The organism is Shewanella sp. Isolate7, assembly GCF_022398425.1.
Classification (GTDB): Bacteria; Pseudomonadota; Gammaproteobacteria; order Enterobacterales; family Shewanellaceae; genus Shewanella.
In genome coordinates this window covers 1-53764 of record NZ_JAKEVJ010000058.1, presented here as the reverse complement: position 1 = coordinate 53764, position 53764 = coordinate 1, and the positions used below count along the sequence as shown (strand labels likewise).

Annotated in this window: 45 protein-coding genes and 4 pseudogenes; 24 read left to right on the top strand and 25 right to left on the bottom strand. The window is 52.3% G+C overall.

The window, feature by feature from the left end:
* Nucleotides 1-159: pseudogene (locus tag L1D47_RS14710) on the top strand (IS5/IS1182 family transposase); the annotation flags it as partial.
* Between the two features lie 500 nt (nucleotides 160-659).
* On the opposite strand, the gene L1D47_RS14705 reads toward L1D47_RS14710, so the two are convergent.
* The gene (locus L1D47_RS14705) at nucleotides 660-1295 is read right to left on the bottom strand and encodes a glutathione S-transferase (RefSeq protein ID WP_239885814.1); all 636 of its coding nucleotides are present in this window, start codon (nucleotides 1293-1295) and stop codon (nucleotides 660-662) included.
* Nucleotides 1296-1482: 187 nt separating this feature from the next.
* Between L1D47_RS14705 and L1D47_RS14700 the strand changes: the two genes are divergently transcribed.
* Nucleotides 1483-2067 (top strand): TetR/AcrR family transcriptional regulator, encoded by a 585-nt coding sequence (locus tag L1D47_RS14700; RefSeq protein WP_239885813.1) that lies wholly within the window; start codon nucleotides 1483-1485, stop codon nucleotides 2065-2067.
* A gap of 13 nt (nucleotides 2068-2080) precedes the next feature.
* On the opposite strand, the gene L1D47_RS14695 is transcribed toward L1D47_RS14700, so the two are convergent.
* A complete protein-coding gene (locus L1D47_RS14695) occupies nucleotides 2081-2950 on the bottom strand; it encodes an SPFH domain-containing protein (protein WP_239885812.1) in 870 nt (289 codons plus the stop codon).
* Nucleotides 2951-2962: 12 nt separating this feature from the next.
* Nucleotides 2963-3661, bottom strand: a complete 699-nt coding sequence (locus tag L1D47_RS14690) for a DUF2461 domain-containing protein (protein WP_239885811.1) — start codon at nucleotides 3659-3661, stop codon at nucleotides 2963-2965.
* A gap of 327 nt (nucleotides 3662-3988) precedes the next feature.
* Between L1D47_RS14690 and L1D47_RS14685 the strand changes: the two genes are divergently transcribed.
* From L1D47_RS14685 to L1D47_RS14675, 3 genes are all read left to right on the top strand, one after another.
* On the top strand, nucleotides 3989-4441 hold the full coding sequence (locus L1D47_RS14685) for a YaiI/YqxD family protein (RefSeq protein ID WP_041509203.1): 453 nt from the start codon (nucleotides 3989-3991) through the stop codon (nucleotides 4439-4441).
* Nucleotides 4442-4707: 266 nt separating this feature from the next.
* Entirely contained in the window at nucleotides 4708-5799 is a 1092-nt protein-coding gene (locus L1D47_RS14680; protein WP_239885810.1) for a PfkB family carbohydrate kinase, read from the top strand.
* Nucleotides 5793-6707 (top strand): pseudouridine-5'-phosphate glycosidase, encoded by a 915-nt coding sequence (locus L1D47_RS14675; RefSeq protein ID WP_239885809.1) that lies wholly within the window; start codon nucleotides 5793-5795, stop codon nucleotides 6705-6707. The genes L1D47_RS14680 and L1D47_RS14675 overlap by 7 nt, the downstream gene beginning before the upstream one ends.
* Nucleotides 6708-6788: 81 nt before the next feature.
* On the opposite strand, the gene L1D47_RS14670 is transcribed toward L1D47_RS14675, so the two are convergent.
* From L1D47_RS14670 to L1D47_RS14660, 3 genes are all read right to left on the bottom strand, one after another.
* On the bottom strand, nucleotides 6789-7325 hold the full coding sequence (locus tag L1D47_RS14670; protein WP_239885808.1) for an NUDIX hydrolase: 537 nt from the start codon (nucleotides 7323-7325) through the stop codon (nucleotides 6789-6791).
* A gap of 56 nt (nucleotides 7326-7381) precedes the next feature.
* Nucleotides 7382-8083, bottom strand: coding sequence for a tRNA (adenine(22)-N(1))-methyltransferase TrmK (locus tag L1D47_RS14665; protein ID WP_239885807.1), 702 nt, complete (start codon nucleotides 8081-8083; stop codon nucleotides 7382-7384).
* A 138-nt stretch (nucleotides 8084-8221) separates the two neighbouring features.
* Nucleotides 8222-8470, bottom strand: a complete 249-nt coding sequence (locus L1D47_RS14660; protein ID WP_239885806.1) for a hypothetical protein — start codon at nucleotides 8468-8470, stop codon at nucleotides 8222-8224.
* A gap of 357 nt (nucleotides 8471-8827) precedes the next feature.
* On the opposite strand from L1D47_RS14660, the gene L1D47_RS14655 reads away from it, so the two are divergent.
* Nucleotides 8828-10657 (top strand): S8 family serine peptidase, encoded by a 1830-nt coding sequence (locus tag L1D47_RS14655; RefSeq protein WP_239885805.1) that lies wholly within the window; start codon nucleotides 8828-8830, stop codon nucleotides 10655-10657.
* Between the two features lie 281 nt (nucleotides 10658-10938).
* Here L1D47_RS14655 and rsmS read toward each other — a convergent pair whose 3' ends face one another.
* The 4 genes from rsmS to L1D47_RS14635 all read right to left on the bottom strand — a co-directional run bounded on the left by rsmS (nucleotide 10939) and on the right by L1D47_RS14635 (nucleotide 16552).
* A complete protein-coding gene (rsmS, locus tag L1D47_RS14650) occupies nucleotides 10939-11133 on the bottom strand; it encodes a pleiotropic regulatory protein RsmS (protein WP_239885804.1) in 195 nt (64 codons plus the stop codon).
* Between the two features lie 142 nt (nucleotides 11134-11275).
* Nucleotides 11276-13687, bottom strand: coding sequence for a TonB-dependent receptor (locus L1D47_RS14645; RefSeq protein ID WP_239885803.1), 2412 nt, complete (start codon nucleotides 13685-13687; stop codon nucleotides 11276-11278).
* Nucleotides 13688-14639: 952 nt separating this feature from the next.
* On the bottom strand, nucleotides 14640-15032 hold the full coding sequence (locus L1D47_RS14640; RefSeq protein WP_239885802.1) for a hypothetical protein: 393 nt from the start codon (nucleotides 15030-15032) through the stop codon (nucleotides 14640-14642).
* A 5-nt stretch (nucleotides 15033-15037) separates the two neighbouring features.
* Nucleotides 15038-16552 carry a S41 family peptidase gene (locus L1D47_RS14635; RefSeq protein ID WP_239885801.1) on the bottom strand — a complete coding sequence of 505 codons (1515 nt, stop codon included), beginning with the start codon at nucleotides 16550-16552 and terminating at the stop codon, nucleotides 15038-15040.
* Nucleotides 16553-17057: 505 nt separating this feature from the next.
* Between L1D47_RS14635 and L1D47_RS14630 the strand changes: the two genes are divergently transcribed.
* Together L1D47_RS14630 and L1D47_RS14625 are read left to right on the top strand one after the other, a co-directional pair.
* Complete coding sequence (locus L1D47_RS14630; RefSeq protein ID WP_239885818.1) at nucleotides 17058-17789, top strand: DUF599 domain-containing protein; 732 nt, start codon at nucleotides 17058-17060, stop codon at nucleotides 17787-17789.
* A 286-nt stretch (nucleotides 17790-18075) separates the two neighbouring features.
* Nucleotides 18076-18783 (top strand): putative porin, encoded by a 708-nt coding sequence (locus L1D47_RS14625; RefSeq protein ID WP_239885800.1) that lies wholly within the window; start codon nucleotides 18076-18078, stop codon nucleotides 18781-18783.
* Between the two features lie 394 nt (nucleotides 18784-19177).
* On the opposite strand, the gene L1D47_RS14620 is transcribed toward L1D47_RS14625, so the two are convergent.
* Both L1D47_RS14620 and L1D47_RS14615 read right to left on the bottom strand, forming a co-directional pair.
* Nucleotides 19178-20290 carry an HD-GYP domain-containing protein gene (locus tag L1D47_RS14620; RefSeq protein ID WP_239885799.1) on the bottom strand — a complete coding sequence of 371 codons (1113 nt, stop codon included), beginning with the start codon at nucleotides 20288-20290 and terminating at the stop codon, nucleotides 19178-19180.
* Between the two features lie 355 nt (nucleotides 20291-20645).
* Nucleotides 20646-21935 carry an aminotransferase class I/II-fold pyridoxal phosphate-dependent enzyme gene (locus L1D47_RS14615; protein ID WP_239885798.1) on the bottom strand — a complete coding sequence of 430 codons (1290 nt, stop codon included), beginning with the start codon at nucleotides 21933-21935 and terminating at the stop codon, nucleotides 20646-20648.
* A 749-nt stretch (nucleotides 21936-22684) separates the two neighbouring features.
* On the opposite strand from L1D47_RS14615, the gene L1D47_RS14610 reads away from it, so the two are divergent.
* The 7 genes from L1D47_RS14610 (at nucleotide 22685) to L1D47_RS14580 (ending at nucleotide 30675) form a co-directional block, all read left to right on the top strand.
* On the top strand, nucleotides 22685-24046 hold the full coding sequence (locus L1D47_RS14610) for a Na(+)-translocating NADH-quinone reductase subunit A (RefSeq protein ID WP_239885817.1): 1362 nt from the start codon (nucleotides 22685-22687) through the stop codon (nucleotides 24044-24046).
* On the top strand, nucleotides 24046-25260 hold the full coding sequence (locus L1D47_RS14605) for an NADH:ubiquinone reductase (Na(+)-transporting) subunit B (protein WP_239885797.1): 1215 nt from the start codon (nucleotides 24046-24048) through the stop codon (nucleotides 25258-25260). The genes L1D47_RS14610 and L1D47_RS14605 overlap by 1 nt, the downstream gene beginning before the upstream one ends.
* A gap of 114 nt (nucleotides 25261-25374) precedes the next feature.
* Complete coding sequence (locus L1D47_RS14600; RefSeq protein WP_041509218.1) at nucleotides 25375-26145, top strand: Na(+)-translocating NADH-quinone reductase subunit C; 771 nt, start codon at nucleotides 25375-25377, stop codon at nucleotides 26143-26145.
* Nucleotide 26146: 1 nt separating this feature from the next.
* Nucleotides 26147-26770, top strand: a complete 624-nt coding sequence (locus L1D47_RS14595) for an NADH:ubiquinone reductase (Na(+)-transporting) subunit D (protein ID WP_011866503.1) — start codon at nucleotides 26147-26149, stop codon at nucleotides 26768-26770.
* Between the two features lie 4 nt (nucleotides 26771-26774).
* A complete protein-coding gene (gene nqrE, locus L1D47_RS14590) occupies nucleotides 26775-27383 on the top strand; it encodes an NADH:ubiquinone reductase (Na(+)-transporting) subunit E (protein WP_041509220.1) in 609 nt (202 codons plus the stop codon).
* A gap of 41 nt (nucleotides 27384-27424) precedes the next feature.
* Nucleotides 27425-28642, top strand: a complete 1218-nt coding sequence (nqrF, locus tag L1D47_RS14585) for an NADH:ubiquinone reductase (Na(+)-transporting) subunit F (RefSeq protein ID WP_041509221.1) — start codon at nucleotides 27425-27427, stop codon at nucleotides 28640-28642.
* A 968-nt stretch (nucleotides 28643-29610) separates the two neighbouring features.
* Nucleotides 29611-30675 (top strand): M43 family zinc metalloprotease, encoded by a 1065-nt coding sequence (locus tag L1D47_RS14580; protein ID WP_239885796.1) that lies wholly within the window; start codon nucleotides 29611-29613, stop codon nucleotides 30673-30675.
* Nucleotides 30676-30736: 61 nt separating this feature from the next.
* Here L1D47_RS14580 and L1D47_RS14575 read toward each other — a convergent pair.
* A pseudogene (locus L1D47_RS14575) lies at nucleotides 30737-31086 on the bottom strand (antibiotic biosynthesis monooxygenase).
* Between the two features lie 168 nt (nucleotides 31087-31254).
* On the opposite strand from L1D47_RS14575, the gene L1D47_RS14570 reads away from it, so the two are divergent.
* Nucleotides 31255-31833 carry a Crp/Fnr family transcriptional regulator gene (locus L1D47_RS14570; RefSeq protein WP_239885795.1) on the top strand — a complete coding sequence of 193 codons (579 nt, stop codon included), beginning with the start codon at nucleotides 31255-31257 and terminating at the stop codon, nucleotides 31831-31833.
* 114 nt (nucleotides 31834-31947) lie between these two features.
* Complete coding sequence (locus tag L1D47_RS14565) at nucleotides 31948-32460, top strand: YgjV family protein (protein WP_239885794.1); 513 nt, start codon at nucleotides 31948-31950, stop codon at nucleotides 32458-32460.
* Nucleotides 32461-32693: 233 nt separating this feature from the next.
* On the opposite strand, the gene L1D47_RS14560 is transcribed toward L1D47_RS14565, so the two are convergent.
* A complete protein-coding gene (locus tag L1D47_RS14560; protein WP_239885793.1) occupies nucleotides 32694-34097 on the bottom strand; it encodes a DUF3300 domain-containing protein in 1404 nt (467 codons plus the stop codon).
* A 278-nt stretch (nucleotides 34098-34375) separates the two neighbouring features.
* Between L1D47_RS14560 and L1D47_RS14555 the strand changes: the two genes are divergently transcribed.
* Nucleotides 34376-35689: a diguanylate cyclase gene (locus L1D47_RS14555; RefSeq protein WP_239885792.1), complete on the top strand. Its 1314-nt coding sequence runs from the start codon at nucleotides 34376-34378 to the stop codon at nucleotides 35687-35689.
* Between the two features lie 42 nt (nucleotides 35690-35731).
* Here the strand turns inward: L1D47_RS14555 and L1D47_RS14550 are convergent, their stop codons facing one another.
* The 3 genes from L1D47_RS14550 to L1D47_RS14540 are packed head-to-tail and all read right to left on the bottom strand — an operon-like array spanning nucleotide 35732 to nucleotide 38228.
* The gene (locus tag L1D47_RS14550; protein ID WP_239885791.1) at nucleotides 35732-37186 is read right to left on the bottom strand and encodes an ATP-binding protein; all 1455 of its coding nucleotides are present in this window, start codon (nucleotides 37184-37186) and stop codon (nucleotides 35732-35734) included.
* 17 nt (nucleotides 37187-37203) lie between these two features.
* On the bottom strand, nucleotides 37204-37884 hold the full coding sequence (locus L1D47_RS14545; protein WP_239885790.1) for a response regulator transcription factor: 681 nt from the start codon (nucleotides 37882-37884) through the stop codon (nucleotides 37204-37206).
* Nucleotides 37885-37910: 26 nt separating this feature from the next.
* Nucleotides 37911-38228, bottom strand: coding sequence for a PepSY domain-containing protein (locus L1D47_RS14540; RefSeq protein ID WP_041509228.1), 318 nt, complete (start codon nucleotides 38226-38228; stop codon nucleotides 37911-37913).
* A 262-nt stretch (nucleotides 38229-38490) separates the two neighbouring features.
* Here L1D47_RS14540 and L1D47_RS14535 point away from each other — a divergent pair, with 262 nt between their 5' ends.
* The 5 genes and pseudogenes from L1D47_RS14535 to L1D47_RS14515 all read left to right on the top strand — a co-directional run bounded on the left by L1D47_RS14535 (nucleotide 38491) and on the right by L1D47_RS14515 (nucleotide 45292).
* Nucleotides 38491-39414, top strand: a complete 924-nt coding sequence (locus L1D47_RS14535; protein WP_239885789.1) for a choice-of-anchor H family protein — start codon at nucleotides 38491-38493, stop codon at nucleotides 39412-39414.
* 153 nt (nucleotides 39415-39567) lie between these two features.
* Nucleotides 39568-40308, top strand: a complete 741-nt coding sequence (locus L1D47_RS14530) for a cytochrome b/b6 domain-containing protein (protein WP_239885788.1) — start codon at nucleotides 39568-39570, stop codon at nucleotides 40306-40308.
* A 220-nt stretch (nucleotides 40309-40528) separates the two neighbouring features.
* Nucleotides 40529-41059, top strand: a complete 531-nt coding sequence (locus L1D47_RS14525) for an outer membrane beta-barrel protein (protein WP_239885787.1) — start codon at nucleotides 40529-40531, stop codon at nucleotides 41057-41059.
* A 243-nt stretch (nucleotides 41060-41302) separates the two neighbouring features.
* Nucleotides 41303-43739 (top strand): annotated as a pseudogene (locus tag L1D47_RS14520) (TonB-dependent receptor).
* Nucleotides 43740-43951: 212 nt separating this feature from the next.
* A complete protein-coding gene (locus tag L1D47_RS14515) occupies nucleotides 43952-45292 on the top strand; it encodes an amidohydrolase (protein WP_239885786.1) in 1341 nt (446 codons plus the stop codon).
* Nucleotides 45293-45356: 64 nt separating this feature from the next.
* Here L1D47_RS14515 and L1D47_RS14510 read toward each other — a convergent pair whose 3' ends face one another.
* Nucleotides 45357-46163 (bottom strand): molybdate ABC transporter substrate-binding protein, encoded by an 807-nt coding sequence (locus tag L1D47_RS14510; RefSeq protein WP_275661466.1) that lies wholly within the window; start codon nucleotides 46161-46163, stop codon nucleotides 45357-45359.
* A 464-nt stretch (nucleotides 46164-46627) separates the two neighbouring features.
* Between L1D47_RS14510 and L1D47_RS14505 the strand changes: the two are divergent.
* A pseudogene (locus L1D47_RS14505) lies at nucleotides 46628-47185 on the top strand (hypothetical protein).
* Between the two features lie 270 nt (nucleotides 47186-47455).
* Here L1D47_RS14505 and L1D47_RS21175 read toward each other — a convergent pair.
* The 7 genes from L1D47_RS21175 to L1D47_RS14475 form a co-directional block, all read right to left on the bottom strand.
* Complete coding sequence (locus L1D47_RS21175; RefSeq protein WP_275661465.1) at nucleotides 47456-47587, bottom strand: hypothetical protein; 132 nt, start codon at nucleotides 47585-47587, stop codon at nucleotides 47456-47458.
* 142 nt (nucleotides 47588-47729) lie between these two features.
* Nucleotides 47730-48095, bottom strand: a complete 366-nt coding sequence (locus tag L1D47_RS14500) for a hypothetical protein (protein ID WP_239885785.1) — start codon at nucleotides 48093-48095, stop codon at nucleotides 47730-47732.
* Complete coding sequence (locus L1D47_RS14495; RefSeq protein WP_239885784.1) at nucleotides 48065-48562, bottom strand: hypothetical protein; 498 nt, start codon at nucleotides 48560-48562, stop codon at nucleotides 48065-48067. The genes L1D47_RS14500 and L1D47_RS14495 overlap by 31 nt, the downstream gene beginning before the upstream one ends.
* 165 nt (nucleotides 48563-48727) lie before the next feature.
* On the bottom strand, nucleotides 48728-48979 hold the full coding sequence (locus tag L1D47_RS14490; protein WP_239885815.1) for a hypothetical protein: 252 nt from the start codon (nucleotides 48977-48979) through the stop codon (nucleotides 48728-48730).
* A gap of 148 nt (nucleotides 48980-49127) precedes the next feature.
* Nucleotides 49128-50762 (bottom strand): methyl-accepting chemotaxis protein, encoded by a 1635-nt coding sequence (locus tag L1D47_RS14485; protein WP_239885783.1) that lies wholly within the window; start codon nucleotides 50760-50762, stop codon nucleotides 49128-49130.
* Nucleotides 50763-50925: 163 nt separating this feature from the next.
* Nucleotides 50926-52053 carry a hypothetical protein gene (locus tag L1D47_RS14480; RefSeq protein WP_239885782.1) on the bottom strand — a complete coding sequence of 376 codons (1128 nt, stop codon included), beginning with the start codon at nucleotides 52051-52053 and terminating at the stop codon, nucleotides 50926-50928.
* Nucleotides 52054-52300: 247 nt separating this feature from the next.
* Nucleotides 52301-53614, bottom strand: a complete 1314-nt coding sequence (locus L1D47_RS14475; RefSeq protein WP_239885781.1) for an MFS transporter — start codon at nucleotides 53612-53614, stop codon at nucleotides 52301-52303.
* Between the last annotated feature and the right edge of the window lie 150 nt (nucleotides 53615-53764).

Genomic DNA, 53764 nt, shown 5'->3' with positions numbered 1-53764 from the left:
GTAGAACACCCGTTTCGGATCATCAAATGTCAGTTCGGCTTTATCAAAGCACGCTATAAAGGGCTGACGAAAAATGACTCACAGTTAGCCATGCTATTCACCTTGGCGAACCTGTATAAAGTAGACCAGATGTTACGACGACAGCCAAGATCTGTCTGAAATCCGGGAATAGCGCGGAATTAGGTCGAAATTCGGCGTAAAACGGCAGTATATTGGCCAAAATTGAACAGTTAGCGTTCAAAAATCAGGGGGGCCGCTCAAAACCTCGCTCTATACCTAAATTGCAGGACTTGTTCGCAGTTTCCCTAGATTGGTTGGTCAGCGGAGAAGAGTTTGTTTGTATGCCTGTCGCAATATTTAATACATCACCACGAGCCTTTCATGCACTCGAATCACTACATGAAATAATCCGCACTATGTCAGGTAAAATTGTAGAGGAGGCCTGCATTACGCTGCCATTACTTAGCAGTAACTTTTCATGTGAAGATATCCTCAGTGATAGCAGCATGTCAGCGTCTATTGAGCATGCTATAAAAGTCTTTACCTCTTCGGTGAGTTGATCAAAGGTGGATGCTTTCGTAAATTGCAGCCACTGTACCGTATGATTAGGGCGAGCTTCAGCATTTAAGCTCGCCACCATAGTTTGTTCTATCTCAAATTTAGCCGTTGACGGCGATGATGGCGGGGCGTTGTTCCACCTTGTTGAGCCAGGCGGTGAGGTTGGGCTGGTCGTCGCTTGGGGTGATCTCCAGGTGCTTGATGAAGCTCATCATCACGTAGGCGGTGATGTCGGCGATGGAAAACTTCTGTCCGGCGACAAAGGGCTGCTGGCTAAGCTGCGTCTCTAGCGTCGGCAGAAACTCTATCACTCTCTGGCGGGACTCTTCTCCCCAGGCCTCGACGCAGCGCTCTCTGTTTTCATACACCTTAGTGATGTTTCTAAAGGCCTGGAAGGCGACGAATAGGCCCTGAAGCTCGCAGATCCGCTGCCACATCTCAACCTGGGCCTTCTCTAGCGGCGTGTCGCCAAACAGCGAGTGTTCTGGCGCAGTGATTTCGTCGAAGTAGCGGCAGATGGCCACAGACTCACACAGGGTCTGGCCGTCGTCGAGTGCCAGCACAGGGATGCGGCCGTTGACGCTGATGGCCTTGAACTGGTCGCTCAGGTTGTCGCCGGCGCGCAGGTTGAGACTCTCACGCTCGAGGCCAAGGGCTTGCTCGTTGATGCCGAGTTCCTTTAGGAAGATATTGACGCGTCGGGCGCTGGGGGTCATGGCTAATTCGTAGAGTTTCATCTATCCCTCTCTGACTCTTGTCTTTGTTTATTCTGTCGATGTCTATCTTGTCGATATTTACTTGAGTTCGGTCAGGCCGTTTGGCTTTAACTGAACGCTCGTTTAGAATAGAATCTAATTCATTTCTAAACGTTCGGTCAAGAAACTTGTTATGAACGTATGTGACTAATTCAGAGCAAAATCATCTATGGCGAGAAGTTGTAATTTCGATAGACAAGACAAGCTGATAGCAGCCATGGAGCTGTTTTGGCAGAAGGGCTATGCCGACACCTCGGTGGCGGATCTGGTGGCGCACCTTAAGATTAACCGTTTCAGCCTGTATAACAGCTTCGGTGATAAGTTGAGTCTGTACCGTGAGGCCCTGGGCTATTATCTGGCGCATTACGCCCAGCCAAGAATCACTCCCTTGCTGGCCGATGATGCCGATTTTCAGTCGATTATCGACTATATCCAGGCCTTTGTGGCCCTGCAGGCCGAGCAGCCCTATGGCTGCTTTATGCAGAATGCGGTGCTGGAGAAGTACCTCAGCGATGAGGTGGTGCAGCAGCTTTGTGGCGAGTTGTTCGATGGTCTGCATGAGGCCTTCGCGCGGGTGCTTACAGATCAGCTGCGCCTTGGGCGTGTGAACAGTGAGGTGAACCCCCAGGAGGTGGCCAGCTTCCTGGTGATGCAGCTGCAAGGCATTCGGGTGCTGGGTAAGGCGAAGCAGTACGCGCTCATCGAGCAAGCCCGCCGAGTGTTGACGGGCTATCTCGACGGGCTGGGGCCCTAAATAAACGAGAAGCTTATTTGGCGCCTTTAATCAGCGGGATACCATTGGTGCCCACCGGAATATAGACGGTGGTGTGATTGGGCGAGTCGGCCATTTTGAGCTGGGCGTTAATCGCCTCGTGCTGCAGATAGTTGGGGGTCAGGGTCTCGTTGATGATCTTCTGCGCCTGGGCGATACCCTTGGCCTCTTCGATGCGGATCTCGGCGTCCTTCTGGGCGATCTCCTTCTGGGTCTCCTTCTCCGACAACAGCTGCTGGGCGGCCAGCTTCTTCTCGACCGCGATGGCGACTATGTCGGGGTAGTTGATGTTACCCACAATCACGTTGTTAAGCTGAAAGGGCGAGGTCTTGAGGTAGTCTTTGAGCTTGATTGACACCGCCTGGGCGATCTCCGAGCGGTTTTCTTTCAGCGCCACACTGTCATAACGCTGCACCTCGTCACGCACATAGGTGCGAAAGGTCTCGCGCACGAAACGCACATACCAGTTTTCGGCGCCATATTGCTCTACTACCTGCTGCACCGTGCCGGACTTGATGGCGATCACCGCATGGAAGTTAAAGCTGATGTTGAGATCGTCCTTGGCGAGGATCTTGAAGTTTTCCGTGTAGGTGTTGGGGCGCATGTCGATGTTGATCACCTCGTTGCGCCACAGGGAGACACCATAGTTGCTGGGGCCTATGAGGGTGCCGCGATAGCCGCCGGCGCCGAAGATGCGAGGCTTCTCAAACACATAGCCCTCTTCACCCGCCGGGGTGTTAGGGTTGGTGCAGCCCGTTAGGCCAGTGGCCAGCGGCAGCACGACCAGGAGCGGTGCGATAAATTTCAGACGGCCGAGTCCGCTTAGTCGTGGGCCGAAAGTCTTGTTGGCTTTACGATTAAACATCAAAAATCCTTTTTAATAATCTAGGTCCAGGGCGAAACAGAGGTAGCCCATGAGTTTGTTGACCTGGCTAAACTGCTTGGCGCACCAGGTATCGAAATCTTCGGTAAACAGCTGCCGGGTGTCGAGTGGTTTGATGGCAATAAAGTCTTTGCGCTTGAGCTCATCTAGCATGGGATGATGCTTGTCAAAGCCCTTGGGCGGGCGCTGCAGGCTGTCACCCTCCATGTTAAATCCAGCGTCGCTAAGCTGCTTGAGCGCCTGTTTGTAGGCGTTGGGGTTGTCGTCGATGCAGCTGCGGATCTGGTTTAAGGCCTTGCTGTCCGGATGCCAGATGCCGGCGCCGAGGAAGCTGCCATCGTTGGCGATATGCAGGTAAAGGCCGGGGGCGTGCACATCTTTGCCCTGGAAGTGGCGAAACTGTATGCCGACGTTGATCTTATATGGTGTCTTGTCCTTGCTAAAGCGGGCATCGCGTTGGGGGCGCATCAGGCTGCCACCCACCTTCTTGGGCACGGCCGTGAGGCGCGGCGAGAGCTGGGCGATATGGGGCGCCATGGCACTGATAAAGTTGAGCGCCGGGGTGCGTACCTTGGCCTCATACTCGTTTTGGTGGCTCTTGAACCAGTCGCGCTCGTTATTGCTGGCCAGCTTGGCGAGAAAGTCGAGGCAGTCTGGGGTAAATATGGCTTCCCTGGGGGCCGATGTGGTCATAATCTGTGCCCTATGTCCTAATTATCAATATCTTGGCTAAATTACCATATTCCCTGCAAGGGGTGTTAATGCCAGGTTATACCAATCACAGTAAACATGTGATCAGAAATAGCGCAGGAAAAACGCTTGAGAACAAAGCAGGATTTTTAGATAAGTAGTTATTCTACAATTAAAAATACTAATACAGTTATCGAGCGTTTTAACAAGCTAGAATGATCAATTATTTATTACGATTGGTATTAGTGCATTCTGCGAAGGGCGATAGCCGCTTGCTATGTTATAGTGCGCTCCATGCTCAACGCTATGTCGATATAACAGGAAAGAGAGATGAAAATTTGGGTTGATGCCGATGCCTGCCCGGGTGTGATTAAGGAGATACTGTTTCGCGCCGCCGAGCGCGCCGAGATCGCCGTGACCTTAGTGGCCAACCATGCCATGCGTATTCCGCCGTCGCGTTTTATCCAGCTGGTGACAGTGTCGTCTGGGTTCGATGTGGCCGACAATGAGATAGTGAGGCGAGTCGACGCGGGCGATCTGGTGATCACCGCCGATATCCCCCTGGCCTCAGAGGTGATCGACAAGGGGGCGCTGGCGCTCAATCCCCGGGGCGAGCTGTACACCGAGCATAACATTAAGTCTATCCTCAACATGCGCGATTTCATGGACACCATGCGCGCCAGCGGCGTGCAGACCGGCGGCCCGGCCGCCATAGGCCAGAGTGAGAAACAGGCCTTCGGTAACCAGTTGGATCGCCTGATCACCAAACATCACAAACGCTAGGCTAGCGCCTCGTAACTGCGAATTTCTAAGCGCCAGGTTGGCGCTTTTTTTGTGCCTAAATGTGAGTGGATACTGACGCCACAATGCCTGTCAGCCAGGGATTGTGCCCAGAGTCGTGTGAGGCGCACCTCACATAACTACTTGATTATGAATTTGTTTGTCTTGCACTGGCGGCATAAATCGATTAACGTAAAACAAAAGTTTGCAATACAAACATTTGTTTGTTTTGCGGCGATATATCCTTAATGCTGAGTGAGATTGCCGTAATGACGGAACGTGAATTAGAAATCCTAGCACTACTCAAGCAAGACCCTCTGATCCCCCAGCAGGAGCTGGCGGATCGCCTTGGGATCAGCCGCTCTGCGGTGGCTGGTCATATCATGAACCTGACCAACAAAGGCATTATCCGTGGCAAGGGCTATATTCTGGCCGAAGCCAAGTTTGCCATGGTGGTCGGCGGGGCCAACATGGATATTCTCGGTCGCCCGGCTGCTAACCTGAGGGTGGGGGATTCTAATCCAGGTAGCGTCAGCTGCTCCCCTGGTGGTGTGGGGCGTAACATTGCCGAGAACCTGGCGCGTCTGGGCTCAGATACCCGCCTGATGACCGCAGTGGGCAAAGATGCCTATGGCCAGCAGATCGTCGAGCATTGTCAGCGCGCCGGTATCGACATGAAACCCAGCTTGCAGCTGAGCGATGGCGTGACCTCCACCTACCTCTCGGTGCTCGATGGTGACAGCGACATGCATGTGGCGATCAATGACATGGCGATTCTGGAGCGACTGGGTGTTGAGCAGCTCAAGAGTCAGCAGGAGATGTTCAAACGTGCCAGTCTCATCATAGTCGACGCCAACTTGTCTGACGCTGCCTTAGCCTATCTGCTGAGCAACTTCGCCGATATCCCGCTGTTTGTCGATACCGTTTCCTGCGCCAAGGCGGAGAAGATTAAGCCCTACCTGAGCGCGGTACATACCCTCAAGCCGAACCTTAAAGAGGCCGAGCAGCTCTCCGGCATCGCCATTGCCAACTATGGCGAGTTGCCTATGCTGGCCAACTGGTTCCATGAGCAGGGCGTGCAGCGAATATTCCTGAGCCTGGGCACCGATGGGGTGTTTTACAGCGATGGTCAGGAGCAGGCCCTTGTTCCGGCCATTCCGGTCGAGATGGTTAATGCCAACGGCGCCGGTGACGCCTTCCTCGCGGGCCTGGCCCACGGCTTTATTCAAGGTTGGTCGTCCCGTCAGTCGACCGAGTTTGCCATGGCGGCGGCGGTGGTTGCCCTGTCGGATCTGGCAACCATCAATCCAAATATGTCTGAAATATCAGTTAACCGAGTTATCAAGGAGTCTCTATGTTAGCGCAGTACCTAGATATCAACCCAGAAGTGAAAGCGGCATTGGATGCCGGCCGTCCCGTGGTGGCACTGGAGTCGACCATCATCTCTCACGGTATGCCTTATCCGCAAAATGTCGAGACTGCCCTGAAGGTAGAGCAGATCATCCGTGACAACGGCGCCGTGCCTGCTACTATCGCGATTCTCAAGGGACGCCTTAAGGTGGGCATGACCCATGAGGAGATCGAGTATCTGGGTAAGGCGGGTCAGGCAGTGATCAAGACCAGCCGCCGCGATATTCCTTTCATCGTAGCCAAGCAGGCGGATGGCGCCACCACGGTAGCCTCGACCATGATCCTGGCAGCGATGGCGGGCATCAAGGTGTTTGCGACCGGCGGTATCGGCGGCGTGCATCGCGGCGCCCAGCAGACCTTCGATATCTCGGCGGATCTGCAGGAGCTGGCCAACACAGATGTGGCCGTGGTGTGCGCCGGTGCCAAGTCGATTCTGGATATCGGCCTGACCCTAGAGTACTTAGAGACCCAAGGGGTGCCGGTTGTCGGCTATGAAACCGAGACTCTGCCAGCCTTCTACACCCGCGAGAGCGATTTTGGTGTCGACTATCGCCTGGATACGCCTAAGCAGGTGGCCGATGCCATGACGGCCAAGTGGCAGATGGGCCTCAAGGGCGGCGTGGTTGTGGCTAATCCTATTCCTGCCGAGTATGCCCTGGATAAGGCGATGATCGACCAGGTGATTAAAGATGCCGTGGCCGAGATGGATGCCAAGGGGATCTCCGGTAAGGCCTCTACGCCTTTCTTGCTGGCTAAGGTCGCCGAGAAGACCGAAGGCAGCAGCCTGGCCGCCAACATCCAGCTGGTGTTTAACAATGCTAAGCTGGCGGCGCAAATCGCCAGTGAATACAGCCGTTAAGGGTTAATCTGACGGTGATAAAAAAGAGCGCCTAGGCGCTCTTTTTTTGTGAGTTTACGGGGCGTTTATCTTGAGATGATTTTAATTTGTGAGCAGCTCATCGACGATACGCCTTAGCAGGTAGGTCTCGCGCTCGATAGACAGGCCCTTCTTGTCGCTGTGGGCCATGGTGTGTTCGTTGTGGGCGATTGCCTCATGAATATCTATCCATACCGGGCGCATGCCGTTTTGCAGTTCATGGTGCTCGAGCCTAGTATCGCCAAGCTCTTCGCCAATGGCGCAGACAAAGCAGTAAGACTCCATCTGCACGAAGTCGAATCCTGGCTTGTGCCAGGGACGAAACTCCTGATAGTTCCCGAACTCACTCAATATCTGTATGGTGTGGGCGCCGGTTTCCTCCTCCAGCTCTCTCAGTAGCGCCTGGCGAATATCTTCGCCCTCATCCACACCGCCGCCGGGAATGCTGTAGTCGTGATAGCGCTCGGTGTAGAGCATTAATATTTGGCTGTCTCTGAGCACTATGGCCCGCGCCGCACGGCGTGTGAAGCCCAGTCCGGTTATCTCCTCTGGCGTGGTGGCGTTAAGGTCGGGATGTAGGGTGGATTTCAGCAGACGCATAAATTGACTCACTTGAAGACGTAATAAGCAAAAGGGAAAAGGTGGAAACTAGCAGGCTAGGCGCTAAGCAAGTCTAGCTGCGCCTGATAATCTGAGATGGCGCGCTCGAGCAGCGGTTTCTGCTCCTGCTTACTGCCTCTGATCACCTGATGATAGTGTTTCAGCAGACGCCTTAGGTAGGCCACTTGTGTCTCGATTGGCGCCTGCGACCAGAGGCTGTCGCCAATTGCCGTGATGGGCTGCTTGCCGTGGCGCGCCACATGCAAGAGCTCGTAGCAGCGCTTGTTCTCACTGATGAGCCGCTCGTCGAAGTATCTGAGCCCTAGGGTATCGAGTCGCTCTCTGAGCTGATAGGTGTGATGCACGGGGCAGAGCAGAAACTCTATCTCTTGGCCCAGTGTGTCGGCGCGCTGTTGAATCGCGCTCACCAGCTCGCCGGTGAGTTCGCCGCCGACGCCGGCGATGATCACCAGCTGCGGCGTCTCGCTGGGATAGTCGGCTAACGGCAGCTTGGCCACATCTATACAGTGCACCTGCCAGCGGCTCGCGCCTGCTGCGGGCGGAAAGAAGCGTTCGAGCTTGCCCTGCAGGCTCTGCATGATACCTGGAATGATATCGACGAAATGCACGTTTGTGGCGGCCTCTTGCCTTAGCAGGGCGGCGCCGAGCAGGCCGTGATCGCAGCAGCAGTCCCAGATATGTTGGTAAGGGCCATCGACCATGGCCTGCAGGTGAGAGAGGCGTTGACTGAGTTTCAAGCTATGACTCGTTATAGGTGATACGTGATACTTGGTAGCGCGATAGTATGATAGTGGGTCTGTACTGCCTTGCAGGCACAGCTGATGCTATATCGTATCTGGGCTTATAATTCCTAGGCGGGCTTACTTTAGGCGAGGCTAGAGCAGCTCGATCTCCAGTTCGATATCCGTGCAGCCCTTCTTACAAAACACGCCGTAGTGGCCGGTTTGTGCCTTCTCTGTGGGTACGACTAACTGCAGTGGTTGTTTACAGGTCTGGCAATCGACCCGGTTGCCCTTAAACAGCCGCTTGATCAGGTTCTTCTGCTCGTTAAAGGAGCTGGCCGTGCTCTTGTTGATGGCCGAGAAGTCTATCGATTGGCTTGAGGCCTTGGCATTATTTGTCATCGTCAATGTCGTCAATGGTGGCAAATGAGCCCCTAGTATACCAGCCTTGGCGCTTAGCAACAGCGCTTTTACCCGCCGTGTCGCCGGCTTTGATGCATGGCCTAGCCGCTTGTCTGGTGAGGCAATGATCTGGCCAGCGAATGCTACTGCCAAACAAATTGTACGCCTGTGCAACATATGTTTATTTTTTGTTAATGCCTTGTTGCTTTCGAGTTGGTGTGATAGCTTGTGCCTTGTTGTGTGGTAGTAAATGCCAAATCAGGTCGCAATTGAAGAGAGAAATACCGCGGCATTTGCTATTCAGGGAAGTTCTAATAAAAAGACTCTTAACAAAATAAATATAATGGAGAGACCTCTATGAAGTTAACTAAGTTGGCAAGTGCAGTAATGGCATTAAGTGTTGGCCTATCAACTCAGGCATTTGCCGATGATGATCGTTACATCATCCAGGTAGACAATGGCAGTAAGGGTGTCGTTAAGGCACTGGCAAAGCAGCTAGGCGCACAGATCCACGTTGATGGTGACGGCTTTATCGCTGCAACCTTTACGGGCAAAGATTTAGCCCAGGTCAAGGGACTGTTAAATAACCCACATGTAAAATTAGTCGAGGCGGATCAGCGTCGTCATCTGATGAGCTTCAGCGATGACGCGGGCAACCCGATGACGCAGCAGGTTACACCTTACGCCGTGTATCAGTCACAGGCCGATCAGGTGACCTTCAATGCTGCTGCTGGCATGAAGGTGTGTGTCATCGACTCTGGTCTGGACGCGTCTAACCCAGATTTCGTTTGGAACAACATCACAGGTGACAACGATTCGGGTACGGGTAACTGGAACGTCAACGGCGGTCCACACGGTACTCACGTTGCCGGTACTATCGGTGCCGCTGACAACAATGTTGGTGTGATCGGTATGGCGCCTGGCGTCGATATGCACATCATCAAGGTATTTAACGCCGAAGGTTGGGGTTACTCATCTGATCTGGCACACGCCACAAACCTGTGTAGCGCAGCCGGTGCCAACATCATCAGCATGAGCCTAGGTGGCGGCGGATCAAACTCTACCGAATCTAATGCCTTCCAAGCCTTCGTCGATGCGGGCGGCCTAGTGGTTGCTGCGGCGGGTAACGATGGTAACAGCGTACGTTCATACCCAGCTGGTTACCCATCTGTCATGATGGTGGGCGCGAACGATGCGAACAACAACATCGCCGATTTCTCTCAGTTCCCATCTTGTACTTCGGGTCGTGGTCCTAAGGCGACTTCAGATAAAACTATCTGTGTGGAAGTGACTGCAGGTGGTGTAGATACACTGTCTACTTACCCAGCAGGCATGGCGACAGCGTCTAACCTTACTGCCGATGGCGCTTCATTTGCCAGCAGCGCAATGGAAAACTCAGGCGTGGTTTCTGGCAACACCTATTTCATGGGCACTGCCGAGGCGACCGATGCGGGCGCGAACGGTAACATCTGTGTGATCGATCGCGGTGCGATCTCTTTCCACGACAAGGTGGCTAACTGTGAAAACTCTGGTGGTATCGGTGCGATCATCATCAACAACGAGCCTGGCATGCTGTATGGCACACTAGGTGATACCAACACCACTTCTATCCCCGCAGTGGGTACTACACAGGAAGATCGCGCGGCGTTATTGGCGGCGAGCACTGCAACTGTGGATATCGGTACCTCTGATTACGGCTTCATGAGCGGTACTTCTATGGCAACGCCGGCCGTGTCTGGTATTGCGGCGCTGGTTTGGTCTAACCATAACCAGTGTACCGGTAGCGAGATCCGTGCAGCGCTGAAGGCGACAGCTATGGATAGCGGTGCACCGGGTAAAGATGAGTACTTCGGTTACGGTATCGTTCAGGCTGCGGCTGCCGATGCTTACCTGACGGCTAACGGCTGTGCCGGTGGCGACAATGGTGGCGGAAACAACGGCGGCGGTGATTTCTCTATCTCAGCGAATGGCTATAAGAGTAAGGGCGTTAAGAAAGTTGATCTGACCTTCTCTGGTGCCGCGGGTGCGAACGTAGATGTTTACCGTGACGGTGGCAAGATTGCGACCACTTCGGCAAGCAGCACCTACACTGACACCATCAACACTAAGGGCGGCGGAACTTACGTTTACAAAGCCTGTGACGAAGGTACTTCTACCTGTACTGCTGAGCAGACTGTTGTTTTCTAAACAGTGTCCCTGAGTAACACAAAAAACGCAGCCTAGGCTGCGTTTTTTTATCGTTAAGTTTCCGATGAATAGAGCGTTATTTAAGGTGTGATAGGGTAAAGCTAAGGTGCTCATTTTAGGCTTTATACCAATCACAATAGTATCAATCACAGTAAACATGTGATCAGAAATGGCGCAGGAAAAACGCTTGAGAACAAAGCAGGATTTTTAGATAAGTCGTTATTCTACAATTAAAAATACTAATACAGTTATCGAGCGTTTTAACAAGCTAGCATGATCAATTATTTATTACGATTGGTATTAGTTAACTTTTTTTGCAGATCTTGCTTAACTATCTCTAATGCCGCCAGCGCCACATCTGGCTCAATCTCATGGCTCTCCAGAAGATAAATAAGGTCTACGGCGAGTTTAATCTCATCACTTGCGTCATCTAGGCCTGTGTTAGCGCTGGTTGGATCATTCGCTGCTTGTGTCATATTTTCCCCTCAGTTGCATGCTGTCGATTTTCACACAGCGCAGCGATGGGAACAAGTTGCCTAAGCTCTCACCTTGATGGCTGGTCGAGATAAAAAAAACAGGCCATAAATGGCCTGTTTTAGTGTGATGAACTGATGGGGGTTAGTAGGTATATTTCGCTTCTAAGAAGAAGTAACCACCATTAAAGCCAAACGGGGTGTTGGTTAATGGGTAGACGAAGATACCATTGAAATTATTGCTGTCTGGGCGCTTCTCTGGGTAGACATCAAACAGGTTTTGCGCCCCGGCGGTAAAGCTTAGTGCATCGGTTGCCGCATACTGCACCGACAGATCCATTATCCACTGGTCGCTGTAATTTACGTCGCCCGATGAATAACCCACGGTGTAATCGCCGAAGTAGCTTAGACGAATATTGGTCTTGAAGTCGCCGAGTCTATGGGTGAGCCCCAGGTTGCCCGTGTTATTTGGCGTCGCCGAGGTCATACGGGTTTGTTCGATACGATTGAAGAGCTCTTTACCTACGCCGTCTAAGATCTGCGGGAAATGGATGTCTTGTATTTCCGTTTTGTTGTAGGCATAGGCCAGGTTGGCTTGCAGGTCGCCCCAGGAACCGATATCAAAGTTCTGGCTTATCACCAGATCGACGCCACGGGTGCGGGTATCGACCGCGTTGATGAAGAAGCGCGCCGACTCGGCATTGGTGCCTGCCAAGGCCTGTGCGACGGCCGGTGAGTCATCAGGCGTGACTGAGCTCGACAAGATGATGCGGTCATCGACAGAGATTTGATAGGCATCCAAGGTCAGTGCCAGGCCCGCATCGTTACGATAGACCAGACCCAGACTGAAAGATTGTGATAACTCTGGAGCCAGCTCGTTGATCCCCAAGCCTTTTGTTACCGGTGACAGGGTGTTGAACGTACCCGATTCTGTCGGTACCAACTGACCCGTGACAGGATCTGGATTGAACAGGGTAGAGATATTGCTGAAGTACAGCTGCTGCACGCTAGGTGCTCTAAAGCCTGTGTTGATGGTGCCGCGCAGCGCTAAGTTGTCGGTAAGGTCATAACGGCCCGCCAGCTTCCAGCTGGTGTTGTCGCCGAAGTCTGAATAGTCCTCGTAACGTAGCGCCGCCGCCCAGTAAAACTCATCGGTTAGCTGGTTTTCCAGCTCGACATAAACGCCTGTGTTATTGCGGGTCTCGTCGACTTCAGACTCTGGGGTAAAGCCCGAAAAGCCCTGGCTACCGGCGGCGCGGTTATCAAAACCACCATTGATGTAGGAACCACTCTCGCCAGCCTCGATCTGGTAGCCATTTTGGCGCCATGAAATACCTGTGGCAAAGAGTATCTCTGAGTCATTTGCAAAGGAAAAATAGCGTGACGCATCGATATTTAAGTTGGTTTCACGGGTCGACAATGTGCCTGCATCAAACTCGGTTGGGCTGTCGGGGCCTAAAGATGCATTTAATGTGTTAACAATATTGTAGTTAAAAGCATTTTCGCCGTGGCCTGCGGATGTATCTATATCCCATTCGCCCAGGCTGAATTCATAGCCAAGCACTATCGAGGTGTCGATAATATCGGGGTTGATCTGTGGCAAGAAACCGTCGGGATAAATTTCGGTTAAGTTACGCTTATCTAGGGCTCTGCGGTAGAAGGCGCCAGATTTGGTTTCGCGTTTGCTCACGCCACCGAAGGCGTATAGCTCGCCATTATCTGAGATGGCCTTGGCGGCGTTGATAAACAAGCCTAGGTTGTCGTATTCGGCGTCACCAACCTGGTGGCTCTTTCGATTAAATGTGGCTTCGCGAGGGTCGAGTGAACCATCGGCCAATTCCGGGTACTGCTGGCGAGGATCTAACCCAGCGCGGTTAGTGCTGTCTTTATGGTGGGCTTCGAGTGAGACATTGACGAAGCCATCGTCACCCAGGGCGACGCCATGGTTGGCACCCACTCGCCACTGTTCACCGTCACCGGCGTAGGTTTGGCCCGCTTGCGCCGACAGGCTACCACCCTGTTCACTGTCTTTTAGCACCACGTTGATGACGCCGGCGATAGCGTCGGAACCATACTGGGCCGATGCGCCGTCACGTAGGATCTCGATACGCTTGATGGCCGTCATTGGAATGGCGTTTAAGTCGACGTTAGAGGAGCCTTTACCGACAGTGCCGCTCAAGTGGACCAATGCCGAGCCGTGGCGACGTTTACCGTTGACCAGCACTAGGGTGTGATCCGGTGACAGGCCGCGCAGGCTCGCCGGACGTACGGCATCAGAGCCATCGGTTACCGATGAGAATGGAAAGCTGTAACTTGGTGCGGCAAATTGCAGTGCCTTAGCCGTTTCTGTCATCCCCGTAGATTCTAGCTGCTCAGCGGTGATAATGTCCACCGGCGCCACGCTATCTGTGGCGGTACGCAGTGCGATACGTGAACCTATGATCTCGATTTTTTCGAAGCTGGCTTGTTGATTTAAGCTGGCTGGTTGATCTTCAGCTTGGACGTTAGGAAGGATGAGTGCAGATGACACTGCTAATGCGGAAACAGCTAAGCGCATAAGGCCTCTTAATAAAATGTATGTAAAACAATAATGAGAAGGGCGCGATAGTATCACTGTAACAATTGTTACATTTAGAAGGATATGTACTAAGGAAGGTGCGAATAAGTCCCGTGCTTGCTCTGCGTGTGCTTAAAGTGGATAGATGCTAGGCACAGTTTGCAGCGAATGGCCCTAGTCCTTCGCAAGAACTGTAACGCAGCAAATACCGCTGTAAGCCTCGCCCTGCGGGGCTTTGATAGCAACACCATTTCGGCGTTATTCAACTTCAGCAGGCCTCGGCATGCCCTCAGTTGAATGCCTTGAACTGTCGCTGCTATCAAAGCCAGAGCTGTGNGCTTGCTCTGCGTGTGCTTAAAGTGGATAGATGCTAGGCACAGTTTGCAGCGAATGGCCCTAGTCCTTCGCAAGAACTGTAACGCAGCAAATACCGCTGTAAGCCTCGCCCTGCGGGGCTTTGATAGCAACACCATTTCGGCGTTATTCAACTTCAGCAGGCCTCGGCATGCCCTCAGTTGAATGCCTTGAACTGTCGCTGCTATCAAAGCCAGAGCTGTGCGACGACTTGTTCGCACCTTCCCTAACTCATTGCCGACGGTTCTATTGGGCAGTCGGACAGCTATAGAGAGGGGAAGGCCTTTCTTGCCAAACGCAATCCTCGAGCCTGATGACGCTTGATGGCTGCGTTTGACTTTGAGCTATGAGTCACTGTGTGGCGGATATTAAGAACATCCAGGCCCGATGATGAGGTTGGCGGCGAGCAGATAAGAGTGTGCTGACCATAAAAAACGGCTGCTTTATAAAGCAGCCGTCGTGGGGAAGATGCATCTTGATGGGCATATTGCCAACTCGCTTGATTAAGCCCGACCTTCTCTGCCCGGTAGAACCGGCCGGGCTCAATGTGACGAGCTTATTCGGCCTAGCTTATTCAGACGAGCTTGTTCAGACGGCCTTATTCGGCTTGGCACTGGGTGACTGCCAGTGGCGCACTGCGATGCTCTTCGGTATCTGTGACAAAACACTTATCACCGCTTATCCAAAGCTGCATTATTTGCGGCAGCTCGAAGCTGCGGCCCATTAACAGCTGACCGTTAGGATCCGTATGGGGAGTGCGCTCCAGCGTCAATCGACTGTTTTGGGTAAATGCATCTGCCGCCAGGGTCACCTTGTTCATCTGCAACAGTTTGGCGATGGCGTTTTCCAGCTCGGCCAGACTCTCGGCACTGGGTTCGCTGACTATTGCAGGCACAGGTTCTGGCAAAGCAGCGTCTTGAGCCTGAAGTGAGCAGCCCATGAGCGCTAACGGCATTGTGCTGACCATGATACGAATTAAGCGTTTCATCATAATTCCTACTTAGGCTGAGTCAGGATACGGTTATTGAGTAGAATATTTTGATTGCGGGTATCTTCCAGCATATAACCGACATCGATAAACTGAGGTTTCGCCTGGGTACGGGACGCTTTTGCTACCTGGGTAGGACAGCTATTGTTGTCACGGTAGTAGAGCGCCGCAGCTAGCTGGCTCTCCTCTTTATCGCCCAGGGCGTGGCTAAAGTCATCTGCTATGTCACAGCCAGGCACTTCGCTTTGCAGCGTCGGGCTGCTGCTGGGGATGAAACCATCTGAATAGTTGCCGAAGCCCTTGTCGTTTTCCCCCTTAAACTGAATGCTAAAGTATGTATTGCCGCAGTTGGGGGTCGGGTAGAAGCCATAGGGCTTACCACAGGTAGTACCGCCAATCTGAATCACCTCGACATCTATGCCACGCAGACTGTTGATCAGCGACTCACTGGCGGAGCAGGTTCTGTTGGTAGTGAGTACATATACCCGGGAGAGGTTGAGGCTGGGTAGGCTCTGTCCGCTCGACAAGAGGCTGGGGTTAAAGCCGAAGGTCTTATCGTAGAAAGGGCTAGGGGTTAAGGTTTCACCCGTGACAGGATTCTTGGTGGGATATTTGTCATTGAAGGTTACTTGCTCGAAGATACGATCTTTTGTCGCCTGCTCACCGGCAATCATGTAGCCCAGCTGGCTGGCCATGGCCAGTAAGCCGCCGCCGTTGTAGCGCAGGTCTAACACCAGGTCGTCGACCTTGGCATTGGCCAGTGTGTTAATGGCATCGAATAGGCCGCGCTCAGCGGTGGCAATATGAGCGTTGAACTGCATGTAGCCTATGGTGCCCGATGGGGTAGAGAGTACCTTGGTATTTTGCACTGGTGTCGAGACCACGGTTTGCGCCGTCAGCACCACATCGCGCGTCTGGCTGGCGCCGAGATCTTGAAGGGTGAAGCGGGTCTGTTGACCTGCGTCCTCGGGGAACAGGCCCTTGTTGAGAATGTCTATTGAGGCACTGTCGCTGGCATCTTTCACGCTCACGCCATCGATACTGACGACGACAGCACCACGGGCGATATTGGCGTTGGTCGCGGGAGAATTGGGCTCAGTGTAGGCGACGGTGACCTTCCTGTCTGTTGTGCCACTGGCCTGCTGCAGATAGAAACTCATGCCATAACCCACGGACGCGCCCGATTGGTTGAGCTGCTCCCATTCGCTGGTGGGCATAGAGAAGTGAAACTGGTCTTTCGGCTTGCCCGAGGCGGACAGGTTTTCGGTTTTCAGGAGATCGAAATATTCCAGGACCTGGTAAGGGGCCGGATCCCTGTCGATGATCTCGCTGTACCACAGATAGGTGTCGTTGCTCCATGAGCGTAACCAGAGTTTTTCCTTGAGACCCGCATCGCATTGGTTGGCCAGTTGTGCATAGGGGATAAATTCTCCCTCGACCCACTTCACCGTGCCGCCACAGCCTGTGAGCAAGAGGCCAGATGCAATCAGACTTGTTATCAGAGTATTTGAGATTGACTTCATAAATAATCCTTTATTATTAAACTCTTGTATTTTGGTGGGGTGCAATTGTTAACGGGTCTCACGTGGTTGTACATGGAGGTAACAATTTATTGACCATCTTAGCTAAGAATTGTATGCAGGTATAGCCTAAGAATGATTGCACAAAAATTACACGGGATAGGTGCGCAGCGCAGTGGAAATCGAGTTGCAATATCAATGGGCTATGATTAAATGAGCCTTAGCAGTATTGACCTTTCCTGTTTGTTTTTGCAGCATTTTGTAGGCAATTTATACAAGGCAGAGCCCGTGTAGTGTAGTTATTCTACATGAGTGGGTGATAACGCCGTAGAAATGACCTACAAAAGCAGCCCGAAGGGTTCACCTAAACACGCTCTGCTCCTTGTTGCGTGCCATTTGCATAGAATAACTATGCGACACAGCACGCGCCTTGAGCAAAACGCGTTTATATTGAACAAAAATTAAACCTGAAAGATAAACAGACCCTTGTTAACAAGTTGAATCTATGATGAATGATTATCTGCTCGACCTTATCGCCGTGACCTGTTTCTTTAGCTGCTGGATAGGTTACGCCCGCTTCGCCCGCAAGAAGGCCAAGAACACCAACTGTATCGCCCGTTGTCTGCATCAGCACAGAATTCACTGGATGTATCAACTGCTGGGCCGCGAGGTAAGAGTGGCCGAGGCGGCGCTGCTGGCCAACCTGGAGCGTAATATTACCTTCTTTGCCAGCACTACCATGTTGGTGCTCGCCGGTGTCTTGACCCTGTTTGCCCAGGTCGAAAGGCTGGAGGCAGTGATCGCCTCTATCCCCATGACGGCACCGCCGATTCATATGTTGATTCAGTTGAAGCTCGGCATACTGACGTTAATCTTCGTCATGGCGTTTTTTCAGTTTACTTGGTCCATGCGCCAGTATGGTTTTCTCAATGTCATGGTGGGTGCGACGCCGGTTGACAAAAGCGGTGGTGATGAGCAGCTAAAGGCCTATGCGCTGCAGATGGCGATAGTGCAGGATAGGGCGGCCCACGCCTACAACTATGGCCTGCGTTCCTACTATTTCTCGATGGCCGTGCTTGGCTGGTTCTTCCATCCGCTGCTGTTTATCGTCTCTAGCCTGGTCGTGGTCTATACCCTGTATCGGCGCGAATTTAAGTCGCGGGCGGTGCAGGCGATCACCCAGGGGATGTTGCTCCTCGATGAGCGTGAGCAGGCGAAAACGGCACAAGGCAGATTGTAGCCTTTAGGTTTTAATTGTTGCCTGTGTGTAGCTTAAAGTTTTGGTGAATGTATTTTCGCTGGGCTTTTATGAAGTTTGTATTGCGCTTTTCCTAAACTATGGCGTATCGTTAGCGCCGCTAGGAGAGCGCAGGATATTTATTTGTATAAATATCAGAAAATTACAATGGATTGTGTAAAGCACCTTTCTATTTTTTGTCTTTTATTCTCCTAGCTTCATAAATATAAGGGAATACATTGATGAAAAATCAGTAACAGCCGTTGCCATTCTTCTTGGTCTTAGCAGCATGAGCGCCATCGCTGCGCAGGATAACGCCTTTCAACACGAAGCCGGCCTGAACTACTACTCTAACTCTGAAGAGTTTGGCGATGGTATCTGGAATGCGAACTACCGCTACTATGTCACGCCTGTGGATCAGAGCAGCAGCCCATATGCCCTAAACGGCTTCCTGGCGCAGAGCTCTAACCTGGGTGCTCATTACAGCAACTTCGATGATGCCGACCTGGATTCTTACGGTATCGACGGTACTTATGTATTTGCCTCTAAGTGGTTTGTTGGTGTGAACTATCAAAAGCACGACTACGCACATTTTGATTTTGACACCTATGGCGCGGAAGTGGGTTACTACTTCAACGATTCTTCTGCCGTTTCAGCCTTCTATAACGATGGCGATGAAGGTATTGAAGAGACCTATGGTGTGAAAGTGCGCAGCTATATCGCATTGCAGTCGACTGCCGGTGTGGATCTGCAGGCTAGCTGGACTCATGGTGACGATGACGACATGATCAACCTGGGCACCGACTGGTATGTGAACAATGCCTGGTCTGTGGGTCTGGGTTACACCAACACCGACGATGATGATGCGTTCGATGTGAGAACCGCTTACTGGCTGCGTATTTCAGACAACTTCTCGGCCAACTTCCAAGTGGCACGCGTGTTGGATTCAGACTTCGACGGCGTGAACATTGGTCTTGGCGTAGTGGGTCGTTTCTAACAACCGCCTCTTGCTAGCGTTTAAGGCCTGCCAGCGCCCTGGCTTGGTGGGCCTTTGCTTTCCTCTAAAGGGGAAGACAGCTCTGGCTTTGATAGCAGCGACAGTTCAAGGCATTCAACTGAGGGCATGCCGAGGCCTGCTGAAGTTGAATAACGCCGAAATGGTGTTGCTATCAAAGCCCCGCAGGGCGAGGCTTACAGCGGTATTTGCTGCGTTACAGTTCTTGCGAAGGACTAGGGCCATTCGCTGCAAACTGTGCCTAGCATCTATCCACTTTAAGCACACGCAGAGCAAGCACGGGACTTATTCGCACCTTCCTTAGCTTTCCCTTGCTTTAATGCTCCGAGTCTATTCCCGTCTCACTATCATCTACTTCGCTTTAGCGCCTCGGCTTCTAGAACTCGGTAGAGTCGAAGGTACTCTGTATCTTGAGCACCTCGGGCAGCGCCTGATGGAGCGCGGCGACACAATCGGCGTCCAGCTTGCTGCCCGATAGGCGTTCGAGTTCGGCAAAGGCATCGCTATTGGTCCAGGCGGATTTATAGGGGCGCTCACTGGTGAGGGCATCAAATACATCGGCCACCGCTACGATTCTCGCCTCGATAGGCACCTCGTCGCCCCTTAGGCTGGTGGGGTAGCCTGAGCCATCTATCGCCTCGTGGTGATAGAGCACGATATTACGCAGCATCTGGGTATGGTCCAGGTTACTCAGGCGGTAGTTGCAGAGTAATTTATCGATGAGATCCCGGCCCGATTCACAGTGTTTCTGCATCTCGGCGCGCTCATCTAAGGTGAGCGCGCCCCGCTTAAACAAGATCTCGTCGGGCACTGTGATCTTGCCGATATCGTGCAGGGGGGCAAACATGAAGATATGTTCGATAAAGTGATCGTTTAAGCCTCTCTCATCCGCCAGACGCTGGGCGATCAGGCGTGAGTAGTGCGCCATACGACTCAGGTGGCCGGCGGTCTCTGGGTCGCGAAAATGGGTGACATCTATGGCTGTCTTCATGGTCGAGGCCAGGGTGTTCACCTCGCTCAGCTCGTTGATCACCATCAGGGCCAGCAGGTTGCCGATGAGATCCAGATGCTCGACGCAGCGCTTGTCCAGCACCTCTTTATCGTCGCCGTTAAAGAAGATAAAGCCCAGCAGAGTATTGCCCGAAAGCAGGGGCAGGGTATAGCTGCTGCGATAGCCTGCCTCATAGATCTTAACGGCGTGTTCGTGCTGGCTGTCTCGATAGATGCCGAGATCTTGAACGATCCTCGCCTCCCTGGTGCGGGCTACCTGTAACAGGGAGTGGCACTGGCTGAGATTAGCCTGGTAATGGTTGAGGGGAGAGGGCTTACCGCTGTAGATGAAGGTACGCACTATGTCACAGTCCTGATCGTACAGGGCGACGGCGATACGGGTGATCTGTGGCAGCTTGGCCTGGGTGGTGGCGTGAAGGTGTGCCAGCTTGCTCATGATAGAGGTGTGTTGGTTAAGGTCCGTCGAGGTGTAGTACATGTGCCGCTCCCTTGGCCTGTTGCCTGTTGGCGCGCAAATCGCTAATCCTCATTATAGTCAACACTTTGCCAGAGGCTGCACTATACCAAGGTCTTAGGCAATAAACGCCCAAACCATGACCTTAATCAAACTAGCTGACTCAAACACAAACTTAAACCCAAAACCTAAAACAGCCCCAAAAACAAAACCCGAATAGCTGGCCTAAGAGGCGCGGTATTCGGGCTTGGTATTGGTTGCTGGTTATCAGGTGTCTGACACCTAACACCTAACACCTAACACCTAACACCTAACACCTAACACCTGACATCTGACATCTGGCACTGCTTTTTGAGTCAGCGCTGCGGACTGTCTAGCGTTAGATGGCCTTATCCAGTGCCTGGGAGACATCTGCAATAATATCGTCGATATGCTCGATACCGACCGAGATGCGGATCAGATCTTCAGATACCCCGGCCTTGGCCAGCTCTTCGCCGTTGAGCTGTCTGTGGGTGGTGGTCGCCGGATGGCAGGCCAAGGATTTGGCATCGCCAATATTCACCAGGCGCAAGATCATCTGCAGGGCGTCGATAAAGCGTCCACCGGCGGCCTTGGCGGCCTCGCTATCTTCTGCCTTGATGCCAAAGCTGATGATGCCCGAGGCCTTGCCGGAGGTGATCTTCTCGCAGTTATCGCGATAGGGACTGTTGTCCAGCGCGCCATAGTTGACCCAGCTGACCCTGGGGTCTTGTTCAAGAAATTTGGCCAGGGCGAGGGCGTTGTCGCAGTGACGCTCCATGCGCAGGGCCAGGGTCTCTAGGCCCTGTAACAGCAGGAAGGCACTCTGAGGCGATAGGGCGGCGCCGGTATTACGCAGCGGCACCACACGGCAGCGACCAATAAAGGCCGCCGGACCGAAGGCCTGGGTATAGACCACCCCATGGTATGAGGGGTCGGGCTCGTTAAGCAGGGCGAAACGCTCAGGCTGGGCGGCCCAGTCGAACTTACCCGAGTCGATGATCACCCCGCCTATGGTGGTGCCGTGACCGCCAATATATTTAGTCAGCGAGTGAATCACGATATCGGCGCCATGCTCGAAGGGGCGACAGAGTACCGGGGTGGCCACAGTATTGTCCACAATGAGGGGCACGCCGTGTCTATGGGCCAGCTCGGCCAGGCGCGCGATGTCGACGATATTGCCCGCCGGGTTGCCGATTGACTCACAAAACAGCGCCTTGGTCTTATCATCGATATGGGCTTCCAAGCCTTCGAAGTCGTCGAAGGCTGCCATGCGTACCTCGACTCCCTGGCGTGGCAGGGTATGGGCAAACAGGTTATAGGTGCCGCCATAGAGCTGACTGGTGCTGACAATATTGTCGCCCACTTGTGTCAGTGCCTGAATGGCATAGGTGATGGCGGCCATGCCAGAGGCCAGGGCCAGGGCGCCGATACCGCCTTCGATGGCGGCCAGGCGCTGCTCGAGCACATCTGTGGTGGGGTTCATGATGCGGGTGTAGATGTTGCCCGGCACCTTAAGATCAAACAGGTCGGCACCGTGTTGGGTATCGTCAAACGTATAAGAGGTGGTCTGATAAATGGGGACGGCCGCCGCCTTGGTGGTTGCTTCCGAGTCATATCCATGATGTAGGGCTAAAGATTCGAGTTTCATCTAATTCATCCTATCGCTTAACTGAAAACCTGTGTTCGAAAAATGACCATAGCACTTGGCCTTCTAGATGTCTAAAGCTTTTTATGATGGGATGATTTGTTTACTGTTTGATTCAACTAAGGGAGCTCGGCGGTCGATTCTCACCTAAATTGCCCCTTTTGCTTCTTTTTTCACGCGTCGATCCCTCAGGGGCAAGAGGGGGGTAAATGGGCCAGGGTGAAGCTAGGGCCTGTTTATCTTTCGCGTTCATTTTTGCAGCATTCTGTATCGCTTTTATACAAGGCAGAGCGATTGTAATGTGGTGTGCTACATCAATGAGCGATAACGCAGTAGAAAAATGATACAGACGCTGCCCGCAGGGTTCGTCTTGAGCACGTTCAACGCTTTGTTACTAGGCTTTTATATAGAATAACTATACTTCAAGCCTCATGCCGCGATTTGAACGTGCCCAATTAGAACAAAAATTGTTCTCAAAAGGTCAACAGGCCCTAGGCATTTCGCACAATTTTTGTCCCAAATTGAATGTTTTAGCCCCGGCTAAATAAGCAGTATCCCCTTTACCTGTTTTATTGTTATAAAACTACATTGTTAACAGTTCTCAGGATTCACTGCCGATCAGGATCACAAATTTGGCGGAAAAACTGTTGCTAAGTTACAAGCTGGTGTCGGAATGTGACCTCAATATCGGAATCTAAGTTAACAAACTTTTACCATGGGGCATCCCAATTTAGTAACGGTTGATGTTTGCGATGGCAGGTTTTCCAGACAAGATTAAGACGATAAAGAAGGGCCTAGATGTGCCTATCGCCGGCGAGCCGAGGCAAGAGATAGATTGCTGCGCTCGTCCTGCAAAGGTGGCACTCCTGGGTGAAGAGTATGTTGGCCTGAAGCCCACCCTCTTGGTGGAGGTCGGCGATCGGGTGAAGAAGGGCCAGACCCTGTTCGAAGACAAGAAGGCACCGGGTGTGCGCTTTACCGCGCCAGCCAGCGGTGTTGTCGTCGAGATCAACCGCGGCGAACGCCGTGTGTTGCAGTCTGTGGTGATCCAGGTGGAGGGCGATGAGCAGATCACCTTCCAGGCCTATTCGGATCTGAGCCGCCTGAGCCGTGAAGCCGTGCAGCAAAACCTGGTTGAGAGTGGCCTGTGGACCGCGCTGCGTACTCGCCCCTTCTCTCGCGTGCCGCTGCTCGACACCGAACCTGCCGCCATCTTCGTCAACGCCATGGACACCAACCCACTGGCTGCCGATCCGCGGGTGATCATCGCCGAGCAGGGCGAGGCCTTTGCCGCCGGACTCGAGGTGCTGGCCTATCTGACGCCTGGCAAGATCCATCTGTGTCACGATGCCGGCGAGGCATTGCCTGGCGCCGACCTCGCGCGTGTCGAGAGTCATCGTTTTGCCGGCGTGCATCCTGCTGGCCTGGTGGGCACCCATATTCACTTCATCTCCCCAGCGAGCCTAGATCGACCCGTGTGGCACCTTGGCTATCAGGATGTGATCGCCTACGGCAAGCTGTTTATGACCGGCGAGCTCTATACAGATCGCGTGGTGGCCTTTGGCGGCCCGACGGCGGTCAACCCAAGACTGCTGCGTACGCAACTGGGCGCCCAGCTTAGCACGCTGATCGAAGGTGAGATTAAGCCTGGCAGCAACCGTGTGGTTTCCGGGTCTGTGCTGGCGGGTCATACCGCTTTTGGTGTACACGACTACCTGGGACGTTTCCATCAGCAGATCTCTGTGCTCGCCGAAGATGCCAAGCATCAGCTCCTGCCTTGGGTGCGTGGCGGCGGCGACAAGTTCTCTATTACCCGCGCCGTGACCTCACGCTTTAAGGCGACTAAGCGCCTGTTTGATTTGACTACACATGCCGGTGGTTCACACCGCGCCATGATGGCCTTCGGTCAGCTGGATCGCGTGATGCCGCTGGACATACTGCCAACCCTGTTAGTCAGGGATCTGGTGGTGCGCGATACCGATGAAGCCCAGGCCCTTGGCGCGTTAGAGCTGGATGAAGAAGATCTGGCCCTGTGTACTTTTGTCTGTCCGGGCAAGTATGACTTCGGACGTGAACTTCGCATCTGCCTAGATATTATTGAGAGGGAAGGTTAATGAGTAAGCAAGACAATAAGCCAGATGTGCAAGAGGATTATTATGCTCACGGCTCGTCGATGCGTAGCTTCCTGCGCTCGCTGCTATATGCCCATGGCCGCAGCACCAAAGGCAAGGTGCATGTTCGCGATGCGATCGATGTAAAACGCACCATGACTCTGGTGGGTCTGTGTCTGTTGCCTGCCATCTTGTTCGGCATCTATAACCTGGGTCTGCAGGCGCAGCTTGCGCTGGCTTCGGGCTTAACCACGCCGGATCGTTGGCAGCTACTGGCATTTAACGCCATCACAGGTGGGCTGAGCGAGCAGAGCGGCTTCTTCGGGCTGTTTGGTTATGGCCTGAGTTTCTACCTGCCTATCTATCTCACCGCGCTGTTGGTGAGCCTGTTTTGGGAGATGGTGTTTGCCAAGGTTCGTCGCCAGGAGCTGCATGAAGGCTTCTTCGTGACCGCCCTGCTGTTTACCCTGATCCTGCCGGTATCGACCCCGCTGTGGATTGTGGCGCTGGGTATCACCTTCGGGGTCATCATGGCCAAAGAGGTGTTTGGCGGCATGGGGTATAACTTCCTCAACCCTGCGCTGGCCGGTTACGCCTTTATCTACTTTGCCTACCCGACAGAGGTGGCGCAGATTGCCCAGTTTGTGGCGGTCGATGGCTTCTCTGGCGCGACAACCCTGCTGCAGACCGCGGCAGGCAAGATGAGCTTTGAGGGCTACACCTGGTACCAGGCCTTCAGCGACCCACTGTGGTGGGATGCCTTCTTCGGCTTCACCGTGGGTTCTATCGCCGAAACCAGCACCCTGGCAATTCTTATCGGCGGCCTGTTCCTGCTACTGACCCGTCTGGCCGACTGGCGCGTAGTGGCCGGTGTGATGGCCGGTATGGTGGCGACCGCCGTGATGTTCAACCTTATCGGTTCGGCCAAGAACGATATGTTTGCCATGCCTTGGACCTGGCATCTGGTCAGTGGCGGCTTCGCCCTGGGGATGATGTTTATGGCAACCGATCCCGTGACGACCGCCTATACCCGCCAGGGCAAGTTTGCCTATGGCGCGCTGATCGGTTTCATGACAGTGCTGATTCGCGTACTGAACCTTAAGATGCCTGAGGGGATCATGCTGGCGATTCTGTTTGCCAATCTGTGGGCGCCTATCTTCGATTACCTGGTGGCACGCAGCAACATGAAGCGGAGGCTGAAACGCAATGCCTTATAAGTCAGAACATATGTTAAGGATCCAGACCGCTAACCTGTGGTCATCGATTTTCGCATCCTTTTTGTTTCGTCGTTCCAGCCGCGCTCCGGGCGCCACTATGGAGAAGCAACGCTAATGGCATTTAAGAAAGATACCGTTGTGGGGACCATGATCTTCACACTCGTCCTCTGCCTCTCTTGTTCTTTCATGATCACGGGAACCGCCGAGGTACTCAAAGAACGTAAGTTGGTGAAAAAGCGCGACGAGCTTAAGCGTAACGTCCTGCTGGCCGCCGACATCGATATCAGTGGCGACAAAGATTTTCGTGCCATCTTCGAGCAGTCGGTGAAGCCTCTGCTGGTGGAGCTGGACAGCGGCGCCATAGATACCGAGGCGAACGTGCTGGATTTCGACGACCGCATGGCGGCCATCAATCCTCAGACCTCGAGCAAGCCTAAGAAGGATATCGCCAAGATTAAGACACGCGCCAACCAGGCCCGCGTCTTCAAGGTGTTTGACGACAAGGGTGAGCTGCACGCCGTGGTGCTGCCTATCTACGGCAAGGGGTTGTGGTCGATTATCTATGGCTATGTGGCGCTCAAGCCAGACCTGAACACCATAGAAAACGTGGTCTTCTACGAGCATGGTGAGACACCTGGCATCGGCGACTTCCTCGACGATACGGCCTGGACTGACAAGCTCAAGGGCAAGCAGCTGTTTGACGACAAGGGGCAGGTCTCCTTCAAGGTGGTCAAGGGCGGTGCTAAGGCGGGCGATCTCCATGGCGTCGACGCGGTGAGCGGCGCGACCATGACGGGACGCGGCGTACAGCGTGCCATGCAGTTCTGGTTCGGGGTCGAAGGTTATCAGACCTTCCTTCACAAGCTAAAAGCGTCGGAGGTTTAAGATGAGTAAGAGTATGACGGCGACCCGGGACATTCTAACCGGCCCGATTTTCGCCAATAACCCTGTGGCCATGCAGGTGCTTGGGGTCTGTTCGGCGCTGGCGGTCAGCAACTCGATGCAGACCGCGCTGGTGATGACACTGGCGGTGACCTTCGTGTTGGTCTTCTCCAACCTGATCATCTCCAGCATTCGCAACTTTATTCCTAACAGCGTGCGCATCATCGCCCAGATGACTGTTATCGCCTCATTGGTGATCATCGTCGACATGGTGCTGCAGGACGTGGCCTATGAGCTGTCGCGTCAGCTGTCGGTATTTGTGGGGCTGATCATCACCAACTGTATCATCATGGGCCGCGCCGAAGCCTTTGCCATGAAGATGCCGCCGCATCTGGCGGTGGTAGATGCCATGGGCAATGCCATGGGCTATGGCGTGATCCTGCTTAGCGTCGCCTTCGTGCGTGAGCTGCTCGGTGCCGGCACCCTGTTTGGTCACGAGATCTTAAAGACGGTGGAGAACGATGGCTGGTACCTGGCCAACGAGATGTTTAAGTTGCCGCCTAGTGCATTCTTCCTGATTGGCTTACTGATCTGGGCCATCAATGTTATCCAGCGTAAGCGAGGTTAAGGCTATGGAACACTATATCAATCTATTTGTTCAGGCCGTCTTTATCGACAACATGGCGCTCTCCTTCTTCATGGGCATGTGTACCTTTCTGGCCGTGTCGAAGAAGGTGTCGACCTCATTCGGTCTGGGTATTGCGGTTATCGTGGTGATGACTCTGGCGGTGCCGTTAAACCAGATGATCTACTCCAAGGTGCTGGCCCCCGGCGCATTGGCCTGGGCGGGTTATCCCGAGCTGGATCTGAGCTATCTCAAGCTTATTACCTTCATCGGTGTGATCGCCGCCCTGGTACAGATCCTGGAGATGTTTCTGGATAAGTATATTCCCAGCTTGTATGACAGCCTGGGGATCTTCCTGCCGTTGCTGACTGTTAACTGCGCCATCTTCGCCGGGGTGATCTTCATGGCGAACCGTGACTACACCCTGGGTGAGTCTGTGGTGTTTGCGACCGGCTCAGGCTTTGGCTGGGCGATGGCCATCGTATTGTTGGCAGGACTGCGTGAGCGCATGAAGTTTCATGCCATTCCGGCGGGGCTGCAAGGTGTGGGTATCACCTTTATTACCACGGGCCTGATGGCATTGGGCTTTATGTCTTTCTCCGGCATCTCGCTGTAAGTGGCGTGCTAGTGTCAGTGCATTAAGAAAAGGGTTATTAGATGGAAATGGCAATAGGCATAGGCATGTTCACCATAGTGGTGTGTGTGCTGGTAATGGTGATTTTAGTCGCCAAGAGCAAGCTGGTGATCAACGGCGATGTGAGCATCCGCATTAACGATGATGATGACAAGAGCATTACCACGGCGGCAGGCGATAAGCTGCTGGGCGCCCTGGCGAGCAAGGATATCTTTATTCCGTCGGCCTGTGGCGGCGGAGGTACCTGTGGTCAGTGCCGGGTGAAGGTCAAGTCGGGGGGCGGCGATATCCTGCCGACCGAACGTGACCATATCAACAAGAAAGAGGCCAAAGAGGGCTGTCGTCTGGCCTGTCAGGTGGCGGTGAAGACCGACATGGAACTTGAGCTTGAAGAGGAGATCTTCGGCGTCAAGAAGTGGCAGTGTGAGGTGATCTCCAACGATAACCAGGCCACCTTCATCAAGGAGCTGCTGCTCAAGCTGCCCGAAGGGGAAGATGTTAAGTTCAAGGCGGGCGGTTACATTCAGATCGAGGCGCCTGCCCACGAGGTCAAATACAGCGACTTCGATATTCCTACCGAGTACCGTGACGACTGGGAAAAGTATGGCCTGTTCGATCTGGTCTCTAGCGTAAATGAAGATGTGCTGCGCGCCTACTCTATGGCTAATTACCCGGATGAGAAAGGGGTGATCATGCTGAACGTGCGTATCGCCACGCCGCCTTCTGAAGGCCTGCCACCGGGCAAGATGTCCTCCTACATCTTTAACCTCAAGGCTGGCGATAAGGTGACTATCTCAGGGCCATTTGGTGAGTTCTTCGTTAAGGAGACTGACGCCGAGATGGTGTTCATCGGTGGTGGTGCCGGTATGGCGCCGATGCGCTCCCATATCTTTAATCAGCTAAAGGGTGAGCAGACCAAGCGCAAGATGACCTTCTGGTACGGTGCCCGTTCACGCCGTGAGATCTTCTATCAGGAGGAGTTCGACGCGCTGGCGGCAGAGAATGACAACTTCGAGTGGCACGTGGCGCTGTCGGATCCGCTTCCCGAGGATAATTGGGACGGCTACACGGGCTTTATCCATAACGTCCTCTATGAGAACTACCTGAAGAACCATAAGGCGCCGGAAGATTGTGAGTTCTACATGTGTGGCCCACCGATCATGAACTCCTCGGTTATCAACATGCTGGAAAGCCTGGGCGTCGAGCAGGAGAATATTCTGCTGGATGACTTCGGTGACTAATACTCAGCCTGTCTGAGAGATACAAAACGCAGCCATTGGCTGCGTTTTTTTATGTCGCAATAAATTGCACGAGCTTAGTTGTTATACCAATCACAGTAAACATGTGATCAGAAATAGCGCAGGAAAAATGCTTGAGAACAAAGCAGGGTTTTTAGATAAGTAGTTATTCTACAATGAAAAATACTAATACAGTTATCGAGCATTTTGACAAGCTAGAATGATCAATTGTTTATTACGATTGGTATTAGTTAGTCATCGCTTAGCTATGCAAGCCACAAGTAGGATTAAGAAGAGTACTTGTGCATTTTACAAAATACTTACATTTGGGTTTACTCATAATTTTATTTAAGGAAGGTGCGAACAAGTCGTCGCACAGCTCTGGCTTTGATAGCAGCGACAGTTCAAGGCATTCAACTGAGGGCATGCCGAGGCCTGCTGAAGTTGAATAACGCCGAAATGGTGTTGCTATCAAAGCCCCGCAGGGCGAGGCTTACAGCGGTATTTGCTGCGTTACAGTTCTTGCGAAGGACTAGGGCCATTCGCTGCAAACTGTGCCTAGCATCTATCCACTTTAAGCACACGCAGAGCAAGCTCGGGANTCGCACAGCTCTGGCTTTGATAGCAGCGACAGTTCAAGGCATTCAACTGAGGGCATGCCGAGGCCTGCTGAAGTTGAATAACGCCGAAATGGTGTTGCTATCAAAGCCCCGCAGGGCGAGGCTTACAGCGGTATTTGCTGCGTTACAGTTCTTGCGAAGGACTAGGGCCATTCGCTGCAAACTGTGCCTAGCATCTATCCACTTTAAGCACACGCAGAGCAAGCTCGGGACTTATTCGCACCTTCCTTAAGTGTATTGTATACAGGATATTTTATCTCGACAGGTAATGTTGTTATTCAAATAGAGGGAAACGAATATGCCAGGGAAAGGTGATTTACCCACACACTAACAATAAGAGTGACGAATAACATGACCAACAAATTGACCCTATCTATCCTGGCCGCCCTGTTAACCGCCAGTACCAGCGTTAACGCCAAGCAGCCGGAATTTGCTGCCGACCATTGTAAGGCGGGGGAGATCAACGCTCAGCATTATCGTAATTTCCCTGCCGCGCAGGCCGAGGCCAAGGCCCGCCATGCCAAGTTGTTTGAGCGTAAGCGTGCCATGGCTAAACCGGGTGACGACAGCGCCTCGACGGGGGATACTCCCGCGGCGCTGGCATTGTCGGCGACCCCAAGTTATGTGATCCCAGTAGTTTTCCATGTCTACGGCAGCCAGTTTAACGGTAAGACGGTGACAGATGCGGTGATCATCGATGCGCTGAACAAGACCAACGAAGATTTTCAGGGACAAACCGCCGACTTTGCCGACATAGATGTCGAGTTCCAGGGGGTGAAGCAGGCACTGAATATCGAGTTTCGCCTAGCCAGTATCGATCCCGATGGCAATCCCACTTCGGGGATCGTCTATCATCCGGCGTCGTCCGGGGCGGGTAACTATTCCAGCTCGGACGTGAAGCGGGATCACTGGGACAACTACAAGTACATGAATGTCTACATTCAGAACGATCTCTATGCCGACGGCGTGACCAATAACTCAGGGGTGGCCTGGTATCCAGATACTACTATGTCTGACGAGGGGCTGGCCCGTGTGACTTACAACGGAGCCTATCTTGGCAGCAATACCGATGAGAACTTCCGCTCGGTGTTGACCCATGAGTTTGGCCACTTCCTGGATCTGATCCATACCTTCGAGGGCGGTTGTAAGCGCGGTTTCGAGCGACGCTGCGATACCACTGGGGATGAGAACTGCGATACCCCGCAGCAAAACAGCTGGCAGATGAATCCAGGTGATGGCGGCATAGTCAACTGCATGGGCCAGACCATCAACTGGCAGAACTTTATGGCCTATTCAGACCAATATGCCAACTTCACCCAGGATCAGGTGGCGCGCATGGTCAATGGTCTAGATAGTCAGGCCCGCGTGACTCTCTGGTCGGCGCAAAATCTGGCGGCCACAGGCGTGGCTAACTAAAACGTTACAGCTTTAGAAAACGCAGCCTAGGCTGCGTTTTTTATGTCGCTGAATACTATGTTCAGCCAAATACCGGCGCGTCGTACTCATAACCCTCGTCGGTATAGGCGGTCACTATAGCATCATCCACCAGGCCGTCGGGAGCGCTGACCTGAGTCTCGAAGAAGTGCTGAATTTGCGCGCGTCGGCCATGTGCCGCCCAGCTCTCGCCATCGGTCCAGATCTCGTTGAAGACGATAGGATAGTCGGTGCGGCTGGCACTCGGATGGTCTATCTGGCGGGTAAGAATGTACTGAATGCATCCCTGTTCCCTAAGTGAATCGGGCTCGAGCGCCTTGAGCACCTCGAAGAGTTCGGCGGCTTTCCCGCCTTGGGGCGAAACTGGGCTATGACAAATACGCGTGTTGACATCTGTGGCTCTCCGCTGGCTAAAAACTAAATAAAATTACGAGTGAACTCAGAGTCTAGCTTAAAAAAGGCGGCGGCTTAAAGTAGGCATTTTATTGATATGCTGGTGGTTATTCAGGGCCGTCAGGGAGTGTTATCATCACTGCCTTAACAGAGCGCCGAGGAGGCTATGTGGCACAGAGATTGGTGAAAGATGCCCTGACAAGTTTTGGCGAGTGTCTTCGCCGGCTTGGGCTGGGGGAAGATGAATACACTGAGGCGCTAAGCCTAGCCAAATGCATTCGAGTGCCCAGAGGAGAGATACTGCTGCACCAAAGGGCTTGCCAGGAGCATGGCTATTACATCGTCGATGGCATATTGGGCGCACAGCATTATGGCGATTGCGGCGGTTTGTTTTCGAAAGAGTTTTATTTCGAGGGTGAGCTCTGTCTGCTCTACCACAGCCTGCTGACCGGGGATGTGGCGCCCTATCAGCTTGAGGCGGCGACAGATGCGACTTTAGTGCGCTTCTCCCTCGCGCAGCTTAAGCAGGCCAGCTGGCAACCTGTGCTGATTGCATTGCTGAGCCAGCAGCTGCTGTACAAGGAGGAGAAGGAGGGCTTCCTGCTGCTTAAACGGCCGGAGGAGCGATACCTCTATCTGGTCAATCATAGGCCCATGTGGGTCGAGCGACTGAGTAACCTACAACTCGCGCGCTATATCGGCATCACGCCCGTGAGCCTGTCGCGGCTCAAGGCCAGGCTGGCCTGAGTTTAGCGAGGTAAAGGCCGGAAAATAGTCCCGACTTATCTTAAGTTAATGCGCCGCATCGACAGCCTGCGACATACTGCCGCCATCTTTAGCTCGCTGAAATTTAGGTTGTGTATGTCGGTATTTTTCCTGTCCCAGTGTCTGATCGCGATAGCCATAGTGACAGACATTCTCTCTTTTCAATTCAAGCACAAGCGCCACATAGTGCTCTGTCTCGCGCTGTCGGGGATACTGATCAGCCTGCACTTTGCCCTCCTGTCACAATGGACCGCCGCGGGGCTGATGCTAGTGGCCGCTATTCGCTATCTGGTGACGGTTTTCAGCCATTCGAGGTGGCTGCTCTGGCTGTTTCTGAGTATCAATAGCATGATAGCCCTGTTTACCTTTACCGGCCCCTTGAGCCTTATCAGTTTTGCCGGCAGCTGCACCCAGACCATCGCCGCCTTTTGTCGAAGCGACCAGCGGCTGAGGCAGTTGATGATAGTGGGGACCTGTATCTGGCTGGTGAACAATTATCTGGTGGGATCGCCGACGGCAGTGTTAATGGAGCTTTTGTTTATCGGCAGCAATCTGGTGGGCTACTATCGTTTCTATGGCTTGCCGTGGCGGCCTAGGTTGGTAGATTAAGGTGCGGGATCCGAGTATTGCTGAACTGATTCGAGAAAAATGGCGGCGGTGATTGCCACCGTCTTAATGCTTGCTCTTTCGTAGGCAAGCTCTCCCAACTTAACTGCTCCCTACTTAGCTACTTAGCTACTTAGCTACTTAGCTACTTAGCTACTTAGCTACTTAGCTACTTAGCTACTTAGCTACTTAGCTACTTAGCTACTTAGCCACTTAGCCACTTAGCGACTTAACGCTTAGTTATCACGTTGCTTAGTTCGGCCCTGTTGGTTGTGAGATGAGGCGCCGCGACCGTTATTGGTCTGATGGCTCTTTGTCGGTTGATGACTCCTTTCACGCTGATAGCTCTTTACCGGTTGATGGCTCTTTGTCGGTTGATGACTCCTCACTTCTCGCTGATGGCTCTTAGTCGGTTGATGACTCTTAGTCGGTTGATGACTCTTGACTGGCTGATGGCTCCTATCCTTGTTCCAGTCTTTAGCCCTGTTATTGGCTTTCGAACTGGATGAGTGGTTAGCCCTGTCTTTCAGGCTGAGCCTGTCACGCTTCTCGTAGTACTTGGTCTGTGCCTTGTGCCCGCCCTGACGACGGTCATTCTGGCCGCGTGCATCGCTCAGCTTGTGGCGGAAGTTCTGCTCGCGGCGCGCCTGGATCTGCGCCGCGTTGTAGTGCTTACCCTGACTCGGCTTAGCCTTATTAGAGTGGGAATAGCGCTCCACACTATTGTGGTGTTTCACGTCATAGCGGTTAGGGCGATACTTGTCGTAGCGAGCCTTAACCTTAGGTGAGCGATACGCCACCCCGTGTCTGTGCACCGGCTTGTGGTGCCAACGTTGGGCGCCGCTGCTGGTCACGATTCGGTTATGTGGACGGTAGCGGGTCGTATGATGGTGATGGGTCACCACGATATGACGCTGGTGCCAGCTAAAGGCGCTGAAGAAATAGTTAAAGCTAATGTGTATGCCACTGTTGAAATAGAAGTGGCCCGAAATATGACCCGGATAGTATCGGCTGTAACGGGGCGGATAGGCCCAATATACAGGCGGATAGTTGTACCAGTGCCAATGGCCGTAGACCACTCGGGTGTCATAGTAGGGCACATAGATCACCTCACGCTGTACAGGCTCGATGACGATTTGGCGGTTGACCTTAGTCACCTTCATATTCTCCATCTCGTCGAAGGCGTTGGCGCGTTCGGCCTGCTGTCTCAGGCGCTGAATGCCGTCCAGCACCCGGCCCTCGTCTTGCAAGAAGGCGTCGCCCAGCTTCTGGGTCCACTCGAGATCATCACTCAGGCGTTGCAGCAGATCGGGAAAGGCGACCAAGGCGGTAACGCTGGGATCCCAGTCCTGTTTCTCCGCGCGGTTAACCGCCTCGGCGCCTGCTAACGACTTGTGTTTGTTGCGCCAGCGATTGGCCTGCACCACCTCTAGTGGATAGGTGGAGGCGATCAAGATGTGGGTGAGTAGGCTGTCGGGATACAGGGCGATAGGGGCCAGCATCTGTGCCAGCTCGGCATCGCTAAACTGGATCTCCTGAACAGCGTCTTCTGCCCGTTCGAGTGCCGACACCGAAGGGGTAAGCAGTGACTGTGAAAGGGCAATGAGCAGGAGCAAAGTCCATTGTCTGATGCTTTTCATAACGTCTCCTAGGCTTATCTGTCATTGGATTTACTCAGATAATAAAAGACCCAAGATGAACATTAGCTGAAAGCCATTTGGCACAAGAAATAACAATGACGATGCCTTTAGGGCGAAGCATGGCAAAAGAAACTATAGTTTAACCATATCAGATCATTAGCCGAGTAGAGCGGCGTGTTTTTAGTGCAAAACGCAGATCTAAACAAAGGAGGCATTTAGGTGAAACATGATCCCTCTGAAGGGGATGAGCTATGGTAAAGACAGGGAGTCAGTACTCGATGAGTATTCAGAAAAAGCTGTTAGGTTTGCTGGCACTCTTATTCCTGTTTCTGTTTTCCAATATTTTTTTAGCCTACTTTTTAGAGCAAAAGAGCGAACAGAAGCAGAGATGGGTGACCCATACTCATACCTTATTGGCCTACTCAGATAAACTTTTATTGGCGGTAGCCAATGCCGAAACAGGGCAGCGGGGTTACCTGCTTACCCAGCAGAACCATTATCTTCAACCTTACTATCGATCCCTTAGTCATATCGAAGATTTGTTAGTACAGCTGACAAGGCTTACGCAGGACAATCCGAAGCAGCAACAGCTGCTAGGACGGCTGGACAAAGAAGTTGCACGTAAGCTTGCAGAGTTAAAAGAATCAATCGAACTATTCGAACACGACAGGCCTGCCGGAATGCAGTTGGTTCGTAGCAATGTGGGCCAGGAATACATGGCCAACATTCGTCACTATATCAGTGAATTTAATCTTGAAGAGCGGCGCCTACTCGAACTACGTTTAGCCGAATTCAAAGCGGTTAAAAGCGATATCGCTACCATCATGGCGGTCGAAGTCTTAGTCACCCTTTTCCTGGCGTTGGCGATATTTGTATTGATAAAAAAAGATCTGTTTGCGCCGTTGAGCAAATTAATTGACGCCACTAAACGTATGGAATCGGGTAAGCGGCAACGGCTGACAGATTTCCTGCCCAATGACGAGATAGGTTACTTGATGTCGTCATTTTATAAGATGAGCGAAGTGGTGTTTCAAAAGCATCAGGAGTTGCATGAAAAGGCGCACCTTGATGAGCTAACCGGGGTGAATAATAGGTTCTGCCTGTTTAAAGATATCGCTGAGGCAATAGACAAGACGCAAGCCTCACAGACTCATCTGGCGCTGGTCTTTTTGGATATTGATAATTTTAAACAGATAAACGATGAGTATGGTCATCATTGTGGTGATGAATTACTTAAGGTCTTGGTGACAAGGCTAACCCAGAGTCTGCGGCGTACCGACCGCATTTATCGTTATGGAGGGGATGAATTTATTATCTTGTTGGATGAATTCAACAGTGTAGAAGAGGTTTATAACACCTTAGCAAGTGTCGTTGACAAAATGCGCGGAAGCTTTACCTATCAAGGGGAAGTATTGCCCTTGGAAGTGAGTCTGGGGGCGGCACTGGCACCAAAGAACAGCCAAGATGGTGAGACCTTGATTCGATATGCCGACATTGCCATGTATGTTTCCAAGCGGGAAGGGCGTCAGCGTCTGGTCTATTTCAAGCCTGAAATGTTGCAAGACAATAGCCTGGTGGTTGTAAAGTCTTAGCCTGGCGCTCTTAGCGACTTAGCGACTTAGCGATTTAGCGATTTAGCGCGCAAATTGTTGATCAAATACCAGTTCGAATCTGGCGCCGCCTAATATCTTGCCTTGTGAAATGTGTAAGGTGCCCTGATAGCTGTCAACCAGATCGCGCACTATGGCCAAACCTATGCCGTGCCCCTTCTCATAGGTGTCGGCACGTTTACCACGCTCGAGTATGGTTTGACGTTGCTCAGGGCTGATGCCTGCACCATCATCTTCCACGCTGATGGTGAGTTTGCCCTGCTGGGACTCAATGCTTAGTTCTACCCGGCTACTGGCCGCCTTGCAGGCGTTGTCCAGTAGGTTGCCCAGCATCTCGGTGAGGTCACTCTGATCGCCATAGAAGATATGCTGCTCTTCTGGCGGCTTGCCATAGACGAGTTGTATGCAGGGATGGATCTTGACCAGGGTGCGCAGCAGCTTGTCGGAGACCAGGCTGATTTTAGTCCCCAGGTGCCAGGCGTGACCGGCGGCGCTCTGGGCTCGCTTGAGTTGATGGCCTATGGTGCGATTGATCTGTCCGACTTGCTCGAGGGAGGTGGGGCTGAGATCTTTCTGGCTCTGGATCACCGCCAGTGGGGTCTTGAGGCTATGGGCCAGATCAGACAGGGCATTGCGGTAGCGGCTGCGCTGGCGCTGCTCGGTACTGAGCAGGGTATTGAGCTGTTTGGCCACCGCTTGTAGTTCATTGGGGTAGTGGCCGCTGAGTTCTTCCGCCTCGCCTCGCTGTACCTGTCCCAGCTCCTGCCTAAAGCGCGCCAACGGCTTGAGTGTCCAGGCAAGCCAGGCAAATTGAATCGCCAGTAGCACCAGCATCAGGACGAACAGCCAGCTCCACAGATGTTGACTAAAGGCGCTGAGTTGCTGTGTCACGCCATCGAGATCTTTGATGATGTGCACTGTGATAGGCGCGCTCTGACTCTGGGCCTCTGTGGGCGCGAAGCGCACGCTGAAGCTATAGATGAGATGAGGCTGCTGCTCTAACATCAGCTCGCCAAATTCGCTGCGTCCCACCTTAGGATGGGGCAGGGGCGTCGTGATGTTCAATCCAAGAAAGGAGTTGGATGACCAGAGGGGCTCAACGCTGGCCTGGCGGTCACTTTCAGTTTGGTTATCGCTCTGGCTGTCATTTTGGTTTTCGCCCAGGTGGACGCTATCCGTTCCATGATCGCTAGCGCTGTCGATCACTGCGTAGAGGCCTGAGCCTATCACATTGAACTGATTCTCCAGCAGGGCCTCTGGCATATAGAGCCTACCTTCTTCCATCTCGGCTACCGCCAAAACCGAATAAAGATAAGCGCTTAGCTGCTCTCTGACGTTGGTCATTACCTGTTGCTTAAAGGCGTTGTTGAGCGCGAAGCCTATGGTGGGTAACAGCAATAAGATCAGCAGCAGGGCGCTGAGAATGAGGCGTACCCTGAGAGAATTGAGTTTGCCCTGTGGGGCGCGCAGGCTGCTCATGAATTGATCTCGAACCCTTAGTCGTTATCCAGGGGCTTGAGGCGATAGCCCTGGCCACGCAGTGTCTCGATGAGGCCATATTGGCCGTCCGGATCCAGCTTCTTTCGCAGGCGTCTGATAAAGACCTCGATGACGTTGGAGTCTAAGTCGAAATCCTGATCATAGATGTGCTCGATCAGTATGCTCTTGGATTTCACCTCGCCGATATGCAGCATGAAATACTCGAACAGCTTGTATTCCGATCCACTTAGGCTGATTTCCTGCTCGCCAAATTTGATCTCGTGGCTGCTGGTGTTGAGGGAGTAGGGGCCGTTTTGGATCAAGGGGCTGGACTTGCCCGCCGCCCGGCGAATAAGCGCCTTGAGCCTGGCGATCAACTCTTCGGGATGAAACGGCTTGGTCAGGTAGTCGTCGGCGCCGGCATCCAGGCCTTCGACCTTGTCCTGCCAGTTATCGCGGGCGGTCAGGATCAGTATGGGATAGTCAATTCCCTCTTCTCTGAGCCTGGCGATCAGGGCGATACCATCGAGCTTAGGCAGGCCCACATCGATAATGGCGGCATCGTAGGGATATTCCTGTCCCTGAAACAGGCCTTCTTCGCCGTCGCTGGCGATATCTAAGGTGTAGTTGGCATCCAGCAGGTGTTGCCTCAGGTTTTCCTGCAGCGCAAAATCGTCTTCAACCAGTAGTAATCGCATCGGCGTGTCCTTCCTCTCAAGCAGGCTTATTGTCTGCTCATCTGTCCTGTGACGGCGTCTATGGCAACATAGAAGACGACGCCATCCTTACTGAGCAACTTGGCGCGGTAGCCTGGGTTGCCATTGACCCTTGCAGATTGCACGCTTAAGACCTTGGCGTTATAGCGCCCCTTTACCATCTGGGTGGCCTGCTGACGATTTTTAACACGCAGATTTTGATGAGTATTTTTCTGAGCCGCCATCAAGATGCTGCTACTGGCCGCCGATATTCCATAGCCTGCACTGTTTCCTTGTAGGGGAAACAGGAGTGATGCTATGGCGATCAATATTAGGGCTGGTTTCATCAAAATCACCTGTGTTGAATTCTTCGGACAGTGTAAAAGATCCTATAAAAATAAGAAACATATGCCGCGAATCTCCATGCTCGCCAGGGACGATAGGCAAGCGTGCTCTTTCATTGTTAGGGAGTGGAGATGAACATGAGCTGAATGTTTGTTTTTACGCCATCTTGTTGAATAAGCTGATTTTTAATGTTCAGCTTATGTTCATTTTCGATCGCTTCTAATGGCCTTAAGCAGGACCTAGTCCATTAATTGGAGATTGATTATGAACAGACTCACGATGAAACATAGCCAGCAGCAGGCAACTCATACCCCCTCCGCAGTGGGCAAGGTGTATACCGCCATCAAGGCCACTGCCTTAATGGCCATGTTGGGCAGCGGCGTGGTGATGGCGGCCGACAATACCGCTGAGCTAAATGGTTTAGTCGGCTCTGCATCGACCAGCGTAGTACAGGATCAGCAGACCCTGGCACAAGGTTTTAGCCGCGCAGGGCAGCGCATGACAGACTCGCAGCAGGCAAGCGCAGAATTGCTCAAACAGCAAGAGGTGGCACCAGCTCCGCGTAAGACACGTGATCAGGTGATTGCCGAGCGTCAGGCACTGACGCAAGGCGCATCCGATGCTGGGACTAAGGTACTCAAGTCCTCCGCTCAGCGCCTCGAGGCGGGGATCTATCATGAGTTCGTTATCTATGAGGCCAGTAGCCGCCTGTTTGAAGACTTCGACTATGATGGTTTCTATCGCACCTTCAGCGTGACCTTCGACGCCGACGTCCACAGCTATTATGTGGGCGAGCATGCCGACGTCTACGCCGATCTCTACCTGAGTCGTAACGGCGGGCCCTGGGAGCTGTACCACACCACAGATGTGTTCACCATAGTCGACGATGCCACCGATGATGATTTTGAGGTGCTGACCACCTTGCACACTGGCTATCCGACGGATCACTACGATGTGTTGATCGACCTCTATGAGGTGGGCTACAGCGATATCGTCGCTACCATCAGCAGCGATGATGTGGATGACCTCTATGGTCTGCCGCTGGAGAGCGCCGATCGCGACGAGTATGTGGTCGATGAAGTCATCACCGAGGTGGAGGTGAGTGGCGGTAGCCTCTCAGTGGGCTGGCAGTTCGGGCTACTGGGGTGGGGCTGGTTGAGCCTTATCAGACGCCGCCAGCAGGGTTAATAAAGTTATCGAGATCTTCCTTTGTGGCGAGAACAATTAACCATAAAGAAATTAAGGTTAAGTTGCCTTGCCATGAAGCATATTTCACAAAATTTTGCCCCCAACAGGCGTATATTATTAGCCAATGGATAAACGTCTGAAATGGGGGAGACGATGTCACACGAGGCATTTAATCAAGAGGTGAAGGTTTACAAGGTGTGGGATAAACCCACGCGGTTATTTCACTGGATAAACCTTGGCTTAGTCATGGTGCTGATCTTCATAGGTATGCTAATGCTGTTTAAGGGCGATATCGGCATCAGCGGTCTGGAAGCCAAGATAGGCCTGAAGAAACTGCATGTCTGGGTCGGTTACCTGTTTGCCATTAATCTGACTATCAGACTGATCTGGGGCGTCATCGGCAGTCATAGCGCCCGCTTGAGTCAGTTCATTCCGGATCTCAAGGGATTATCTGGCTACAAGGCCAAGCTGGCTAAGGGCGAGTCGCCCCAGTATCTGCACCATAATCCCATGGGGCGTCTGGCTATCTTTGCCATGATGCTATTGTTGCTGACCATCATGTTGACTGGCCTGGTGCGCGCCGGAACCGACATCTACTACCCGCCATTTGGCGGCGCCGTTAGCGATTATATCGCCCAGCCTGGCGTTGAGGGTGCCAGCATCAAGCCCTATGATGACACGGGCGTCGATGCGCAGAAGGTGGCGCTATTGAAGCCCTATAAGTCGCTGGCCGGCGAGGTGCATGTGTATAGCGTCTATCTACTGATCCTGATGATAGTGCTGCATGTGGCCGGGGTGATAGTGGCGGAGATCAAGCATCAGCCTGGACTGGTGTCGGCGATGATTTCGGGTAACAAGCCCCTTACTGGACCCGCTGAGGATGAGAAGCAGTAATTGCTACCCATCAAGCCTGTAGACCTGCCCGAAAGATGACGGGCCGGTTGAGAGAAAATGCAGCCTAGGCTGCATTTTTTATGGCCGGGAATCCCTTGTCTCACTAGCTTGTTATACCTTGGTCGAATTTTTAACAAGGATGTAATTAAAGGCTTAATTTAATGTGATTTTTAGTCTAGTATGCTAGCTACATTTTAACTGTTTCGTAACTAGGGGAAGCATGAAGCGCGTATCTCTACTAGCATTGTCTTTGGCGAGTCTCATCGTATCGGGATCGGCGATGGCAGTTGCCGATATTGAGGGGTATTACCTGGGAGCAATGGCGGGTCATTCTCAGCTTGAGGCGGGAGAGTTTGATGAGTCTGCTATGAGCTATGGTCTCTACGGCGGTTACTATTTCAGTAAGAATTTCGCCGTCGAGAGCACCTATGTTCGTACCGACAACTTTGTCGATGTGGGCGATGTGAAGGCCAATCAGTTGTCTTTCGCGGCCAAGTTTCACCACTATTTCAATGATACCTACTCTATGTTTATCAAGGCCGGTATCGCAGCCACTAAGGTCGAGGCCGATCTGGACTACGACGGCAACGGTTGGCTGTGGGGCGCGGGCTTTAACATGGCGTTTCAAAATGGGGTCAATGTGCGTGTTGCCTATGAGATGCTATACACAGATCTCGATGCCACTGGCCTAACGGATCAGCTCGATAGCGACTGGGGCAATGTCTATTTAGGCGTGCATTATCAGTTTTAGCTGTCAGTGCTTTAGTGCCGATGATTAAGATGCAGCCTCTGGGCTGCTTTTTTATCCTCTAAATTTAGCTATGCCATCGAAAAGCCTGCACTTAAATTGCATTTACAATGTAAAAAAATCCAATTAAATCCTTTATAAACAATTACAAAGATTGCGTAATTGTATCCACCTGACTTTATCATATTGAAACGGTATTGATAATCGTTATCATCTGTGTGCAATTCTAATGGGGATTATTAACAGATGAAACAGATGCGCTTATCAGCAGTCGCGCTAGGGTGTGCCGTGTCCTTGTCGGTATCGGCACAACAAGACAATACCAGTAACGAGCAACAAGTTTCGCCGGACGTCGAACGCATTACCGTATATGGCCGGCAGAACCGAGTCGTGATGAACTCAGGTCTGGCGACTAAATCCGATATGTCACTCATGGAAACACCCGCGGCTGTGGTGGTTGTGGATCAAGAGTTAATCACCACACAAGGGGCGACAGAGCTACAAGCACTGCTGCGCAACATCAGTGGTGTGACCCAGGCGGGTAACAACTATGGTATTGGCGATAATATCGTGATCCGTGGTTTGGGGCGAACTACACCTATGATGGCATGTATGGTGGCGCCGGGCTGGGGAATACCTTCAACCCGACCCGCTCACTGACAAATGTCGAGTCGGTCGAGGTATTGAAGGGACCTGCAACCGGGCTGTATGGCATGGGCAGTGCGGGCGGCGTGATAAATCTTATCGAGAAGAAGTCGCAGTTTAATGCCAGCCACCAATTCAGTGCAGAAGTCGGTCAGTGGGATAGCTATGCCTTGGGCATAGACAGCACTGCGGCTATGACAGACAAGCTGGCCTATCGTTTAGTGGCCAAGCATGCCAGAAGCGATGGCTATCGCGACATAGGTACCGACAGGGACGAGGCTTACGCCTCATTGAAATATCTGCTCAGCGATGATCAGGACATCATGTTCAGTGCGGCCTATATCAAAGATGCGATAGCGGTGGATTCTATCGGGCACCCCATTCGCATCTACAATGCGGCCTCGGTAGGCGGAAAAACCGCAGGAGAGGTGAGCTGGCAAGATTTGGTCAACGACCCATCTAATGCGGGATTACAGCTCACAGAAGCCCAACGCCAACAGCTGGCCGACTCCCTCGCTACTGGCGATGGACTGACGCCCTACGCTTTCGGTGAGGCGGGGATCATCTCCCCCATGGCGAAAGACAACGAGGGCGAGGAGCTAAGGTTTAAGCTGACTCACAACATCTTCTTCGCCGATAATCTGTTCCTTAATCAGCAGTTGCAGTATCGCGACTATCAGTCAGGTTTTTCCCGCCAGACCGGGGCGTATAACTATGTGTACTGGAACCGCCGCGGGACGATCAATGCCGATCCTCGCGCGCCATTAGTTGTCGATGATGTGCTTTATCCCTTTGCCGCCCGTCGTCAGGAATATCGCCAGGTTGAGGCCGATGAGACATCCTGGCAGTACTTTGCCGATCTGCGTTATGACTTTTCCTTTGCCGGTATTGATAATGAGCTGTTAGTTAACGCAAATTTTGAAGATAGAAACATCCGCTTCAAACAATATTCCATCTATGATGCGGATAAGGTGATCAAGAATAAAGCGGTGAGGTGATCTACCAGGGGCAGTTACCTTACATTTTTGACATCCGCTCACCCAATTGGGCCCAGGGGACGTTTGAAGATTACGATCCGCTGATGACCAGTAACTATGACAAGAAGGTGCAAGCATGGGGGTTAGGGCTGCAACACGTTGGTTACTTTGATTTCGGTATTACGACGCGTGTGGGTATCGCATTCAATGATATTTCCCAACGCTATGAGCATTATGGTGTCGATGCGCGTTACAGTGCCAGCCGTGCGGAACCGACGCCTGAAGCCGATACCTCAGACGATGGGGTGACCTACAATTTGGGCGTCACCTATATGCCGAGCGAAAACCTGTCGTTCTTCATTAATCACTCCAAAGGACGCACCGCGTATAGCATATTGGGTAGCCTGCAGGGGGATGGCACGGATCGAGAAGACTCTGAGTCTATCAGCAATGACCTTGGCGTGCGCTTTAAGGCATTTGATGATCAGATGCTGGCTTCAATCGTCCTGTTTGAGAGTTCGCGTACCAATCTGCAATACAATAACAAGGATTACGAAGCCGGGGTCTCAGGCCCAGATGTGCCGCAATACTTCTATGATGGCAGTGAAGAGACCAAGGGGGTTGAGCTCGATCTGAATGCACATCTCAGCGATCGCTGGTCGATTAACCTCAATGGTGTCTACCAGGATGCCAGGGACAAACAAGATCCCAATAGCAGTAGTTTCGATAGTCGCCAGAAAGGGGTTCCCTATGTGACGGCAAGTACCTGGGTCACCTATGGTGCCGACTGGTTTAATTTGCCCAATGCGCTCAATATCAGCCTGGGGGCAAAATATGTCGATGATCGCAGCACACATTCCTCATCATTTGGTATCCCAGATGGCTACGTGCCTAGCTATACAGTGATGGATGCGGCGGTGAGTTATCAGGCCGACAATTGGCAGGTACAGCTGAACGTCAACAACCTGCTGGATGAGCAATACTATGAAAAAGCCATGTTCCTAGGTGGCATGCCGGGCGCCGAGTGCAATGCCAAGTTGAGTCTAAGTTACCGCCTATAGCGCTTTTCTATCATTTTGCGCCCTTAATCCAATAAAAAACGCAGCCTTGGCTGCGTTTTTTATTGGATAAGGGCAAATGGCAAGGGAGGGCAACGCGCTCCTTCTACTCACTGCTGGTGTATGGGGGCGGTAATAAGAGCTGGATTGGTTTCGTCGCTAAGAGTCGCTATGCTGGAGGTCTTGTGGAAAAAATTTAGGCAATGGAGTCAAGCATGTTACGCCAATTCATTCATCAATCCTGTTTGCTGGGCGCCCTGGTAGCCCTTAGCACTAGCCAGAGCCTCTGGGCCCAGAGTGAGGGGCTGTCGCAGTCGGTTAAGCAAGCCATGCCAGCGCTCTCGAGCCTCTATCTGGATCTGCATCAACACCCGGAGCTTTCCTATCATGAGAAGCGCAGCGGCGAGAGGATGGCGGCCGAGTTCGAGGCCCTGGGCATAGAGGTGACTCAGGACTTTGGCGGCCATGGTGTGGTGGGGATCTACCGTAACGGCGAGGGGCCGACTGTGATGATCCGCGCCGATACCGATGCCGTGCCGATAGTCGAGGAGACGGGCAAAGACTACGCCTCTAAGGTCACCACCATAGACGCCCAGGGCAATTCGGTGGGGGTGATGCACGCCTGCGGCCACGATGTGCATATGACCAACCTGGTAGGCACGGCGCAGCAGCTGATCAAGCAAAAAGATCAATGGCAGGGCACCTTGATGTTGGTGGCTCAGCCAGCCGAGGAGGTGGGCGGAGGCGCCAAGGCCATGCTGAAGCAGGGGCTGTTTAGCCAGTTCCCGACCCCGGATCATATCCTTGGCCTACATGTCAGCGCCTCTGTGCCTGCCGGTAAGGTGGCGATAGCGCCGGGTTATGCCCTGGCGAACGTGGACTCCGTGGATATCAGGGTTAAGGGACGCGGCGGCCATGGTGCCTATCCTCATACCACGGTCGATCCTGTGGTGCTCACGGCGCGCATCGTACTGGCCCTGCAGACCATTGTCAGCCGGGAAGTCTCGCCACTGGCGCCCAATGTGATCACCGTAGGCTCCATTCACGGTGGCTCGAAACATAACATCATAGGCAACGAGGTGAAGCTACAACTCACGCTACGCTCCTATGACCCTAAGGTGCGAGAGCAGCAGATCGCTGCCATTAAGCGCCTCACTCAGGGGATCGCCATTAGCGCGGGCTTGACCGAGGCCGAATGGCCAGAGGTGTATGTGCATCAGGAGGAGAGTATTCCGTCGACCTACAACGACCCCGCGCAAACCGCTAGGGTCAGAGCGAGTATCGCCAAGCAGCTGGGGGAGGACAATGTTTGGGAGGCATCGCCTGTGATGGCGGGCGAAGATTTTGGTCTGTATGGGCTAACGCCGGCCAAAAGACCTATTACCCTGTTTTGGTTGGGCGCCGTGCCTGTGGCCGACTATGACGCCAGTCAGGCGTCGGGCGCGAGTCTATCCTCGCTACACTCCAGCAAGTTTGCACCGGATCACCCTGTTACCATAGAGACGGGTGTTCAGGCGATGAGCCGGGCGGCGCTCGATCTTTTCAAGCAGGAGTGATTCAATTGCTATTGCTGTGACGAATAATCAAGGGGCTGGTGGTCATCAGCCCCTTGGCATTTAGTTAAGGCAGTGTCGGTGTATCGAAGCCGTAGCTGGCCAGAATCTTCTGTCCTTGAGGCGACAAGATGAACAGCGCCAGTTCGGCGGCGTGTGGCTGTGCATCCTGAATTACGGTCAGGCCGTAGTTTGCGCCGACACTCAGGTTATCCGGTAGCTGGACTATCTTCAGGGGCTTAACTTCCTTCTGCGCCAACACGGCGTTGGTGCAGTAGGTGAGGAAGATATCCGCTTGCTTGTTCTCCATCACCCAGCCATAGGGGTTGCGGCCTTTTGGCGGCTTGGCGCTGTCAGGGCCTCCCGTGAGCTGCAGCGCCTTGGTCTCGAGCTGCTGCTGGGCGCCTGGCGATAGGTGTTCGGCGCGCTCGAAGACCTTAAAGGCATAGTCGCCGGCAGGGTCGGCCTTTGGCGTAGAGGTACCAAGACGTATCTTGCTGTTTAGCATCTGGGTGAGCAGGGTGTCGCTGGTGAGCGCCACTTCCGGCTGTGCCAGTGCGCAGAGCTTGTTGCGGGCAAACATCACCACATCGCCGCTGCGAGATGCCTTACTCAGGGTCGTCGGGTGTTTCATGTTCGCCGAGGCGAACAGATCTACCTTTTCCCCCGATTCGATACGCGATCTGAGGAGTCCCGAAGGGGCAAACTGAGGCGCAACCTCGCTATGGCTCTTGGCCTGATAGGCACCTATCACCTCTGTCATGGCCGCCTTGAGGCTGCCGGCGGCGCGAAACTCTATGGGCGCCTCGTGGGCGACTACCTGAGTGCTCATTCCTGCGATGAAAAGCGTGCCGAGAAACCACTGATATTTCATGATTAAAAATCCCTGTTCGTCATAGTTGGGCCTATCAGACCCGAGTTTTACTCTCTGAGCAATAGGGGAATTTGGCAGGGCATTTAACTTGCTACAGGGATCGCTGAATTAAGGCTGTGGCGAGACAAAATGTCGCGCCTTGGCGCTTGTTACCTCTTTGGCGTCTGTTACCTCTTTTGCGCTAGCCACATCTTGGGGCTTGAGAGCCCTGCGCGGCTATCGCCTTCTCATGTGGGACACGAGTGAAGGGGACGAGTGTAGGGCACGCATCTAGGGGGGGTGAATAAAATTCGTACAGAGATCCCATAAATGACTCCTCGTTGTTGCTTTGTCTCAGGGGTTGATTATATTACGCGGCCTATTAAATTTTTGCTTTATATTCAGTTGGTTAATATTGTTTTGCGCATTTTGTGCTAGCGTTAAGAGAGAGTTGGTATGTTTACATTTTCGACAAAAAAACACTTATGGCATTTATCGGGGTAACACTTGTTGCGGGTTGTGCGACGGGGAACACGCCTGAGGCGAAGAAGGCCAACGCGCGCCAGGAGACCCAGGAGGCTCTGACCAGTATCTATGCGCAGCATCCCGCTGCCAAATCGGCCGTGGCCAATTCGATCGCCCATGTGGTCTGCACAGGCAGTAACAGTTATCTGTTTGCCTTGTCTACGGGTGGTGGAATTTGTGTACTCAGTGAAGGGGGCAGCAACAGCTACTATCGTTTTGCAACCGGCGGCGTGGGAGCGGGGATAGGTTGGAAGCAGATGGTCTTCGTGCAGGCGTTCTTGAAACCTGATGCGCTACAAAGGTTTAAGGACTCGGGTTATGAGGGCCAGGCCCAGGCCGAGGCCAGTGCCAAATACAAGGAAAATGATGAGCAGATGTCGGCCAATTAATCTGTGGATCTCGACGGGGTAAAGACCTACCAGGTCAATCTGATGGGGGCGGCGGCTGAGGCGACGGTGCAAGGCTATAAGTACTGGCCAACCGACTTCAGCGAAGATTTCATGCAAAACAGAGAGTAGCCATTGGCGATCCTAGGCAATCCTAAGTCTGCCGATTGCCTAGGGCCTGTTTATCTTTCGCGTTCATTTTTGCAGGGTTCGTCTTGAGCACGTTCAACGCTGTGTTACTCGGCTTTTATATAGAATAACTATATTTCAAGCCTCATGCCTCATGCCGTGATTTGAACGTGCTCAATTAGAACAAAAATTGTTCTCAAAAGGTCAACAGGCCCTAAGGTATCATGGATTCTGTTCAATCCTTAACCATTCAAACAAGCATTAACATAAGCATTAATAGATCAGCAGGCCGATCAGCTGGCCGCAGAAAAAGGCGCCAATGCCTAATAAGCCCAATAACGACAGCACGACTATGGGTTTAATCAGTTCTGGTGTGGCATTCCATGCCTTGATAAGTGCGTTCATACTCATCCCTTAGTTTGTTTGACCTGTTCCTTATGCAGTGACTCTGCTTGGCCTACTGGTGCCATCGCTGCATCCAATAGGATAGTTGCTTTTTGTGACACAATAAAGTCATTTGCGGCGGCGAAGTAAGCGCCGAGTCGGCTTAGTGGCTGACCTGGGATGGGGTGAAGAAGCTCCCTCTAATCTTTTCTGTTTCGCCGCTGGCGCGCATCTTTGCCAGCTCAATGGCCAGCGCATGAGCCTTGCTGTCTGACGCGAGTAGCAGTCGCCTATTATCAATGGACTCAGGCTTTTCGGGGGAGAATTCTGGATTCGGTATCGCTTTAAAGTATCGGCTCTTCCTGGAAAAACCCAGGTACATGTCGCGCATCGGTTCACTGCATTTGGGGTGAAGCTTGAGCTCTGGATGAGGATGGTGTGCCAACTCATACCTTAGTGTTGTTTCGTCATAGCTGAAAAAGTCCCCCTTACCCGTGCTCAACAGCTCAAAGGCCTGAGCGGCATCCATCTCGGGTGGACGGCGTGTAATGACCCCTTGGGAATGCCATCGAGATCATAGCCGCCGGGAGAAATGAGCAGCACGTAGGGGGTGCCGACTAGATCATTGAGTGAGTTTATTTCCTCTATTCCCGCGTGGCTGATCCCCGTGTATCTCTCGAACAGAACATTGGCAATGAAGTAAGCATAATGATTACGCTTTTGGGTAAAGCCAAAGCCTGGGTAGAAATCCACCTTGCCTAGCCGCAGCGCCCTGAGTATTCGCTTCTTGGGTGCCCTGTACACCTTAAGTGAACAACCAATTCGCTCGCTGGCTAGCTGATAAAGCGCAAGATAGAGCCCCTGATTATCCGGCTCGGCATGTATGTAGGGCAGGCGCTCACTGGTGCGATAGCCCATGATGAGTTCGCAGGCGTTGCTATTAACGCTAAACAGTATCAAGGCCAGGGCGGCGAGCATGAGCCTGGTCCGGCTCATAGCAAGTTTTAGCCATGATGTTAACCCAGGGCTGGCAATCGAGACGTTTTGTGAGCGCTTGGCGAATACCATGGGGTGATCCATTTTAGTTTACGATTTCTTTAGCCACTGCGAATGGTTTTAAACCAAGACTAAATATTTTTACCTTACTTCGCAAACGGTTAGCTATTTCATTATGACTTTGCCACCGATAATCTTAAAAGCGGGTACGCCTCTTATCAAGGTGTCACGGGCAAAGCATTGCTCACAGTTTGGGCAGTGACAGTTCGTACGAGTGTCGTCCTCAACGATGCGCTCCTTGAAGCATTTGACCAGGGTACCTTTTCCTCCTTTGCGATATTTGAACAGGCGCGTCTTACATTGGGCGCAGTAAATTTCGACGCTGCGGCTGGGGGCTTTCTTGTTGGGGCGGGCCATGGCTATTCTGTTATTTTTAGTGGTTAAAGTTGAAGCGAATAGAGAATGAAGTGTCATTGTATTGCAATCTTATTCGTTAAGCGAAACAGAAAGGCCCAGGGGGAAATACCACAGGGCCAGATAGCTATCATCGCAGCGGGAGGGAACCCTAGGTCGTTTGAAAGTGATCGACCATGGTTTTTAGTTCCAGGGATAGTTGGCTTAACTCAATACAGGCCTGGGCCGTCTGGCTGGCACCCTGAGCAGCCTCCGCCGAGGAGACATTGATTCGTTCGATATTTTGGCTGAGGTTTTCGGTCACCGAGTTTTGTTCGCTACAAGCGCTGGCGATCTGAATGTTCATCGCCGCAATCTGTGCTACGGCGACTTCGATTTCGCTTATCTTATCGCCAGCTGCCAGGCTCTGTGACACACAGCGACGAATCATCTCGCAACTTTGTTTGGTGGCGCCGCCGGCCTCGACGGCTCTTTGTTGCAGCTGCTCGATAATCTCCACTATCTGACGAGTAGAATCTTGAGTCCTGCCGGCCAGGGTTCTCACCTCGTCGGCAACCACAGCGAAGCCTCTGCCTTGCTCGCCGGCCCGTGCTGCCTCGATGGCGGCATTGAGCGCCAGCAGGTTTGTTTGTTCGGCGATACCACCAATCACGTCTACGACCATGGAGATACTGGCAGAGTCCTTCTCCAGTTGCGCCACCATTTCACCGGCCTCGTCGATCACAGTGGAGACCTGTTCGATGGCCTGGATGTTGTGTTTGACCTCTTGGTTGCCTCGGTCGGCAAAGTCATTGGCGGCGTTGGCCGATGTAGAGGCTTCCTCTGTGTTCATGGCGACCTCATTGACAGTGGCCTGCATCTGCTGCATTGCCGTGGCGACCATGGTGATTTCACTTTGCTGCGCGGCCATGCCTTGAGAAGACTGGGTAGAGATGGCGCTGACCTCTTCGGTAGAGGTGCTTAGCTGCTCTACCGCGGCACTGATCTGAGTTACCAAGGCCGTTAAATTGTTTTGCATGCTGATACAGGTATCGGCTAGTTGGCCGAATTCATCTGTGCCTATCTGCTTGCGATCTATTTTGTAGGTCAGATCACCACTGGCAATCGCCTGAGCCATCTGCATCACGGCATGCAGTGGTGCGCGAATTTGCCTGCCCAGTAAGAGTGTCATCAATGCCATAAGTACAAATACGGCGGCGATACCTATATAGGTTTTAATGCTGGTGTGACTCACACCTTCTAGGGTGCTGACTCTGTCGGCTTCGGTACGGGTCACATTGATGGCGGTGAGCTGGTTTAGGGCTTCTTGCATCTTATTAAACTGCTTGTATGAACTGAGCAGGTAAGTGTTTGCCCCGGCTAAATCTTGTTTTAACACTATCTGGTTAAAGCCACTCTGGGCGGCGAGGTAATCGCGCCAATGTGTTCTTGCCTGTATAAACGCCTGACGCTCGGCGTCGGTTTTAATGGCTTTCTCGTAGGAGTCGATCATCCTAGTGACATCTTGGATCATATCGTCTGTCGTTTGCATCCAGCTCTTCATTTCGGGGTCGCCAATACTGGGAAGAAAACTGAATTGATCTCGGCGAATGAAGATAGTGACAAACTTAATTTTCTCGACCAGCAAGACGTTGGGCAGCACCTCATCCGTCAGGGTAAGAATATTGTCACGTGTTTGATTGAGTCCCGAAATTAGCATCATGCTGAGGGCCACGATGGCAACGGCGATACAGCTAAAGGCGAGCGCTATCTTGTGATTAACGGCTAGGTTTTTAAGCTTGAACATGCGCTGATAACCTCATTGATAAATTAAAAAAAGCCTTCGACGGGGCGAAGGCTGGGCCAAAAGGTAGTCGTACAGCGTTAAACGAACTCGGAGCTGACCCTAAAGGTGGTCATCGACTATCGAATGAGGGTGGTGTCCGATAGCCGATTGACCACACTGGCGGTTAGAAATAGTAGGCCATGCTGATGTTGATACGTTTGTCCCAATCATCACCCACTTCGGGTAGACCGACGTGGTCGTTGTTGGCGGTAGAGAAGGTCATGTTTTTACCCATGATAAAGTCGATATGGGTGTAGGTTGGGCCCGCCGATAGCGCGGCACCTAAGACGTTTTGCATACTGTTGTCGTAGGTTTTATCTTCAACGTCTGGAGTCATCAAACCGAAATCGTTATAGAACTTGATGCTACCCCAATCTGTTGGGATGGTTTTAGCGATGTTTAGGTTATAGATTTGTCCTTTAGAGGCTACCTCATACTGCCAACTCACTACAGATACGGCGATCTTGTTGTCATCGACGGCATCGGCGGCATTAAATTCATACTGCATTGCCTGTAGTTGAACATTCCAGCCGTTAAAATCGGTATTTAGGTGAGCGGCGACGGCGTAGCGATCGCCATTATTGCCTGTTTTGGCATTGTAGATTTGACCTGCTTCGATTGAAGCGCCCAGAGTGGTTGTGCCTCCCTGATGCTCGAAGGTGTAGGTTTGACGCAGGTTAACCTGGTTAGTCTCTTCGTTGTTGTATTCGGTACCGTTAATGGTGCCTGTGTAGAGATCGGCCGCATAACGCTTGTTCTCGGTTGGGCCGTACTCGGCGCCTTTGTAGAGGGCCATGTCAGTATGCCAGCCATTGCGCTCGAAGGTGGCCTTTACGCCGATGTCATAGTCATCTTCGAAGCCCAGGTAGTAGGGCAGGCCGAACCAGTAACTATTTGAGATATAGTCTCTGTTACCAAAAGGCACCTGGTTGATACCCATCTGTAATTGCCACTCTGGGTTGAGATCATAGTAGGCGTAACCATACTTGATGTAATTGGTATCAGCAGTGAAACGATAGTCTGATTTCAAGCCCCAGTTTCCTAGCTTGCCATCAAATCTTAGCGATGCCATGTTGAAAGTAAAGTCACCGCCTTTATCTTTAGAGCTTTCACTGTAATCTTTATAGGCATAATTAATACGCACGGCACCGTGAATATTAATTCCATCCTCTTCAGCAGCAAAAGTATTGAAACCACTCAGAGCTATGGCACTGGCTAAAATAGAAAGGCAAAATGTTTTTTTATTCATCATCATATTTCCAAATTAATTATTTGTCTGTGTTGCTGTTTATTTACTTATTGCTTTTTCTTTATTGATGTAAAGAATTATATATCCAGTTGTTTTCAAGGTGTGTAAAGCCTCCTTACCTGAACTCAGCAAGAGTGGTAATGATTTATAGATAGTTTTATTTCTTGATTAATTAATGTTCTGGTCAGCTATTTATTAATCTATTTATCCTTGTTTTTAATATGGATATTGTTTCGTCATAAAGTACCTATTAAAAGTCGGCTGCACTGGTTGTTTCTAGCGCCAGTCCCTTGGTTTCGGGGGCCATAAGAACAGATACCAATAGGCCAAGCAGTGAGATAGCTGCACCCACCAGTAGCGTGGCCGATATACCGTAGCTAGCCATAAAGAGCGGTAATCCGTAGGTTGAAATAATGGTGCCGATGCGACTGAAAGACATCACAGCTCCCACCGCAGAGGCTCGAATCTCTGTTGGAAACAGTTCATTAGGGTAAAGCCACTGCAAGATCCCTGGGCCTCCTGAGAAGAAGGCATAGATGGCAAAGGCCGCCACAATCAGCCAGATACTTGGAGTATTGACGAGCCCTAGCAACGCCAACGATGCGGTCATGATCGCAAAGCTGCCGATCAGTAGTGGGCGACGCCCAATAGAGTTGAGCCAGTACATAGCTGGGATGCAACCTGCCATAAAGAATATACTGATGACAATATTGCCCAGAGCGGCATCTTTGCCGTCGGTGAAACCGAGTAATTCGATGATTTGTGGGCCAAAGGTATAGATGGCAAACATAGGGATCACTTGACAGGTCCATATGATGCCAACGAATAAGATGCGTTTCAGATATACCGGCTCAAATAGTTTGCTGTATTTGGTTTGCTCTGCCGTTTCAAAATTCAGGCTAATGTCTTTACCGAAAAATTGGTTCATTACCTGCTTGCACTCCTCGGTGCGTCCCTTTTTCAGTAGCCATCTTGGGGATTCAGGCAGGTGGAACCGTCCGAGTAGGATGACTAAACAGGGGATGACGGCACTGCCAAACATCCAGCGCCAGCCGTCTTGTACATCGTACAGCAGGTAACCCACCATGTTGGCGGCCGTAGCGCCCACGTACCACATGGCGGCGATGAAACCCATGGTGAAGGCACGCTGTTTGGTTGGGGAAAATTCGGCAACCATTGAGGTGGCGATAGGATAGTCTGCACCGATAACGATACCTATCAAGAAGCGTACTACAACCAACTCCAGAGGAGAGGAGACAAACATGGTTGCGAAGGAGAGCACTGCGATGGCGATGATGTCTATCATAAACATCAGCTTGCGACCGAAAAGATCGGCGACATAACCAAATAGTGCCGTGCCAATAAACAGACCGACCAAGGTTGCGGCGCCAACGAGGCCAATCCATTGGGCGTCCAGTTCTAACGCTGGTGTAAGCTGCTGTAAGGCTAACCCAATGATGACTAAGACATATCCATCGAGGAAGGGACCACCACTTCCCCATAACATTATTTTTTTATGAAGCGGAGTAAACTCCAAATCATCGAAACTTTTCTTTGATTTCATGCTTCTAACCACCGACTTAACTTGTTAATTAAAATCACAACTTGTCTTGTTGTGTCAGGTGTTAAAATGTACATAGAGTTAAATTTGTACATTTAATTTTTATAATCTATTACCTGCGCTGTTATTTTATCTTATTTACATTTTGTAAAC

Bases quoted from the DNA above. Each gene is read 5' to 3' on its own strand.
- L1D47_RS14670 (WP_239885808.1), bottom strand. From the start codon at position 7,325: ATGCGTCTGCTGAAATCCACCCTACATCCCGACCTTAACGCCACCACG.
- L1D47_RS14485 (WP_239885783.1), bottom strand. From the start codon at position 50,762: ATGTTCAAGCTTAAAAACCTAGCCGTTAATCACAAGATAGCGCTCGCC.
- nqrF (WP_041509221.1), top strand. From the start codon at position 27,425: ATGGAAATGGCAATAGGCATAGGCATGTTCACCATAGTGGTGTGTGTG.
- L1D47_RS14525 (WP_239885787.1), top strand. From the start codon at position 40,529: ATGAAGCGCGTATCTCTACTAGCATTGTCTTTGGCGAGTCTCATCGTA.
- L1D47_RS14630 (WP_239885818.1), top strand. From the start codon at position 17,058: ATGAATGATTATCTGCTCGACCTTATCGCCGTGACCTGTTTCTTTAGC.
- L1D47_RS14545 (WP_239885790.1), bottom strand. From the start codon at position 37,884: ATGCGATTACTACTGGTTGAAGACGATTTTGCGCTGCAGGAAAACCTG.
- L1D47_RS14685 (WP_041509203.1), top strand. From the start codon at position 3,989: ATGAAAATTTGGGTTGATGCCGATGCCTGCCCGGGTGTGATTAAGGAG.
- L1D47_RS14625 (WP_239885800.1), top strand. From the start codon at position 18,076: ATGAGCGCCATCGCTGCGCAGGATAACGCCTTTCAACACGAAGCCGGC.
- L1D47_RS14515 (WP_239885786.1), top strand. From the start codon at position 43,952: ATGTTACGCCAATTCATTCATCAATCCTGTTTGCTGGGCGCCCTGGTA.
- L1D47_RS14565 (WP_239885794.1), top strand. From the start codon at position 31,948: ATGTCGGTATTTTTCCTGTCCCAGTGTCTGATCGCGATAGCCATAGTG.
- L1D47_RS14560 (WP_239885793.1), bottom strand. From the start codon at position 34,097: ATGAAAAGCATCAGACAATGGACTTTGCTCCTGCTCATTGCCCTTTCA.
- L1D47_RS14580 (WP_239885796.1), top strand. From the start codon at position 29,611: ATGACCAACAAATTGACCCTATCTATCCTGGCCGCCCTGTTAACCGCC.
- L1D47_RS14600 (WP_041509218.1), top strand. From the start codon at position 25,375: ATGGCATTTAAGAAAGATACCGTTGTGGGGACCATGATCTTCACACTC.
- L1D47_RS14700 (WP_239885813.1), top strand. From the start codon at position 1,483: ATGGCGAGAAGTTGTAATTTCGATAGACAAGACAAGCTGATAGCAGCC.
- L1D47_RS14555 (WP_239885792.1), top strand. From the start codon at position 34,376: ATGAGTATTCAGAAAAAGCTGTTAGGTTTGCTGGCACTCTTATTCCTG.
- L1D47_RS14510 (WP_275661466.1), bottom strand. From the start codon at position 46,163: ATGAAATATCAGTGGTTTCTCGGCACGCTTTTCATCGCAGGAATGAGC.
- L1D47_RS14490 (WP_239885815.1), bottom strand. From the start codon at position 48,979: ATGGCCCGCCCCAACAAGAAAGCCCCCAGCCGCAGCGTCGAAATTTAC.
- L1D47_RS14640 (WP_239885802.1), bottom strand. From the start codon at position 15,032: ATGATGAAACGCTTAATTCGTATCATGGTCAGCACAATGCCGTTAGCG.
- L1D47_RS14540 (WP_041509228.1), bottom strand. From the start codon at position 38,228: ATGAAACCAGCCCTAATATTGATCGCCATAGCATCACTCCTGTTTCCC.
- nqrE (WP_041509220.1), top strand. From the start codon at position 26,775: ATGGAACACTATATCAATCTATTTGTTCAGGCCGTCTTTATCGACAAC.
- L1D47_RS14615 (WP_239885798.1), bottom strand. From the start codon at position 21,935: ATGAAACTCGAATCTTTAGCCCTACATCATGGATATGACTCGGAAGCA.
- L1D47_RS14530 (WP_239885788.1), top strand. From the start codon at position 39,568: ATGTCACACGAGGCATTTAATCAAGAGGTGAAGGTTTACAAGGTGTGG.
- L1D47_RS14500 (WP_239885785.1), bottom strand. From the start codon at position 48,095: ATGGATGCCGCTCAGGCCTTTGAGCTGTTGAGCACGGGTAAGGGGGAC.
- L1D47_RS14620 (WP_239885799.1), bottom strand. From the start codon at position 20,290: ATGTACTACACCTCGACGGACCTTAACCAACACACCTCTATCATGAGC.
- L1D47_RS14595 (WP_011866503.1), top strand. From the start codon at position 26,147: ATGAGTAAGAGTATGACGGCGACCCGGGACATTCTAACCGGCCCGATT.
- L1D47_RS14660 (WP_239885806.1), bottom strand. From the start codon at position 8,470: ATGACAAATAATGCCAAGGCCTCAAGCCAATCGATAGACTTCTCGGCC.
- L1D47_RS14690 (WP_239885811.1), bottom strand. From the start codon at position 3,661: ATGACCACATCGGCCCCCAGGGAAGCCATATTTACCCCAGACTGCCTC.
- L1D47_RS14610 (WP_239885817.1), top strand. From the start codon at position 22,685: ATGGCAGGTTTTCCAGACAAGATTAAGACGATAAAGAAGGGCCTAGAT.
- L1D47_RS14655 (WP_239885805.1), top strand. From the start codon at position 8,828: ATGAAGTTAACTAAGTTGGCAAGTGCAGTAATGGCATTAAGTGTTGGC.
- rsmS (WP_239885804.1), bottom strand. From the start codon at position 11,133: ATGACACAAGCAGCGAATGATCCAACCAGCGCTAACACAGGCCTAGAT.
- L1D47_RS14535 (WP_239885789.1), top strand. From the start codon at position 38,491: ATGAACAGACTCACGATGAAACATAGCCAGCAGCAGGCAACTCATACC.
- L1D47_RS14675 (WP_239885809.1), top strand. From the start codon at position 5,793: ATGTTAGCGCAGTACCTAGATATCAACCCAGAAGTGAAAGCGGCATTG.
- L1D47_RS14475 (WP_239885781.1), bottom strand. From the start codon at position 53,614: ATGAAATCAAAGAAAAGTTTCGATGATTTGGAGTTTACTCCGCTTCAT.
- L1D47_RS14635 (WP_239885801.1), bottom strand. From the start codon at position 16,552: ATGAAGTCAATCTCAAATACTCTGATAACAAGTCTGATTGCATCTGGC.
- L1D47_RS14605 (WP_239885797.1), top strand. From the start codon at position 24,046: ATGAGTAAGCAAGACAATAAGCCAGATGTGCAAGAGGATTATTATGCT.
- L1D47_RS14695 (WP_239885812.1), bottom strand. From the start codon at position 2,950: ATGTTTAATCGTAAAGCCAACAAGACTTTCGGCCCACGACTAAGCGGA.
- L1D47_RS14480 (WP_239885782.1), bottom strand. From the start codon at position 52,053: ATGATGAATAAAAAAACATTTTGCCTTTCTATTTTAGCCAGTGCCATA.
- L1D47_RS14705 (WP_239885814.1), bottom strand. From the start codon at position 1,295: ATGAAACTCTACGAATTAGCCATGACCCCCAGCGCCCGACGCGTCAAT.
- L1D47_RS14550 (WP_239885791.1), bottom strand. From the start codon at position 37,186: ATGAGCAGCCTGCGCGCCCCACAGGGCAAACTCAATTCTCTCAGGGTA.
- L1D47_RS21175 (WP_275661465.1), bottom strand. From the start codon at position 47,587: ATGAACGCACTTATCAAGGCATGGAATGCCACACCAGAACTGATTAAA.
- L1D47_RS14680 (WP_239885810.1), top strand. From the start codon at position 4,708: ATGACGGAACGTGAATTAGAAATCCTAGCACTACTCAAGCAAGACCCT.
- L1D47_RS14495 (WP_239885784.1), bottom strand. From the start codon at position 48,562: ATGAGCCGGACCAGGCTCATGCTCGCCGCCCTGGCCTTGATACTGTTT.
- L1D47_RS14645 (WP_239885803.1), bottom strand. From the start codon at position 13,687: ATGCGCTTAGCTGTTTCCGCATTAGCAGTGTCATCTGCACTCATCCTT.